The following is a 56654-nucleotide window of genomic DNA, read 5'->3' as shown; positions in this document are numbered from 1 at the left end:
CGCAACAGCGCGACGGGAAAGCGCCAGCCGATATGCGCCGCGTCGAACAGCGCGCCATAGGCGCCGTCATTGATGTAGAGTTCCGTCCCGCGACGACGCTCCACACGGACGACGATCGAGCTGTATTCGGCGGACAGCGCCCGGCCGGGCTCGCACCATAGCTCAGCCGAATAGCTGATCGGCAGGCTTTCGAAGCCGCGATGGATAGCGTCGAAATAGGCCTCCAGCGCGGGCGGTTCCATGTCGGGATAGACCGACGGAAAACCACCGCCCACGTCGATGATGTCAACCGTCACCGCCGCATCGACGATCGCCGCGCGGACGCGCTCGATGGCGTCGCTATAGGCCTGCGGACTCATCGCCTGGCTGCCGACATGGAAGCAGATGCCGAGCGCATCGGCCGCCTGGCGTGTCGCCATCAGCAGTTCGCGGGTTTCGCCCAGTTCCGCCCCGAATTTCGATGCAAGGCTGAGTTCGGAATGTTCCGACGAGACGCGCAGGCGCACGCACAGCTCCAGGTCGGTCGCGGCATCGGTCGCGCGCACGATCTTTTCCAGCTCGTCAAGCGTGTCGAGCGAGAAGGTGCGAACGCCATGGACGTGATACGCCTCCGCAATGGCTTCCTCTGCCTTGACCGGGTGCATGAAGCACAGCTTGGCGTCCGGCAATGTCTCCGCGACCAGCCGGACCTCGGCGATCGAGGCCACGTCATAATGCGTGATGCCGCTGGCCCAGAGGGTGCGGATCAGGTCGGGTGACGGGTTCGCCTTGACCGCGTACAGCGAGCGCCCGGGAAACTTCTGAGAGAAGAATCGGGCCGCCCGAGCCGCAGCCTGGGGACGAACAAGCGTTACCGGTGCTGCCGGTTTGAGGGTGGTCGCTACCCCCAGCGCGCTATGATGCTTGTGCAACTCAAGGGACCTCCAGTGTAGTTCGTTGGCATTCAAGCTGCCTTGCGGTGGAAGTCCCATGGGGCAGCGGAGGGCCGATATATGCCCGGCTTCCCCCCCTGTAAAGCGGATGCATAAATTTTGTTGCGCGCCCGCCTACGAAACGTGCGTCAGGAGAGGCGGGCCTTGAAATCCTCATACGAAAAGCCGCGGATTTCCTTGAGTTCGTCGGTGGCAGAATGCCATAGCCAGATGGAAGGCAGGGGCACCCCATTGAAAGTGTTGGTCTTCACCATCGAATAATGAGCCTGATCCAGGAAGGCGATGCGCCGGCCTGGAGTCGCGCCACCTGGGACCCGGTAGTCGCCTATGATGTCCCCGGCGAGGCAGGAGGGGCCGCCGAGTCTGGTTGCCGGGCCGTCCGATTGCTCGTGCAGCATGGCGGGCCGATAGGGCGCCTCGATCACGTCGGGCATGTGGCAGGTGGCGCTGATGTCGGTGATCGCCACGGGCATGCCATTGTCGATGACGTCGAGGATTTCGCCGACGAGGATTCCGGCGTCGAGCGCCATCGCCTCGCCCGGTTCGATATAGAGGTCGAGGCCGGTCTGCGCCTTGATGCGCTGAAGGAAGGCGATCAGCGCATCGATCTGATAATCTGCGCGCGTAACGTGATGACCGCCGCCGAAGTTCAGCCATTTGAGGCCGTCGACATGGGGCATGACACGCGATTCGATCGCCGCCCAGGTTCGCTGCAAAGGCAGGAAATCCTGTTCGCAGAGGTTATGGATGTGGAGGCCGGAGACGCCGTCGAGATGGTCCGGGCGCAACTGATCGACCGGGAATCCGAGGCGGCTGTGCGGCTGCGAGGGGTCATATTTGGGGACTTCGCCTTCCGCATGGAGGGGGTTGAGGCGCAGGCCGATGTCGAAGTTCACACCGTTCTTTATAGCCTCGTCAATGACCGGCTTCATGCGTGCGATCTGGCCGGGGCTGTTGAAGATGACATGATCGGAAATCTTGAGGATCTCGGCGAGATCGTCGGGCTTGTAGGCGGCGCAGTAGGTCGCCACCTCGCCGCCATATTCTTCCCGCCCGAGGCGCGCTTCGTAGATGCCGGAGGCGCAGACCCCGTCGAGATATTCAGCCACCAGGCCACCCAGCGACCACATGGAAAAGGCCTTGAGCGCCCCCAGCACCTTGATGCCGGCGCGGTCTCCGATATCGCGCAGGACGGCAAGGTTTCGGCGGATAGCGGCCTCGTCCACCACGAAGGCGGGAGAGGGGACGCGGTGCAGGTCGAAATGCGCGAAAGCGGCCGGGTCGCCGGCTTTGGTTTCCATTGCTCGTTCCACTCCAGACTGCTCCACCGTCACCCCGGGCCTGGCCCGGGGTCCCGCTGCCTCAAGCAACGGTGGAGAAGAGGCGGGACCCCGGCTTGGCCGGAGTGACGATCCCTTCGGCGGACCGTCAGAAATCCAGGGGGGCGGCCAGTTCCTTTACCTGCCAGGGCAGGCCATGCTTGTTCAGCATGTCCATGAAGGGATCGGGATCGAACTGTTCGATGTTGAACACGCCTTCCCCCTTCCATGCGCCTGTCAGCATGAGCGCGGCGCCGATCATTGCGGGGACGCCCGTCGTATAGCTGACCGCCTGGTTGCCCGTTTCGGCATAGGCGTCCTCATGGTCGCAGACATTGTAGACATAGACGGTCTTCTGGCTTCCATCCTTCTGGCCGGTCGCGATGTCGCCGATGTTGGTCTTGCCCTTGGTGGTCGAACCCAGGCTGGAGGGTTCGGGCAGCACCGCCTTGAGAAACTGAAGCGGGATGATTTCCTGCCCGTTGTACAGGACCGGATCGATCCGGGTCATGCCCACATTCTGGAGTACTTCGAGGTGCTTGAGATAGGCGTCACCGAAGGTCATCCAGAAGCGGATTCGCTTGATTTCGGGATAGTGTTTCGCGAGCGATTCCAGTTCCTCATGATACATGAGGTACATGTTCTTTTCGCCCACCTGATCGAAGTCGAACAGTTGCCTGTGTTTGAGCGCCGGCCCTTCGACCCACTTGCCGCCTTCCCAGTGACGCGAGGGGGCGGTGACTTCGCGGATGTTGATTTCCGGGTTGAAGTTGGTGGCGAAATGCTGGCCATGGTCGCCGCCGTTGCAGTCGAGAATGTCGAGCGTGTCGATGCGGTCGAGCAGGTGCTTCCTGATGTAGCTGGCAAAGACGCTGGTGACGCCGGGATCGAAGCCCGACCCGAGCAGCGCCATGATGCCGGCTTCCTTGAACCGGTCCTGATAGGCCCATTGCCAGCTATATTCGAACCTGGCGGTGTCGCGCGGTTCGTAATTGGCGGTGTCGAGATAATCGACCTTGGTCGCGAGGCACGCGTCCATGATCGCCAGGTCCTGATAGGGCAGAGCCAGGTTCACGACCAGCTTGGGCTTCACCCTTTCGATGAGGGCGACAGTCTCTTCGACATTGTCGGCATCAACCTGAGCCACGTCGATGGAACCGCCGGTACGCGTCTTCACCGATTCGGCGACCTTTTCGCAGCTGATGATGCGGCGGCTGGCGAGGGTGATATGGCTGAAAATATCCGGGTTCATCGCCATCTTGTGAACCGCGACAGAGCCGACGCCGCCTGCGCCGATGACCAGAACCTTGCTCAATTCCACTGCTCCATATCAAGCCGCGCCCGACGCGCGAAAGCGCCCATATAGGGACTAGGCGTTACAGAGCAAAGTCGCTGCGCAGCCTATCCGCCGCCGCAACCGCAGCCGCGCCATTCGGTGAGGGGCTCGATCTCGGCGAGATGGTCGCCCGGCGTGATGCCGCTGGCGAACGCGTCGCGATAATCCTCCGCAGAGCTGGAGACGGCCCAGCCGATGCCGCGCTCCTCCGCAAGCCGACCGAGAACGGCATGCCATGAAGCGAGGGCATCGGGCGATGGCAGAGGGGCGGTCATCCTACAAGCTGGCTCCATCGCACTGGCGGATCGACAAAGCGTCCAGATCGACGTCCGGAACGCAGCGCAGGTTTATGGCCTGCATGGCGGAACCGTCCGGTCCTTTGCCCTTCGCGAAGGCCTGGGTCCCGCAGATGCGGCAGAACTGGTGCGTAATGACGTGCTTGTGGAAGTGATAGTCGATCAGCTTGTCCGCGCCACTGTCGAGCGTGAACTGGTCGGCTGGCACGAACGTCAGGAGGAATCCCTTGCGGCGGCAGATGGAGCAGTTGCAGGCCATGGCTTCGCCCGGCGCGTCAGCGGCTACGGTGAAGGCGACCGCGCCGCAGTGGCAGCTTCCGGTATAGGACATGAGGCCTTTCCTTTAAGAGCCGTGCGTCGGACGAATAACGCCCAAATCCAGATTGGGTGTCAACCGGATCCTTGCAAGGGCGATCTACAGCCATTTTCGCACTTCGAACAACAGCTTGAAATCCAGCGAACTTCGAAGATTGAAACTCTGCAAGGAGCGTTTATTATCCGCCGTGGTTCACTGATCGGCATTTTTCGGCGAAAATGACGCCCGTTACTTCGGTGATCCCATCATTCTGCATTGGACGACACGCTGCAACTTCAGGTCTCTAGGGGGAGATGAAAGATGGCGACGGTCAGCGATAAACTGATGCCAGGGCCTGGCGTCGGGGATCAGGAACGTAATTTCTTCCGCGTGATGGCGATGGTGATGGCGGCGGTCATCGTCGCGGGATTTGCATTCAATCTGGCGATGGGGCGGTCTACCTTCGCGGTTCCCATCGTGTATCATGTGCATGCCTTCGTTTTCTTTGGCTGGGTCGCTTTATATGTAGCCCAAAGCTGGCTGATCGCAGGGAACAACGTTCGACTGCACCGGGCGCTGGGGCTGGTCGCCTATGGCTGGGTGCCGGTGATGGTGCTGATGGGTTTCGTGATCATGATCACATCCCTGCGGCGATCGGGCGGCCCGTTTTTCTTTGACCAGAACGAATTTCTGTTCAGCAACACCATGCTGCTGATGCTGTTTGGCGCGATGGTGTTCGCGGCGTTGCGCCAGCGGCGATACATGGGCTGGCATCGGCGGCTGATGGTGACGGCCATGTCGATCCTGACTGGCCCCGGTCTTGGGCGACTGCTGCCCATGCCCTTGTTCATCCCGAACGCCTGGCGGATCATGATGGTCTTTACGCTGGCCTTCCCCGTCATCGGCATGATCGTCGACAAGCGGCGGCGGGGGCAGGTTCATCCGGCGTGGTTCTGGGGCGTGGGCGCCATCATCGCGACGCAGCTGGTCGCGGAACTCCTGGCCTATAGCGATTGGGGGGTCGGCGTCACCCATTCGATACTGGATGGAACGGCCGGGAGCCAACGGCCCATGGCGGCCTTCCTCCCTCCGGGTTTCGCGATGTGAACTGACAGCGGCTGGCTAGATCACCAGCCGTCGCAGGGCTGCCACCGTGTCCGCTTCCTCGGCCGGCTTGTCGCGCCTGATCCGCGCGATGCGGGGGAAGCGCATCGCGAGGCCCGATTTGTGGCGCTTGCTGTCGTGGATGCTGTCGAAGGCCACTTCAAGCACAAGCGACTTTTCCACTTCGCGCACCGGGCCGAAGCGGTTGACGGTGTTGGTCCGCACGAAGCGGTCGAGCCATTTCAGTTCCTCGTCGGTGAAGCCGCTATAGGCTTTCCCCACCGGGAGAAGTTCGCCGCCATCCGTCCAGCAGCCGAAGGTGTAGTCGGAATAGAAGGACGAGCGCTTGCCGTGGCCGCGCTGGGCATACATCATGACGCAGTCGGCGGTGAGCGGATCGCGTTTCCATTTGTACCAGAGCGCAGCCTTGCGCCCTGCAACATAGGAGCTGTCACGGCGCTTGAGCATCACGCCTTCGATGGCGGCGTCGCGAGCGCCCGCCCGGATGTCGGCAAGGGCCTCGAAATCAGGGGCCTCGATTAGCGCGGAGAGGTCGAAGCGGTAGGGATCGAGGGTGGGAACGATGGATTCCAGACGGGCGCGACGCTGCTCCCACGGGAGCGGGCGAAGGTCTTCGTCCCGGTCGAGCAATATGTCGTAGAGGCGGACGAAAGCGGGGAAATCCTCCATCATCCTGGCGGTTACGGCCTTGCGCCCGAGCCGCTGCTGGAGCGCGTTGAAGCTGGCCGCGGAGCCCCCCTGTCCCCGGGCGCCCTGAAACTCGCCTTTCACAAGCAGTTCGCCGTCCAGCACGGCATGGTGACGGAACGCCTGCGCTATGTCGGGGAAACTGCCCGTGATGTCGTCACCCGCGCGGCTGTAGAGGCGCGTTTCGCGCGACGTGCCTACGATCTGGACGCGAATGCCGTCCCATTTCCATTCGGCGGCATAGTCCTTGAGGTCGACGCTGTCGGCCTCCAGCGGGTGGGCGAGCATGAAGGGGCGGAAGAAGGGCGTGCCGACTGGATCAGGGCGGGGCGAGCGGCCCTGACCCCAAGCGAACAGTTCGGCATAAGGCGGGGTGAGCGCGTGCCAGCATTCCTCCACATCATCGACGTCGAGGCCGAACGCCCGCGCGAAACCCGTCTTGGCGAGGCGCGAGGAAATGCCGACGCGCAAGCCGCCGGTAGCGAGTTTCAGCAGCGCAAAGCGGCCCGAGGCATCGAGATGGTCCATCATCTGCGCGAGCGTGGCTGGGGCGGTGGCCCGACTGACGGCGTGGAGGCGGTCGACGATAGCGGACAGGGTCAGGGAACCGTCGTCTATTTCCCCCGGCTGATCCCCGGGCTTGGGCCAGAGCAGGGCGACGGTCTCCGCGAGATCGCCGACATAGTCGCGACTCATTTCGAACAGGACCGGGTCCACGCGGGCGCGGGTCATTTCGGCTATGGTGGACGCCTTCACGGCCTTGAGGTCGAGATTGCCGGTGAGAGCCGCCAGCGCCCAGCCCCGGTCAGGGTCGGATGCCGCGCGCATGTAGCTGGCGATCAGGTCCAGCTTGCCGTTACGGGACCGCGTATAGACGAGGCCGTCGAGGAGCTGGGAGAACTGCCTCATCCGCGCGCACCTGTTCCCGACAAGCTCGAACCGAACGGCCGGAGGAGTGAAGGCGGCATCACCCTTCATCCTCGTCTTCGCGGTCGATCATTTCCAGCGCCCGCGCGCGCATCTGGTGGGTCATGCACCAGTGGACCAGCGCGTCCTCCCGCCCGTGGGTGATCCAGGTTTCCGAAGGCGCGACTTCGCGGATGGTGTCGGTCAGCTCATCCCAGTCGGCATGGTCGGAAATGACGAGCGGCAGTTCGACATTACGCTGGCGGGCGCGTTGGCGCACGCGCATCCAGCCTGACGCCATGGCGGTTATGGGATCAGGCAGGCGCCGGCTCCAGCGATCGTTGAGCGCGGAAGGCGGCGAGACGATCACATGGCCACGCATCTCCTTCGCAGCAACGCCGGTCGCGGGGCGCAATTCGCCCAGTTCGACGCCGAAGTCCGCGTAGAGGGCGCACATCCGCTCCAGCGCGCCATGGATGTAGATGGGGTCATGATGGCCGCGCGCGCGCAACTCGGCGATGAGGCGTTGCGCCTTGCCGAGCGCATAGGCGCCGACCAGCACACAGCGGTCGGGATGGGCATGGAGCGCGGCAAGCAGGCGGTCGATTTCGCTTCGCGTGTCGGGATGCCGAAAAACGGGAAGGCCGAAGGTCGCTTCCGTCACGAAGATGTCGCAGGGCACAGGCGTGAAGGGCCTGCAGGTCGGGTCCGGCCGCCGCTTATAATCGCCGGTAACGACGACCCGTTCGCCGGCATGTTCCAGCAGGATCTGCGCGGACCCAAGGACGTGGCCGGCGGGAATGTAGGTAACGGCGACGCCGTTCATGCGGATATCCTCGCCATAGCCGACGGCCGTGCCGGACGCGGTGCCGTAACGCAGCGCCATGATCGCCAGTGTTTCCTCTGTCGCCCAGACATGGCCGTGGCCGCCCCGCGCGTGATCGGCGTGGCCGTGGGTCACGAGCGCGCGCGCCTGCGGGACGGAAGGGTCGATCCAGGCGTCGGCGGGCCGGACATAGATGCCGGTCGGGTGCGGTTCGATCCAGTGAGGCATGTGGAGAGAAGGTGGTTGGCGCCCGATGGTTCCGCAAGGGCTTCACGGAGCCGTAACCTGATCGTCACGCGGCGGACATGCGGCTGCACTAGGCGCAGCCCAACGACCCGACCCGGCACCTGAGGAGGCGCGACGAGATGGCATCCATGGCTCACCAGAATCTGACCCGCGCGGTGCATCAGCACCGGCATCTGACACGGCAGGGATTGCTGGAGCGCGCCTTCACCTTCGCCTTTCGCGGCCTCGTCTATGCGCAGATCTGGGAGGATCCGGAGGTCGACATGGACGCGCTGGCGATCACGCCCGACTGCCATGTCGTCACCATCGCGTCGGGCGGATGCAATGTGCTCAGTTACCTGACCGCGGACCCCGCGAGGATAACAGCGGTCGATCTCAACACGGCGCATATCGCGCTCAATCGGCTGAAGCTGGCGGCGGCGCGGGCGTTGCCGGATCATGAGAGCTTCCACCGGTTCTTCGCCAGGGCCGACAGCCGCGACAATGTGGAGGCCTATCGCCGCTTCGTCGCGCCGATGCTGGACGATGCGACGCGGCGCTATTGGGAGGGCCGCGACATCATCGGACGGAGGCGGATCAGCGGCTTCGCACGCGGCATCTATCGGCAGGGTCTGCTCGGCCGCTTCATCGGGGCCGCACATATGCTGGCACGACTGCATGGCGTCGACCCGAGGCGCATGCTGGATGCCAGGAATCGCGACGAACAGCGCGCGATTTTTGAACGGGAACTGGCGCCGGTGTTCGACAGCGCCTTCACCCGCTGGCTGACGAGCCAGCCCGCCTCGCTGTTCGGGCTTGGCATACCCCCGGCGCAATATGAGGCGCTGGCCGGGGACGCGCGGATGGACGCGGTGCTGAAGGCGCGACTGGAGAAACTGGCCTGCGACTTCGACCTGAAGGACAATTATTTCGCCGTGCAGGCCTTCGGTCGCGGCTATGCGGGCGGGGAGGGGCCTTTGCCGCCCTATCTACAGGCGGCGCATCATGCCGCCGTGGTCGAACGGGCCGAGCGGGTGGACGTGCGCCATGTCAATTTCACCGATTTCCTGGCCTCGCAGCCCGCGGCCTCGGCGGATCGCTATGTCCTGCTGGATGCGCAGGATTGGATGTCGGACGAGCAACTGAACGCGCTCTGGTGCCAGATCACGCGGACGGCCAGGCCCGGTGCGCGGGTGCTTTTCCGCACGGCCGGGGAACCCAGCATCCTGCCTGGCCGCGTGGACGATGCCCTGCTGTCCCGCTGGGACTATCGGGCCGAACAGTCGCTCGACTATACGGCGCGGGATCGATCGGCCATCTACGGGGGCGTCCACCTCTATGCGCTGAAGGACGTGCAATGAAGGGGGTCGGCCATGACCGGCTGATGGACAGCGTCTATCGGCATCAGCGGCACATCTACGACCTGTCGCGCAAATATTATCTGCTTGGTCGGGACGGGCTGATCGCGGATCTCGCACTCCCCGACGGAGGCGCGGTGCTGGAGATCGGCTGCGGCACCGGGCGCAACCTGATCGCGGTGGGACGGGCGTGGCCACAGGCGCGGCTCTATGGCGTCGATATTTCCGAAGCGATGCTCGAAACGGCGCGCAAGGCGGTGGCGAAGGCCGGCATGGCTGATCGGGTGACGCTTGCGCGCGGGGACGCGTGCCGCCTGGACCCTGTGGCGTTGTTCGGCCGCGAGACCTTTGAGCGGGTGATGATCAGCTACGCGCTATCGATGATTCCGAACTGGGAGGCCGCCCTGCAAACGGCGGGGCGTTGCGTGACCCATGGCGGCAGGCTGGAACTGGTCGATTTCGGCCAGCAGGAAAGACTGCCCGGTCTTTGGAGGAGGGCCTTGTTCGGATGGCTGGCACGGTTTCATGTTGCGCCGCGCGCGGACATCAAGCCTGCGCTTGAGCGGCTGGCGGCCGATATGGGCGGCCTCCCCCACAGTCAGAGCCTGTATCGGGGCTATGCCGTGAGGGCAGGGCTGATCAGGGTCTAATCCTTCCGCCGGTCGGAGGAAAGCGGGCGGTCAGGCAGCCTTTTTGAATTCCAGTTCCAGCCGATCCCAAATTTCCACCAGCGCCGAAACGAGATCGCGCATCATCTGTTCGTCATGGGCCGGTCCGGGGGTGAAGCGCAGGCGCTCCGTCCCGCGCGGCACGGTGGGATAGTTGATGGGCTGCACATAGGCGCCATATTCAGCCAGCAAGATGTCGCTGATCCGCTTTGCCTTGACCGGATCGCCCACCATCAGCGGGACAATGTGCGTGACGGACGGCATCACCGGCAAGCCGGCATCCGCCATCAGCCGCTTGAGCGTCGCGGCCGCGGCCTGTTGGCCTTCGCGTTCCTCGCTCGACTGCTTGAGGTGGCGCACGCTCGCCAGCACGCCGGCGACCAATACGGGCGAAAGAGACGTGGTGAAGATGAAGCCGGGCGCATAGCTGCGGATGACGTCGATAATCATCTGGTCGGCCGCGATATAGCCGCCCATGACGCCGAATGCCTTGCCCAACGTCCCTTCGATGATGGTCAGGCGATGCGCGACATCATCCCTTTCCGAAATGCCGCCGCCATGGGCACCATACATCCCCACGGCATGCACTTCGTCCAGATAGGTGAGTGCGTTGAATTCGTCCGCGAGATCGCAGATCGCGGCGATGGGGGCCACATCACCGTCCATCGAATAGACGCTTTCGAACGCGATCAGCTTGGGCGCATCGGGATCTTCAGCGGCCAGCAGTTCGCGCAGATGATCCACGTCATTATGGCGGAAAACCCGCTTTTCGCAGCCGGAATTGCGGATGCCCGCGATCATGCTGGCATGGTTCAGCTCATCGGAAAAGACGATGCAGCCGGGCAGGATCTTGGCAAGGGTCGAGAGCGTTGCATCGTTCGAGACGTAACCCGACGTGAAAATCAGCGCGCCTTCCTTGCCGTGCAGGTCGGCAAGTTCGGCTTCCAGATCGACGTGATAATGGGTGTTGCCGCCGATGTTCCGGGTGCCCCCCGATCCGGCGCCGACATCGTGCAGCGCCTCTTCCATGGCGGCGACCACCTTGGGGTGCTGGCCCATGGCAAGATAGTCGTTGGAGCACCACACGGTTATGGGCTTGGGTCCATTATGGCCATGGAAGCAGCGGGCGTTGGGGAAGGCGCCCTTGTTGCGCAGAATATCGATGAACACGCGATAGCGGCCTTCGCTGTGGAGCCGGTCGATCGCCTGCGCGAAAATATGCTGGTAGTTCACGTAACGCCCGTTCCCTAGTGGCCCGCCAATCTCTCCGGCGGTGCATTTACCCGCTGCTGGCCCGTATTACCAGCGCTAACCGCTCGCAGGGGTTGTGAGAAATAGCTATCACAATGATAGAGGAATTTGCCATGGGACCAAATGTCCCACGCCATCACAGCGCTTCCATTTCCTCCAGGCCGTAATCGGCAAGGGCGGGCGCGAGCGCTGCCACGCTATGGTCAAGCCGGGTGAATATCGCTTTGCCGGGCGCCGGCGAGGCAGGCCATTGCTGCCCCTGCGTCAGATATGCGACGCGCCGGGCGATGCCGTCGCCGCCATGGACGAAATGCAGCGGGCGCGGCGCGGCGGCGGTGAGTTCGGCCTGCACCAGGGGGAAATGGGTGCAGGCGAGCACGACAGTGTCCATGCGATCGCCGTCGGGCTGGTCCAGCAAGCCAGCCAGCGCGTCGCGAGCAATGGCGGGATCGAGCGGCAGTCCGCGCAGCTTCGCCTCTGCCAGTTGCACCAGCGCGGCCGAACCGTGTCGCAGCACGACGCAATCCGCGCCGAATTCCGCCGTGAGCCGGTCGACATAGGGCTGGCGCACGGTCGCGTCCGTGCCAAGCACGCCGAATACCCGGCTTTTGGAAAGCAGCGCGGCGGGCTTGATTGCGGGCACGGTGCCAACGACTGGAATATCGAGCGCGGCGCGTACGCTGGAAAGCGCGATCGTCGAGGCGGTGTTGCACGCAATGACGGCAAGACGCGGGCGGAATCGTTCGACCAGCCGCCCGAGCAAGGCAGGCACGCGCGCGGCAATCTCCGCCTCACTCTTTGTACCATAGGGAAAGCCCGCGCTGTCCGCTGCGTAGATGACAGGCGCGCTGGCCAGTGCAGCCCGTGTGGGCGCCAATATCGACAGGCCGCCGACGCCTGAGTCGAAGAAGAGCAGGGGAGCCTTGGATGCGACCGTCATTATGGGCGCCATGTTGCGGGGCAGGGACGGGCTGTCAAGGAGCCGGTATCGGCAAGCGGCTGGCGTGGCGCCTGCCGCCGTTCACCGGACGCAATCGTCCAGCCCCTCCCGCTGCACCACGCCGATGCGGCTGACTATGCTGTTGCCATAGTGGCGCGTGAAACCGCGAGGGTCGATCGCGGCCCTTTTCTTAGGCAGGGGCAGGACGGCAGCGATCCGGGCGGCTTCTGCATGTGTCAGACGGCCTGCGCCATGATGGAAATATCGCATCGCGCCGGCCTGCACGCCATAGGTTCCGATCCCTGTCTCCGCGACGTTGAGATAGACTTCCATGATCCGGCGCTTGCCCCAGATCGCCTCGATCAGCATGGTGAACCAGGCTTCGAAGCCTTTGCGGACGAAGCCGCCGCCCTGGAAAAGAAAGACATTCTTGGCCGTTTGCTGGCTGATCGTGGACCCACCCCGGATTCGTCCTCCGCTGGCATTGTGCCGCATCGCGCGGGCGATCGCCACGGCGTCGAAACCGTGATGGCTGCAAAAGCGGCTGTCCTCGGCAGCTATGGCCGCACGGGCCATGTTGGGATCGATCTCGTCCAGGCTCACCCAATCCTTGGTGATGCCATGGCGATCAAGCAGCATCGTCAGGGTGACGGGCGGCGGCACGAAGCGATAGATGAGGACAATCAGCAATGAAAACACGACGAATCCGCCGAGAATGCGAAGCAGGATGCTGGCCCAGCGGGAACGACGACGCGGCGCGGAGGAAGGGGAAGCCATGGCCTTTCCCTAGCGTGGTCTTGCTCGGGCGCAAGATGTGGCATGCGCCATCCTGTGCCGGCGCTCGAGGGCGGCGGGGGAGGCCGAAGGACGGGCAAGAAAAAAGCCCCGGACCGCTCCGGGGCTTCATCCTTGTCGCAGAGAGTGTTCAGGCCATCGCGAGGCGAGCCATCTTTCCTATGCGATCGCCAGCGATGCGCATCATCGCCTTTTGCAGCTTTTCGAAGGCCCGCACCTCGATCTGGCGAACGCGCTCGCGCGATACGCCATAGACCTGGCTCAGTTCCTCCAGCGTCTTGGGCTCTTCGGCGAGGCGGCGTTCGGCCAGGATGTGCTTTTCCCGGTCGTTGAGGTCGTCCATCGCCTCCACCAGCATGTCGTGGCGCAGGGTCTTTTCCTGCTCATCCGCGACACGTTCATCCTGAAGCGGATCCGTGTCGGCGAGCCAATCCTGCCACTGGCCCTCGCCATCCTCGCGCATCGGCACGTTGAGCGACGTGTCGCCGCCCATCGCCATGCGGCGATTCATTGAGATCACGTCTTCCTCGGTGACGCCAAGATCGGTCGCGATCTTCTTGACGTCATCGGGGTGAAGGTCGCCATCCTCGAACGCTTCGATGTTGTTCTTCATCCGGCGAAGGTTGAAGAACAGCTTCTTCTGCGCGGCGGTCGTGCCCATCTTCACGAGCGACCAGCTGCGGAGGATGAATTCCTGGATCGACGCGCGAATCCACCACATGGCGTAGGTCGCCAGGCGGAAACCCCGATCGGGCTCGAATTTCTTGACGCCTTGCATCAGGCCGATATTGCCCTCGCTGATCAGCTCGCTGACCGGCAAGCCATAGCCGCGATAGCCCATGGCGATCTTTGCGACGAGGCGCAGGTGCGATGTGACCAGCTGCGCCGCCGCTTCAGGATCCTGATGTTCGGCGTAGCGCTTGGCGAGCATATATTCCTGCTCGGGCGTCAGAAGCGGAAACTTGCGGATTTCCGACAGATAGCGGTTCAGGCTGGCTTCACCGCCCAGCGCCGGCACCGCGGGGACATTGCTTTTGTCAGCCATGTCTCTTCACCTTTCCCTTTCATGCGCGGTGGGACCCAGAAGAGGCGTCCGACGCACCGCGGCAAACTTGTCAAATCCTATACGAGAAGCTCGCTTAACAGTTCCTGCATATCTCGAGGCATCGGGCTGTCGAAGCTGAGCTGCTGTCCCGTTACCGGATGTATGAACCCCAGCTTTTCCGCGTGCAATGCCTGCCTTTTGAAACCCATCGTTTCCAGTATTGATTTGAAACCTTTTCTGTCTCTACCGTAAACCGGATCGCCGATCAAGGGGTGACCCAGATGGGCCATATGCACCCTTACCTGATGCGTGCGGCCGGTTTCCAGCTTGCATTCGATCAGCGCCGCCCCCTTCAGCGGCTGGACGGTACGATAATGGGTCACCGCATGTTTGCCGCGACCTTCCCTGCAAACCGCCATTTTTTTTCGATCGGCGTCGGACCGGCCGATCCATGTGTCGACCGTGCCGGCCGCCGGCTGTGGCATGCCATAGACGATGGCCGCGTAAAGGCGATCGATGCGGTGCGCCTTGAACTGCTGGGCGAGCCCTTCATGGGCCTTGTCTGATTTTGCAACGACCAAGAGGCCGGATGTATCCTTGTCGATGCGATGAACGATGCCAGGACGCGCCACGCCGCCGATGCCGGACAGTTGGCCGCGGCAATGATGCAGCAGCGCGTTGACCAGAGTGCCGTCCAGATTGCCCGCTGCCGGATGGACCACAAGGCCCGCCGGCTTGTCGATGACGATCAGGTCCGCGTCTTCATGCACGATATTCAGCGGGATGTCCTGCGCGATCGCTTCGGCCTCCACCGGCGGGGGCAGGGTCACGGCGAAGCTTTGTCCGGAAGCAACCTTCATCGACGGATTGAGGGGCCGTCCGTCCAGCGTCACCCGGCCTTCGACGATCAGCCCCTTTAGCCGTTCGCGCGAAAGATCGGGCAACAGGTCCGCAAGCGCCCTGTCGAGGCGAAGGCCGCGCTGCGCCTCGCCGATCGTCGCTTCGATGATGGAAACCCCCGAACCCATTGGCTAAGCATGTAGGAATGAGGGTCAGGATATCAAGCGCGATACTGGAACAAATCATGTCCCTGGCAGCCGCAGATCCCCACGAGGTCTGTGGCCTGCTGTTGGGGCGGGAGGGTGCCATCCTCAACGTTCGACCCGCCGTGAACGTCGCCCCCGATCCGGCGCGCCATTTCGAGCTGGACCCCGCGGTGCTGATCGCGGCGCACCGAGCGGCTCGCGCGGGCGGCCCCGCGATCCTTGGCCATTATCATTCGCACCCAAGCGGACATGCCGAACCATCCGCCACGGACGCAGCCAATGCGGCGCCCGATGGAAGCCTGTGGCTGATTGTCGGATCGGGCGCGGCAAGGCTGTGGGTCGCGGGGCGTGGGCAGGGGCAGGGGCAGGCAGGAGAAGTGCGCTTTACGCCCGCAAGGCTCGACATCATGTGAGCGAAAGGCGGCAGGCCGGGGTTGCATCACGCGACAGGGCAGCGCATTAGCCTGTCATCTCCTTTCTTTTCCTTTCCCGGTGGCATCACCTTCATGACCAATCCGACCGACAGCATCGAATTTGCCAGCTTGCTCTGTTCGCGTCTTTGCCATGATCTCCTCAGTCCCGTGGGCGCGCTCAACAACGGGTTGGAGCTGATGGCGGACGAAACCGATCCGGACATGCGCCAGCGTTGTCTGGACCTGCTGGCGGACAGCGCGCGGACGTCAGCCAACAAGCTGAAATTCTTCCGCCTGGCGTTCGGTTCGGCGGGGGGCTTTGGCGACGCGGTGCCGACGCATGAGGCGCGCGTTGCGATCGAAGGCATGTTTGCAGGCACTGGCCGGGTGAAGATAGGCTGGCTCGTCGAAGACGACATGCTGGACAAGCTGCCGGTGAAGGTGCTGCTCAATCTGGCGCTGATCGCCGGCGATGCGCTGGTGCGGGGCGGTCAGCTCGACATCGGCGCGGAAAAGCGGCCGGGCGTCACCGAGATCGTCGTCAGGGCTGAGGGACCCAAGCTGGTTCTGGACCCGGACCTGCGATCCGCGCTGGCAGGAACGCTGCCGACGGATGGCCTGGCGTCGCGCACGGCCGCCGCGTGGATGGTACGCGGCCTGGTGGTCGGAGCGGGGGGTGAAATGGCGCTGTCGCCCGCTGGCGAGGCTGTCCTGTTATTCGGCGCGTCCATTCCGGACGGGGACTGACAGCGCGCTGTTGGTCGTCAGCCGCCAGCCATCCCGGCCAGCATTGACGTTGAAGGGGCGGTCGGTCCGCATGGGCAACTGAGCGATCGTCGCGCGAGCGCCATCCGCGTCGGTCGCTCCAACCGCGATCGAGCCGAGCCCTCCGGCATTTGAAACCCCCGCTGCGCGTTTCGGAGTCGACACTCCCGCCTTCGGCGCCTCTATGATGGGATATGACAGCCCCCCGCTTCGATCAGCGACATGATTTGGGTCCTGACTGGAGATTCCGCGCTTACGAGTTGGTTGCAGCCGCGCGGTTAAAGACTGCCAATTGATCGGCAAAGGCGCGCTGATATGCCTGGCGCGCCTCGGCCCTCGCGATATAAGCTGCGAGATTCGGATGTTCCTCGATCAGGCCGGATCCGTCCAGACGCCGCAGGACGGTCACCATCAGCAGGTCGCCGGCGCTGAAGGTGCCGGCGAGCCAGTCCTGATCCCCCAGCCGATGCGCGAGTTGGGCGAGGCGGGTGCGGACCCGGTCATCCAGGACGGTCATGCGCTCATCGAACCAGGGTTTGTCCCGCTCCAGCAAAATGGCCATCGACCGATCAACGATCGGCGGTTCGACCGTGTTAAGTGCCGCGAACATCCAGCTTATCGCCTCGGCCCGTCTTTCGGGGGCATCGGGGAACAGCCCCGCATGATGCTCGGCAATGTGGAATATGATGGCCCCGGATTCGAACAGGCTGAAAGGACCTTCTTCATAGGTGGGGATCTGTCCGAACGGGTGACGCGCAAGATGCGCCGGCTCCTTCATCTCGGGAAAGGCGATCAGGCGGACAGTGTAGGCCAGGCCTACCTCCTCCAGCGCCCAGCGAACGCGCATGTCGCGTGCGAGCCCCCGCCCGCGATCAGGGGAGCGTTCGAAGGCGGTGATGGTGATGGTCATCCTGCTTCTCCCGGCGGGGCAGTATGCGATTGGATGACGTCGCCTGGCAACCGGTGGTGCGCCGTGCGGCGGCCAACTGCGCTGGATCTGAGGCGGCCTTCCGTGACGTCGACCAGCCGTTTGAGCGGCAGTTCAATATGCCGATGGACCAATATGCCAGCGACCAAGCACGCGGCGAGCGCTGCCACCAGGGGAAGCGTATCACCCTTGCCCGCGGCAACTATGCCCAGGAATCCAACGATCACGAAAATATACGTCAGGTAAAGGGCGTAGGAGGCGTCGGCAGCAGGACGAGGGGCCGCATCTTCTTCAACGATCGTTCCAGCGAGAGCGAGGATGACAGGCATAGCGCAGCTGGAATGGTGGTGGAGAGAATGCGATCGCCTACTAAATTCATAACTGAATCGAAAACGGGGCCCGGCCGCTTGCGCGACCGGGCCCCGTTTTCGTTCGATCCGGAAAGAGATCAGGCGCTGTAATACATGTCGAATTCGACCGGCGAAGGTGCCATTTCCCAGCGGTACACTTCCGGCCACTTCAGCTCGATATAGGCTTCGATCTGATCCTTGGTGAAGACGTCGCCCTTCAGCAGGAATTCGTAATCGGCTTCCAGGCTGTTGAGTGCTTCACGGAGCGAGGCGCAAACGGTCGGCACCTGGCTCAGCTCTTCGGGCGGCAGATCATAGAGATTCTTGTCCATCGCGGAACCCGGATGGATCTTGTTCTCGATGCCGTCGAGGCCGGCCATCAGCAGCGCGGCGTAGCAGAGATAGGGGTTGGCCATCGCGTCGGGGAAGCGGAATTCGACGCGCTTCGCCTTGGCACCGGCGCCGTAGGGAATACGGCAGGAGGCCGAACGGTTGCGGGCGGAATAGGCCAGAAGAACCGGAGCTTCGAAGCCCGGCACCAGGCGCTTGTAGCTGTTGGTGGTCGGGTTGGTGAAGGCATTGAGCGCCTTGGCGTGCTTGATGACGCCGCCGATGAAGTAGAGGCACATTTCCGACAGGCCGGCATAGCCTTCGCCCGCGAACAGCGGCTTGCCGCCGTCCCAGATCGACATGTGGGTGTGCATGCCCGAACCATTGTCCTGCGCGATCGGCTTGGGCATGAAGGTCGCGGTCTTGCCATAGGCCTGGGCGACCATCTGCACGACATACTTATAGATCTGCATGCGGTCGGCGGTCTGGACCAGCGTGCCGAAGGTCAGGCCGAGTTCATGCTGGGCAGCGGCCACTTCGTGGTGGTGCTTGTCGCAGGGGAGGCCCATTTCCAGCATGGTGGTGACCATTTCGGCGCGGATGTCGGTGGCCGGATCGACCGGAGCGACCGGAAAATAGCCGCCCTTGGCGCGCGGACGGTGGCCCAGATTGCCGCCATCATATTCCCGGCCGGTGTTGGTGGGGAGCTCGATGTCGTCGATCTTGTAGAAAGACTCGTTGTAGTCGCTGTTGAAGCGGACGTCGTCGAACATGAAGAATTCGGCTTCCGGGCCGACATAAACGGTGTCGCCAAAGCCGGCCGACTTGACGAAGGCTTCCGCGCGCTTGGCGGTCGAACGGGGGTCACGGGCGTAAAGTTCGCCGGTGTCGGGTTCTACGATGTCGCAGAAGAGGATGAGCATCGGGGTGGCGCTGAACGGATCGACATAAACGGCGTCCAGGTCGGGCTTGAGGATCATGTCCGACTCGTTGATCGCCTTCCAGCCTTCGATCGACGAACCGTCGAACATCAGGCCCTGGGTCAGTTCGTCTTCGCCGAGGACCGACGAAACCATGGTCAGGTGCTGCCACTTACCCTTGGGATCGGTGAAGCGCAGATCGACCCATTCGATCTCCTTTTCCTCGATCATCTTCAGGATGTTTTTTGGCGTGTTGGCCATGTGCTCTTGCCCTTCTTTCAAAAATACCCCCCCGAAGGGGCAGTGGATGTTGCAAGCCGCCGTCCCCTTGCGGGGCCGGCGGAAACCGGAAAGCTCGTCAGGATCAGATGGCGTCGCTGTCGCGTTCGCCGGTGCGGATACGAACCGCGCCTTCGATCGAGGAGATGAAGATCTTGCCGTCGCCGATCCGACCGGTCTGGGCCGCGGCCGAGATGGCTTCCACGACCCGATCGGCCAGCGCGTCGTCGACGACGACCTCCAGCTTCACCTTGGGCAGGAAATCGACGACATATTCGGCCCCGCGATACAGTTCGGTATGGCCCTTCTGCCGTCCGAAGCCCTTGGCCTCGGTCACCGTGATGCCGGACACGCCGACTTCATGCAGCGCCTCCTTTACCTCATCGAGCTTGAACGGTTTGATGATCGCTTCGATCTTCTTCATCACTCTGATCCCAACTCACACGCGCGCTGGATAGCGAAAGCTTCGCAATCCTTTTCCTTGACGGGACGATCATCATGCCCCCCGAGACATGATCCGCCCCATCCGACAATCAATTACCGTGCCAAACGGCGAATCGCTGCTAACCGCTTTCGGCGATGCGGCAATCTTTGTCCATATTGCCCGGATTCAGGGCAGAACGCTGGTCCCTTGCCTATTTTTTAGGCAGGCGCTCATTCAGCGGGAATAGGGCGGGACATCAAGGCCGGCCGGGCTCTTCGTGAAGATTTCGCATCCGGTTTCCGTGATGCCGATACTATGTTCGAACTGGGCCGATAGCGTACGATCGCGTGTGACCGCGGTCCACCCGTCCTCGAGCATCTTCACGCCGGGCTTGCCGATGTTTATCATCGGTTCGATGGTGAAGAACATGCCGGGCTTCAGTTCCGGGCCGGTGCCGGGACGGCCGACATGGACGACTTCCGGGCTGTCATGGAAAACGCGGCCGAGGCCATGGCCGCAAAAGTCGCGGACCACGCCGTAGCGATGCTTTTCGGCATGGGTCTGGATAGCATGACCGATGTCCCCCAGATGATTGCCGGGCTTTGCCTGCTCGATGCCCAGCATCAGGCATTCATAAGTCACTTCGATCAGGCGTCGCGCCTTGATGGAGGTTTCACCCACGATGTACATGCGGCTGCTGTCGCCATGCCAGCCATCAAGCAGGGGCGTCACGTCGATATTGAGGATGTCGCCTTCCTTGAGCTTCTGCTCGCCGGGTATACCGTGGCAGATCACGTTGTTGAGCGAGATGCAGCAGCTGTGCGTGTAGCCGCGATAGCCGAGCGTCGCCGGCACGCCGCCGCCATCAAGGGTCATGCGGCGGACGATGTCGTCCAGTTCGCCGGTCGTGACGCCCGGCACCACATGCGGCGCCAGTGCGTCGAGTATCTCGGCAGCCAGCCGGCCGGCCTTGCGCATGCCTTCAAAGGCGGCTGCGTCATAAAGCTTGATCGCGGTTGATCGGGAAACCGGCGCGTCCGCCGTCATCGTCATATAGTCGGTCATGGACCCGATTATAGGCGGATGAACAGGATATTGCGAGGGGGCGGGGAGCGGGAAAGGCACCATGGGCGCCTCTGGCTCATCTCCCGCAGTCAGGAACCGTCTAGGCAGGGGAACGGCCAGCGGCTATGGCCAGACGATGCCGCTCGACGAACGCACCTGGACCGCCGCACTCATCGTGATCGGAGACGAGATCCTGTCCGGGCGGACGCAGGACAAGAATGTTGCGCAGGTGGCGACCTGGCTCAACGTCCAGGGCATCCGCCTGCGCGAAGTGCGGATCGTGGCGGACGACAGCGACGCGATCGTCGAGGCGGTCAACACGCTGCGCGCCCGAAACGATTATCTGTTTACGACCGGCGGAATCGGGCCAACGCATGACGATATCACCGTTGACGCCATCGCCTGCGCGCTGGGCGTGGAGGTGGAGATTCATGAGGAAGCGCGCGCGGTTCTGGCCAGCTATTACGAAACGCGCGGCGGGCTGACCGAAGCGCGCCTGCGCATGGCCCGCGTGCCGGCCGGCTCCAGCCTCATCGAAAACCGCATGTCCGGCGCGCCGGGCATCCGTCACGGCAATATTTTCATCATGGCGGGCGTGCCGCATATCACCGCGGGCATGCTCGACAGCCTGACCGGCAGGCTCGAGGGCGGTCATCCGCTGTTGTCCGCGCAAATCGGCTGCTGGGTTGCCGAAAGTGAAATCGCCGACCTGCTCGCGCGCACTGAACGGGCCCATCCGGGCTGCCAGATCGGCAGCTACCCCTTTTTCCGGGAAGGCAAGACCGGCGCCAATTTCGTTGTCCGTTCGACCGATGCCGTAGAGCTTCAGCGCTGCGCCGAAGACCTCAGCATGGCGCTGGAGCAGGGCGGCTGGCCCGTAATAGCGGGCGGCATCTGAGAGCCCTCCATTGAGTGACGTATCGCCAGCACAGGCGTGAGTCGCCTCACTGACAACAATCGCAGGAACTGCCCCAAGTCCTTGATCCACGGTCATCGGTGGCGCTGGAGCGGCAAGCTGCGTTGCATCCGTTACGGTGCCGGCGCTATGCTGCACCGCATCAACAGCCGTTTCGTTTCGGTGATATAGGTCGCAGGCCCGGACGCCCGGTGGCCAACCCATGAAAAGGGAGAGCATCGTCCATTCCGGATTTCCGGATGGTTGCTGTGCGCCCATTGTCATCGGTTGCTCGCAAGGCGGCTGAGCTTTTAAAAAAGAGGGAGAAGTGGTGATGCGGATCGTGATGACCGGATCGGGCTATGTCGGCCTGGTCTCTGGCGCTTGTCTTGCGGACTTCGGCCATGATGTGATCTGCGTGGACAAGGACGAGGCCAAGATTGCCCTGCTGCGCGATGGCGGCGTGCCCATCTATGAGCCGGGCCTGACGGATCTGATGGCTCGTAATGTCAAGTCGGGGCGGCTGACCTTCACTACCGATCTTCCCGCGGCGGTCGCCCAGGCGGATGTCGTGTTCATCGCAGTGGGCACGCCGGCGCGTCGGGGAGACGGCCATGCCGACCTCAGCTATGTCTATGATGCGGCCCGGGAGATCGCCTCGTCGCTCAGCGGCTTTACCGTCATCGTGACCAAGTCGACCGTTCCGGTGGGCACGGGAGATGAGGTCGAGCGCATCGTGCGTGAAACCAATCCCGAAGCGCGGTTCGCGGTCGCGTCCAATCCCGAATTCCTGCGGGAAGGCGCAGCGATCCAGGATTTCAAGCGCCCGGATCGCATCGTGGTGGGCCTGGAGGACGATCGCGCGCGGCCTGTGATGGAGGAAGTGTATCGACCGCTCTACCTCAACCAGGCGCCGATCCAGTTTACCGGCCGCCGCACCAGCGAACTCATCAAATATGCCGCCAACGCATTCCTGGCGATGAAAATAACCTATATCAACGAGATAGCCGACCTGTGCGAGCAGATGGGCGCCGATGTGCAGCAGGTTGCGCGCGGTATTGGCCTGGACAACCGGATTGGAGCGAAGTTCCTGCATGCCGGGCCGGGCTATGGCGGCTCCTGTTTCCCGAAAGATACGCTGGCGCTGGTGAAGACTGCCGAGGATGCCGGAGCGCCGATCCGCCTCATCGAGACGACGGTCGCGATCAACGAGAGCCGGAAGCGCGCCATGGCCCGCAAGGTGGTGGCGGTTTGTAACGGATCGGTGCGCGGCAAGACGATCGGCGTGCTGGGGCTGACGTTCAAGCCGAACACGGACGATATGCGCGACGCGCCGTCGCTGTCGATCATCCGGGCCTTGCAAGATGGCGGAGCGCAGGTGCGCGCCTATGATCCGGCAGGCATGGACGCGGCCCGAGGGATGATGAGCGATGTCGAATTTTGCGCCAGCCCCTATGAGGCTGCTGAACGCGCGGCGGCTGTTGTCATCGTCACCGAATGGGACGCGCTGCGCGCGCTTGACCTGCCCCGGCTGCGGTCGGTCATGGATGGTGACGGCCTTGTGGACTTGCGCAACATCTACCGGCCCGACGATGCCGAAGCGGCCGGCTTTGCCTATGTGAGCGTCGGGCGTCGCGGCACGCCCGAACCCGCGGAACTGATTCAGGCGGCCGAATAGCCACCTTCGAAAAGGTTCCACAACTCATCGCAAAGTCGCCGATTTTGCGATGAGTCGTTCTTGACCGGAAGTTTATGTTAACTTCCCTAGAGGACCCTTAGGGGACCAATAGCGGGGTTGCATGACATGAATATCAAACTGACCGGCTCCTTCGGAGGAGCCGGACTTGCTGTCCTGTGTGTTGTGGCCGCGGGAGCGGCCACAATCTTAACCACAGGCACCACAACCGGCGGCAAGTTGAGCGGAACGACCACGATTTCGGCTGGCGGCAGCATTACCACATCGTTGCCGACCACCATTTCGACGTCCAGCGGAACGGCCGGGTTCAGCACATCCAGCTTCTCGAGCTTTGATTTTGCGGGCGGCACAAAACTACCCGAAAAATCGACTCTCTCTCTTGGCAACGCCACCTTCCGTCCCGGGACGGGCACTGCCTATGTTCCCGTGACGCTGGACCGGCCGACGCCCAACACCGTGATCGCTCGCATCACCACTGTGAACGGATCAGGCGCCTTGCGGGCTTTGTCCGGCTATAATTACCAGACGGTCGACACGGTCGTGATCTTCCGGCCCGGTGATCCGCTGATACAGACGGTCGAGGTGCCGATCATCAGCGCGGCGGAAGGCCAGCAGTTCCAGTTGAAGTTGCGGGAAGCGCCTTGGGGCGGGCTGCAGGGGCAATCGACCGCCACGATCACCGCCACCAGCAGCATTGCGCCCACGGCCAAATCAACGGGCACCTTCCGGGCACCGCGCACCTTCGCCGCTACCGGGACGCTGCAATTCGAATTGAAGAAGGAAAACCACAAGCGTTCGCCCGATGGGGGCTGGAATCGCTGGGCGACGTCCCTGTCCCATGGCCGCACCCAAATTGCGAACGGCGAAACCGGCCTTTATCTGGATGCCACAGTCTTTCCGGGCATCGAAGGCCCGGTTTATTGGGGAACCAGCGGACTGGTGCTGCACACGCAGAAGCTGAAAACGCCGATCAGCTATGATGGGCAGAGCTGGAATTACGGCGCCACGGTGCTGGACGGCCGCAATTTCCTGGCGTCCCAAATTGGCTACGGCCAATATGAATGGGACGCCAGGATGCCGAACCGTCGCGGATCATGGCCAGCCTTCTGGCTGATATCGACCAGCGGATGGCCGCCGGAAATCGATATCTACGAAGGCTTTGGCTATCAGAGCTACTGGGACTTCGACCGCCATATCGGGCAGACCATTCACGGCGGCAGCGGAGGCGTGCGGAGCTTCCAGCGGGGCGTCGTCATCCAGACCGAGCAGGCCTATGGCCTCAAGGGATACTCCCAGGACTTCCACCGTTTCGCCGTGGACATCCAGCGGGATTACATCACCTGGTTCGTGGACGGCGTCGAAACCTACCAGTCGGTCAACCCCTTTCAGGGGCACCGCTGGTATCCGATCATGGACGTCGCGGTGAAAACCGATGGCGCCTATAATGATGGATCGGGCGACATGATCATCCGCAACTTCAAGATCTATAGCGCCCCATAATGGCTGTGGGCGCCGCCTGACAGGGCATAGAGGCGCCCCCAGCATTTTACCCACTGCCCGGCGATGTCGACCCGACGCGCGCCGGGCAGCAGCAGCCCCGCCAGGCCGGCTGTCCGTGCCGTCAATATCCCCAAGGCACGGAACAGCAGTATTGCCTGCCCGGCGATCCCGGGACGCCGTTTCCGACGGGCCAGTGTTTCGGTGTAGCCAATGCGCCACATGCGGCGCAGGACCCAGCCCAAGCGCGCCCGTTCGGCCGGCACCCATTCGCTGACCCGTGCCTCTGGCGCCCAGCCGAACTGCGCGCCCGCTTCCCGGAGGCGGGCGAGAAAGTCCAGGTCCTCCCCGCCGCTAAGGTTGAACCGCGGGTCGAACCAGGGCTGGTCGATCATGTCCAGAGCGCGGCGTGCGACCAAAAGATTGTTGCTCGCCCAGAGCATGCCGGTTGCGCCGAAGGGCCTTTCCTCGGCGCGAAAGACCAGCGCATTTTTTACCCAGGGTGGCGCTCGCCCGACGAAGCAACTGTCCACCGGCCCGGCCACGACATCGGCGCCCACCTGCGCCTGACAGATCAGCAGCGCATCCAGCCAGCCGGGCTGCGGCCATTCGTCATCGTCGATCATGGCCAGGAAGCGCATCTCGGGATCGGCCAGTGCCGTATCGCTAATCGCGTTGCGCACGTTGCAAAGCCCGCCCTCCGCGACGGTGAGCAGGGTCAGGGGCAGGGGATAGGCCTTCGCCTGCAAATCCCGCACCACGTTGCTTCCGTCCTGCCGATCCGGGTCGTTGTCGGCCACCAGCACCATCACGTCATGGCGCCCCGCCATCCCCGGCAGCGTCTCCAGCAGATGGCGAAGCTGATCGGGCCGCCGGAAGGTGGGAATGGCGATCCAAATGGCGGGCATCAGGCGGTCGCCCGCACCGGCCTGTGCGACTTGCCGCCGCGCTGAAGCCACTTGATCAACCGATGTCCGCCTATTTCGACCAATGCATAGCTCGCCCAGCAGAGCAGCCATGTCGCCACCAGCATCCCGGCAAGGAACAGCCAGTCGAAACCGGTCATGCCATGTTTGTGCGCGACCCCCATGCCGCGCGCGAAGACGTCGCGAACCAGCGGGTGCCAGAGGTAGATGGAGTAGCTGATAAGGCCCAAATGGAAACTTACCGGATTGGCCATCACGGCGCGCGCGGCGGTGCCGTTATAATAACAGCTCAGCACCAGCGCCGGCAGCAGGCAAACCACCAGGACATCCACCTTGCCCGGCAGCATCAGCGCCAGCGCGATCAGGCCGCATATCGTGGCGAAACCGCCCCTTCGGTCCATCAGCCACCTGCACCAGTCCTTTTCCGCGCAGCGATAGGTGATCACGCCCAATGAGAAACCGGCGAGGCAGCGGAGCAGCGTCAGCACCGTATCGCTGTCATTGACGTCCAGCGGACCGCTGGCTCCCAGTCCCGACGACGCCACCAGTGCCAATATCCCCACGCACAGCAATCCCTGGAGCCAGGCCCAGCGCGAAAAGGCGATGATCGCGATCAACGGGTATATCAGATAGGCGGCGACCTCCGTACTGACCGACCAGCTGTTTCCGGCGATCGGTTCGGTCCCCCAACCCCAGCTCTGCACCATCAGCATGTTGGTGATGATATTGGGCGCATTGAGGTCGATCGACTGGCTGCCCGACACGTTGAGCCATATCCGGCCCATGAAAACCAGCGTGACGATCAGGTGCAGCGGCCAGACCCGCGCCATGCGGTTGATGAGGAAGTCGATATAGCTGGCCCGTCCCAAATGGTTCACCACCCGGTCGTGATAGCCGAAGGAAATCACGAAGCCGCTGAGGATGAAGAACAGGTCGACCGCCAGATAGGCCCGTGAGAAGAGCGGTATGCGGAAGGCTTCGAAAGTCGGGTTATGCGGTATGTGATACAGCAGCACCGACACCGCCGCCACGCCGCGCAGGCCCGTCAGCGAGGAAATCCTCATGCGCTTGCTCTCCCGACCGGCGGCGCGGCGTCAAAGGCGGAGGCGATGGCATCCCACAGGGGCTTGCGGCGCATATTGCCGTCCAGTGGCAGGCCGCGGGAAAGCTGCCCATCGGGCCATTTATAGTCCGGGAAATTGGACAGCCAGCTATAGCGGTCGGACAGGCCCCAGCACAGGATGGAGCGCATTGCCGGATTGTCCAGCGCGACGTCCAGAAAGGCCCGCGCAACCGACGCCACTTCACCGTCACGCTTGCCGGGATTGGGTGGTCCACCGCGATCCGCGACATCGAACTCCGTTACCGCCAGTGCCAAACCATAGCCGCGCAACTGGTCCAGAAAGCGAGCGAATATTTCCTGGTCGAAGCCCTCCTTGAAGGGTTTCAGATGCCCCTGAATGCCGACCGCGTCGACCGGGACATCGCGCGACTTCAACCGGTCGAGCAGTTTCAGCATGGCCGTCCGCCGCCGCTCGCAGCGCGGAGAGTCATGTTCGATCCCGTAATCGGTCAGGAACAACGTTGCCCTGGGATCGGCCGCGCGCGCGCGATGAAAGGCGATGTCGATATAATCCTCGCCCATTGCCTGCATCCACATGCTGTTCTGGCGCATGCCATCGGCGCGCCCCTCATTGGGTTCCAGCGCTTCGTTGACCACATCCCATTCGGCGATCTTCCCGGCGTAGCGATGCATGGCGGTGTCGACATAGCTGCACATCAGTTTTTCGCGCTCGCTGCCATTGGCGAGCTGCAGTGCGGGTTCCAGCCATTTGGGCTGGGCCGCATACCAGACCAGCGCATGGCCACGTGCGCGCATGCCATGCTGCTGCGCAAAGGCGATGATCTGGTCCGCGCCGCTGAAATCATACTGGCCCGGCTTGGGTTCGGTCGTGCCGCGTTTCAGCTCATATTCCTCGACCACCATGTCGCATTCGCGGACGACAGCGGCGGTGAAATCGGGGTCTTCACGCAACTGGTGCGACTTGATCGCCGCGCCGAAATAGCGCCCGGAGCGTCGCGCATGGGCTGCCAGACCTCCCGACGATATGCTTTCCTGCGCATTGCTGGAGGGCACGACGGGCGAACATGCGCCCAGCGCCAGCGCCCCGGTCAGGAATTCCCGCCTTTTCATAGCCGCTGTCCTTTCCCGACGAGCATGTGGGAAAAATCGATCCATCGGTCGGAAATGCGCCGATAGACCGGATCGGGCATGACGATCTGGAGCAGTACCGTCGCCGCAAGCCTTGGTCCGAACGCGCCCCTGCACAGGGCGCCTAAATAATATCGCATCGCCCGCCGCCGGCTGGTCGGCCAGACGCTTTTGGCGGCGTGCCAGCCCATATACGCGGAAAAGGCGCGCGGTGAGATATGCGGTTGCAGATCGCGCAGCCAGGCCAGGCTGCCGACACTTCCGCGCACTTGCGACAGCCGCTCGTCGGCCTGGCGATCTGCCCAGATCGTCCCGGGCCGGTCCGTCATCAGAAAATGCGCGCCAGCCAGCGACAGTCGCATCGCGAAGTCGGTATCGTCCCCGAACTTCACATCCTCGCGATAGCGTATCCTTTTCGCCAGGGCGCGGCTGAGCGCGAGGCTGCTGGTCTGGATGAAGCCCCGGTCGCACATCAGGTAGCGATCCATGGCCTCGCCAAGAGCGATGGCGCGGGGAGGTTTCAGGAAATTGCGCCCTTTGCCCCGATCGGCCAGCACCTGTCCATAGGCGACGACGTCGTCGCTCTCGCGCAGCAAAGGCAGCAGATCGGCCAGATGATAGGGCAGGAAACGGTCGTCGCAGTCGAGAAAGGCGATATACCGGCCGCGCGCGTGGTCGATGCCCTTGTTGCGCGCCGCCGCAGCGCCGCGATTGTCCTGGACGATCACCTTCAGGCGCGGGTCCTTGATCGCGCCCAGGGCCACTTCCGTCCCGTCGGTGGAGCCGTCGATGACCACGATCACCTCGATGATCGCGATGCTTTGTTCCAGTGCGGACATCGCCGCCGCAACAACCGTGTCGCGCCGCTGATAGGTCGGGATCACGACCGAGAACAACGGTGCCGCGACCGCCGCCTGCAGGCTGGATGGTGGTTGCCACGCCGTCATCACGAAGCGGCTCCCGTCCCGGCGGCCCCGGCCTTGCCGAAGCGCAGGACGAAATTGTTCACCAGCGAACGATAAAGCGGCTTGGGCAGGTAGGAACGCAGCACCTGCCGCGCGATCACCTTGGGCGGAACGCCGCCCGCGACCATGCCGATCGCCAGATCCTTGATCGCCAGGACCGGCCTGATCGGCGCCATGTGATAGGCCAGCACCGTCGCCCGATAGCCCCGCCGCGCCCGGTTTGTCAGCATATGGCCGCAGCGGTCGAGCCAGTCGAGCGACGTCTCATAGCCCTTCACATAGGATGTGCGGCCCGCTTCGGTGGCGTCCAGCCAGACGGTCAAGGGCTGGTCGATCATCCGGAACCGTGCGCCGGCGCCCTGCAGGCGAACGCAGAAGTCGAGGTCCTGCCCCTTTTTCAGCGCCGGGTCGAACAGCACCTCCTGCGCCATGGCGGTCGGGACGACCATGGTGCTGGTCTGCATGAACTGGTTGGCGCAGAAAAGATATTCGCCGACATCCTCATTTTCGCGAATGCCGCGATCAGGCCTGATCCAATAGCGGTCGACGCCCCGGTCCACCCTCATGCGGGAATAGAGGACGGCCCGCCCGTCATCCCCGGCCAGCGCCTTTGCCATAATGGACAGCTTGCCCGGCAGGAACAGGTCGTCGGAATCGAGGAAGGCGATGTACCGGCCGAGCGCCGCGACGATCCCTCGGTTGCGCGCCGCGCCACCACCGGCATTATCCTGACGGATGTAGCGCACGCGGGGATCGCCGAGCGCCTTGATCACAGGTTCGGGATTGTCGGATGAACCGTCGTCGATGACGACGACTTCGAAATCCTGCCAATCCTGCGCCTGGACCGATCGGATCGTGTCGCCGACGATGGCCGCGCGGTTGTAGAGCGGGATGACGACGGAGAAGAAGGGGGTCGCATCATTCATGCGCCATGCACCTTTCGATATTCCTCATAGGGTATGCCGGCCAGTCCGGCGATCTTGCCGGCGGCGCGGTAAAGCTTGCCCAGCCGCACGACCCGCTTGCCCTGATCCAGTGTCGCCGCCGCGCCGATGGTCCCGACCAGAAAGCCGGCGGCGATGCGAGGCAGCTCGCCCAAGGTCGTGCGCAGCCGTCCCTTATGGAACCGCTCGACCATCATATCTGTCATGCCGAGCCGATACCCCCGCATAAGCAGCCATTTGGCGGTCACGCGGCTTGCCGGGATCAATTCGGTGACCAATGCGTCATCCGACCAGGCGAAGCGAAAGCCGGCGCGCCGCATTCTCGTGAAGAGCTGCTTGTCCTCGCCGCCTGTCAGCGCCAAGCGCTCGTCAAAGGGTCGGCCGCCCATGGCGCGCAGCGCCTCGGCCGTAACGAGGATGTTGGCAGTGCTGTCAACAAAGTCGACAATGCCTGAACGTCCCCGCCGCTTTGCCTGGAGCAGAGGATGGAGAGCCGCCCAGGATGGCGCCGGACGATCCATCTGCCGAAGCACCGCGCCGCCCACGACATCGGCGTCCCAACGGCTCGCAGCTTCGACCAGCGTGTCGATCCATTCCGGCGAGGCTGCTTCATCATCGTCCAGCATGGCGACGTAGCGCACACCCTCACGCGCGAGCGCTGCTTCGACCAGCGCGTTGCGGGCGAAGGGGATGCCCCGTTCCCCGACGAGCAGCGATGAAAGCTTCCAGCGATATCCTTCGGCTATCATGGTTTCGACCACAGCCAGCCCCTCGCGATGCTGAGCGTCGTTGTCGGCGACCAGTATTTCCAGCAGATGGTCCGTCTTCTGCGCGGCGAGGGAAAGGAGTGTCCGCCTTAGCCCTGACGGCCGTTTGCAGGTTGCGATGCATATGATGATCCTAGCCATGGGCGGGCTCCGCAACTCGGAGATGAACACGTCGCCACGACGGCCTGGGCTTTGCCTTGAAGCCCGCATGGGCGGTCGCGATCGCTGCCAGGAAGATCACCCAGACCTGCCGATCACGGTCGAAAAAGGAGGTCTCGAGCAGATTGTGATAAACGACGAAGACCCAGATCGCGAAGGCCGGAACCATCAGATGCTGGTTTTCCTTTGTCGCGCCGCTCAGGAACCACCAGGCCGGCATGGCGATGAACGAGAGCAGCAAGAGGGACAGCCCCAACGGGCCCGTGGTCGCCCAGATTTCCAAATAGCCGTTGTGCGAATGGGCGATCAACAGCTGGAAATGCTGGTTGATGTAGTCGAAGGCCGGGGACCGGGCACCGACCTGCCAGAAGCTGCCAAAGCCGGCGCCCAGATAGGGGTGGTCGTGCATGTAGGCGAACACCACCCGCCAGATCGAAACGCGCCCGGTGAAGGATGTCGGGTCGGCAAAGATCCGCTCCACGACCGGCTGATAGGCGATGTAGAGACCAAGCACGCCGACCATCCCGAAGGCGAGCACCATCAGCAATATCGCTCTCTTGGGCGTGGAGCCACTCAGCAGGCGATAAACGTTGCTGATCGCTAGCATCGCGACGCACAGCGCCAGCGACGTCTTGCTCTTCGTCCCAATGACGAACACGAACGCAAGAACGGCAAAAAGCGCATAGCGCCATTTCCGCGTATCGATCCAGCTGTTGCCACAGATGATGAAGGTCATCGACATGACCGCCCCGGCGATGTTCTTGTGAAAGAAAAAGCCGCGCCATGCGCCTATCAGGGCCCGGTCGCTCTCGGTGGGCGGATGGACTGCCGCAGGGGTGAGCGGGAGCGATATCCAGCAGATCAGTAGCGATACGACCAGCGCCGCGCGCAGCGACTGGAACAGCCGCTCCGGCCCCATCAGCGACAGCGCGCAGAAGGTGATGTAGATCACGATAAGCTGCTGCATCGCCCGCTTGAAGGACACGAACGGATCGACGCTCCAGCTGCAGGTCACGAAGAACCAGGCCAACATGACGGCAAGCGGCCAATAGGTGAAATGATATAGCAATGGCTGTTTGCGCGCGATCTGCACTGTGGTCAGCAGGAGCGCAAAACCGATGAACAATGTCTGCTTGAACAGGTCGGACCCGTCATTATTCTGCGCCATCGCGACCAGTTCTTCCTGGGTCCGCATGGCGAAGGGCTGCTGGCCGATGAAGACCATCATCAGGAAAACGAAATAGAAAATCTGCGCCACCAGGACGATGCGGCTTTCCTTTTCGCCGACCGGGTGGGATCGGGACACCGGAGGCGCGTAGCCGCGGCGATGCCAGCTGGTCGCCACTGTCACATCTCCCCCGAAAGCTGGCGCCGCCACTGGCGGTCAAGCTGCCAGATGCCCAGCATCATCACGATCTGCGACAGGACGACGCCCGCGATTGAGAAAATCGGCGCGACGGCGAGCGTCAGGACTGTGACCGCGACGATGCCTACGCCGCAGCTGCGCAGGCTCTGCGTGGCCAGCGGCCGGAACGCCTTGCGCGCCTGCGTCATGACGCTCATCGGCGTCTGCATGCACTGGACAAGCGAGAGAAGGGCACAGAGGCCGACGGCGATCGCAACCAGCCGATGGTCCAGCGTTGGCTTGAGGATCAACTGGGGAAAGCCGAACAGCACCAGCGCCGCCAGGACACAGGTCGCTGCCCACAGAAACAGCAGCGCGGCCATGAAGATGCGTTCCGACTTTATCGCTGCGTGATGATCGCCCAGAGCCACCGCGCGGGTCATGCGCGGGCGCTCCAGCTGGGTCAGGGCGGTGACGCAGACATTCACCGGACGGAAGAACAGCATGCCCACGGCAACGGGTGCGAAGGCGGTCGGCCCGGCGAGGAGGGTCACGATATAGCTGTGCGCGTTCGACGTCGCTTCGGTAGAAAGCACGCCTACCAGCGTCCAGCCCGACTGGTCACGCCAGATGGGGCGGTATGAGCCGAGCGCCTGGGCGGGCGCCATGACCCAATGTCGCCGCACATGGCTGAGCCCGAACGGGACCAATCCGGCAATGCTCGCCGCCACCAGCATGCCGCCAATGCCCGTCAGATCGGCGCCAGCGCGGGAGGCGATGAGCAGCCCAGCGACAATCGTGCCGGCATAAGCAAGGTCGGAGCGGGCAGCGCGGGTTGGTGCATGATGCGCATAGGCGTTGCAGCGGCCGAACCAGCGGATGAGCGACAGTGTCCCCGCGATGCCGAACGTCAGTGCCGCGCCGGGCGAAGCCGTCGCCCACGCGATAGCGGCGCAGACGAGTCCCTGGCTCAGAGCAAGCAGCAGGTTGACCGGAAAGAAGAAATCGAAGGACTTTTCGGCGCCCGCGCCATCCTGGTTCACGGCGATCGTATAGGGCGTCGACACGAGCGCGTTCGAAAGGCTGTAGCCGAACTGGATGATGACCAGCAGGAAGGCCAAAGTGCCGATCGCCGCCGCGCCAAGATGATGGATCGAAAAGAGCTGCACGGCCAGGTGGCTGACCGACACGATGGCCGAAGACAGGCTCGCGACGCCAAACCGGCTGACGAGCTGGACCAGATTCCTGCCGCTGCCTCGCGGCGAAGCGAAGCGGCTATCAGCGCGAGACGCCCCATCAGCCATGGCGGTGCTTCCAGATCAGCCACAAGGCATGCGGGTTGGTCGTGATGTACCGCCAGGCGAGTTGCCGGGGGCGAGTCACCATGCGGTGCAGCCATTCGAAACCCGACTTCTGCATCCACATGGGCGCGCGCGGATAGTCGCCGGTAACATAATTGTAGAGCCCACCGCAGGTGACGATCCATCCGGCCTTGATGCGGTGGCGATTGCGGACACAGAAAGCCTGCTCTCGCGGCTTGCCCGTGCCCACCCACAGCACGTCGGGTTCGGCGGCGTTGATCTGTTCGATCACCGCATCTTCTTCGTGCGCCTTCCAGAATCCGTTGCGCCGCCCGGCGAGGTGCAGTCCCGGTGTTGCCGCCATGACGCGTCGGGCGCATTCCGCGTTCACCGACTCTTCGCCGCCCAGCAGATAGTAACGCACGCTCTGTTCAGCCGCGCGAGGAAGGCTGTCGATGAACATGTCCGTAGTGCTGGATCGATCCGCGATCGGCGTTCTGCTGAACCAGCGGGACGCCATGACGATGATCTGGCCGTCAGCATGGACGAGGTCCGCCTGCGCCAGGTGTTCGCGGAACTGGGCATCTGTCGCGTTCATCGACAGTCCCTGTCCATTGCAGTCGAATACCAGCAGCGGGGACGCCTGTTGCATCCGACGCAGCGGCGCCTCTCGAACCATCTTGGCGATAAGCGCATCAAGCGAGAGGGTCGACACGGGAACGCCGCCGACCCCGACGATCGGGTCCTGTCCTTCGGTGGAGGGAAAGGGTTGCCGCAGTGCCTGTTCGCTGCTCATGCGATCACCGATCCGGCGATAGGGACGCCAGCCCTGTCGAGATCGTCGATGATGCGGCGCATGTCGGCAATCACCGTTTCGCCCCGGCGGGCGACGATCACCACCGCATCGAAGCCGACAAGGATGCTGGCGAAAGGCGTCTGGTCACCCTTGCGCTCGGCAAGGTAGAACAGCATCAACGTGTCCTTCAGCCCCCAGCCATTGGCCGTTTCCGCCAGCGGGCCTCGAGTGATCAAACTTGATGCACTACCTGAAGCGCGCCCCGCGGTCATCAGCCAGAGCCCCTCTATTGCCGTCCTGGCGGCCGGCAGAAGCGCCGCGCTGCCCATCAACTGTTCGGCGAGGCCAGCCCGATTGGCGACCCGGAAAAGCCGGTCGAGCGACGGGTTGCCCATGTCCACGTCGATCAGCATTGTCTGCCCGTCCATCTGCGCGAACACGACCGCCAGGTTCGCGGCCATGACTGCGGCTTCCTCGCCAGCATCGACGGAGAGCACGGCCAGGCGCAGGGCCGCTGCGTCGCCCGCCTTGGCAGCGGCGCGCATCCTGGCGCGAACCATCCTGATCTTGGCCGCATAGGGATCGGCCGGATCAAAAGCGGCGACGACCAGCGGATCCATCCGGTCATCATCTGCCGGTAGAAGCGAAAATCCGCCCGCAAGAGTCGCGAGAACGCCGGCAGCGTCGCTGTCGAGCAACCCCAGTTCGACGGCGGCATCCGCGAACGGCACCCCCTGCGAACGAGCGTGAATGTCGACGCGGTTGACGTCGGATTCGGCGAGGAAACCATGGTCAATGGCCAGCCTGGCGAAGCTGTGATTGTCGCGGACGCGGGGCCGAAGGGCGGCGGTGCCGCCGCCGGGCTTCATCTGGGGCGGGGCGCCCGCCGTCGAACGCAGTCTCATGCGGCCTCCTGCTGCTTGAAGAACCAGCCGCCGCGCGGGGCGACCGGTTTCAGTTCGGTGATGACCTCCACCTCGGTCGCGCGGGCTACGCCGGCGGCCGAACGGACCCGAGGCTTGAGAATTTCGGCGATGATGACGGTAGCGACACCGCCAACCATGCCCAGCACGACACCCGCGATCAGCCACAGCATGAGATTGGGCTTGGCAGGCAGCAGCGGGATCGTGGCTTCATCGAGCGGGCTGGCATTGGGCTGCGAGATCTGGCTCTTGAGCACCGCTTCGTTGAAGCGCTGGCGCACCGTATCGTAAGTCTGCCGCGCCGCGTCGACGTCGCGCTGCAGCACCATCAGCTGGTCCTGCACGCCGGACATGCGGATCATCCGATCCTCTTGCCCCGCCATGTTGGATTTGAGATCGCCTTCGCGGCGGTTGGCGGCAACGCTGTTTGCGCTGACGGCTCCAGCCTGGCTTGCTCGTGCCGCCGCCAGCTTCGCCTGAAGCTCCGACAGCAAGGCATTGGCCGCCGTCATGCTGGGGTGATTGGGGCCCAGCGTCTTGGACAATTCGGAGACCCTGGCGGACTGGGTTGCCACCTGCTCCTGAAGGTTCTGGACGATCAGCGAACCTTCGATGTCCGAAACCGCGCCGGCACCGGCCTTGGACCGGGCTGCGGCCGCTTCGGCCTGGGCCTGGGTAAGCTGATAGGACATGTTCTTGAGCTTTTCGGCCTCAAGATCCATCCGGTTGATGCCGATGATGTCATGCGCGCGCTGGAAATCGGACAAGCGCTTTTGTGCCATTTCATAGCGGCGGCGGACTTCCTGCGTCTGTTCGTCGAACCATTTGGCAGAGCCGCGCGCGGGCGACGCGCGAAGTTCGACCTGTTCACGCATGTAGATCTTGGCGATCAGGTTGGCGACCTTGGCGGCGACCTGCGGATCGGGATCAAGATATTGTATCTGCAGCACATTGCTCTGACGCCCGGTCGTCACCGTCATGTTCTTGCCGACCAGGGTTGCCGCCGATTGCAGCCTGGCATCGGCGGGCATGTCGGACGGCATGGCGTCAACGAAGCCGGCTTCCTTGGCCACGGCGTTCAGCACCTTGGCACTGCGGATGATGTCCGTCTGGGTGCCGAGGATCGCATCGGTATCCGGGCGAGGTCCTTGCGCGTTATTGGTGTCCGTCGGGTCCGTGGGCGACAGGTCCAGCAACAACGACGCCGTTCCCATATATTGCCGGGGCTGCACGAAGGCCGCTACCGCGATCGCGAGAAAAAGGATCGCTCCTATGATGGCCGCCATCCGCCAGCGGGCGTGCACGGCGGACAGCAGGTCGATGGGGTTCATGGTCATAGCCCGTCCACTCCCTTCAACATGGCGCGCATCTCTTCGGCCGGGGTGGGTGCAGGCGGTACGCTCGGCACCGGCTGCTTGGCCATCAGCAGCAGAAATTGCGGCGCGAGCGTATCTTCGAACATGAAGAGGTCGCCGCCAGGCATGGCCGTCAACGCCGGCGCCAACCGCCGAAGCGCGTCGGCGGCCTGACCTTCGTTGATCGATCCGCCGCCCAGCACTTCATGCCCCAGCCTGGCCAGCCGATCATAGGAGATCATCGACATTTGCGATGCTGCGACGCCGGCGAGGGCGATCATGCGCCTGCTGGCGCCTGCTTCCCAAAGGATACGCCGGAACAGTGCGTGCGTGGCCCCGCTCATTTCCGACCAGTCGTCCAGCGCCGAGGCAAGCCCCTGCTCCACGTCGGAGAGGGTTATGCGGTCACGGCCCGATCCTTCGGTGACCAGCGCCGCCTGCATTCCGAACAGCCGTGCATGATAGGGCGATCCCATGGCCGCGCCCGCCAATGCGTCCAGGGCGTCGGAGTCGAGTCCGAGCCGGGCGTTTTCCGCACAGCTCATCAGCAGCCGTTCCAGGTCACGCTTGGGAATTGGCGCGACCCTCTGCGGCGCGATATGTCGTCGCAACGAAGGATGCGCGGCGATAAGGCCATCGACATCGCCGGCAATGCCCACCAGCACCACCTGCACCGGCGAGTGTATGTCGGTCAGCAACTTCAGCAGCGTCGCTACATCGGTCTTGGCCTCGTCGGATTGCACCCGGTCATATTCGTCCACGATCAGGATCGAGCGTTGGCGCACGTCTTCCACCAGCAACGCAGCCAGCCGCGTAACGTCGATCGGCCCGCTCATCAGCTTGCGCGCCTTTTCCTGACCCGCCGCGCTCATCGGCAATTCCGAGAGAAATGGACGGAACAGCGAGTCAAAGTCCGCGTCGCCGCTCGCCGATCCGTAGAGGGCGATGCAGCCCGCCTCGTCGGCAAGATCGCCGAAGACCCGCGCCAGAGAGGTCTTGCCCGACCCGCGCGTGCCGAAGATCACCGCATGCTTGCGCTGGACAACGATCGCCTCGACCAGCTTTTCCAGTTCATTGTTGCGACCGGCCAGTCCGTGGCGATCCGTGACCGGCATTGCGGTACTGAAGGCGTTGTAGATGGAATCCCGGCGTAGGCTGATCGGCCTGATCGGTGCGGCCATGGCGCCCATGGCAAGCGGTCGAGGATCATTATTCGCCTGCTCTTCCAGCCCTGTCGGACGGAAGCCCGGCTGCACCGGCGTGTCGAGCAGCAAGGGTTCGGCGGCGGGCACATGTGGGCCATCGGGGATATGATCGCCGCGTGGGCCAGTCCGGCGGAAAGTCGACAGCCAGTCCAGCATGCCGCTGGACCGGTGCTGCGCGAAGCCATGATCGAGGGTTGTCAAAACAGCTTCTCCCGGATGATGAGGACGTCCTCAGGCCGGACCGGATCGTCCAGATTGGCCTGTATCTCCTTCCCCTCCCGGCGCACTTTTATGCGTTTGGTTGATCCGGCCAGCGTCGGTCCTCCGGCCAGTGCCAGCGCCTGGCGGAAACTCTGGCCCGGCACGTAGGAAAAGGCGCCTGGCTGCTGCACCTGGCCATAGACGTAGACTTTCTCTGCTGGCGGTACGAACAGGATGTCCCCCGGTTTCAGCTGGCGGGTGGCGCCCGCCGCCATGTCCGCGAGCGATATGCGAACCGGGCCGCTGCCGTCCGCCGGTGTCAGGATGACGGCGTTGGCGCCATCCTTTGTCGATCCGCCGGCCTTGGCCAGCATGGATGCCACCGTATAGTTGCGATCCAGCGGATAGTTGCCGCCCTGCGGCACGTTGCCCAGCACGGTGACGAAGCGGCTAACATAGTTGCTCACCTCCACGCTGACGGAAGGATTGGTGAGAAATCCGCCGCTCGCATAGCTGGTGGCGATTGCCTGAGCTAGTTGCGAGGTCGTCTTGCCGCGCGCCGTAAGGGGGCCGACCAGCGCCAGCATGACGGTGCCATCCTCCTTGATCCGCGTTGTCGACGACAGGTCGGGTTGGCCGAAGATGCTGATCTTCACTTCGTCGTCAGGTCCCAGCAGATAGCCTGTATCCGCCGCCGGGCCGCTCGGGACCGCTGCGACGGCCGCAACAGAGCCGGCCGGCACCGTCTGTGCTGACAGCGCCGCTGGCGCGAGGAGGAGGAGGCTGGTCAGCAGAGTGACGTTGTTCACAGTGCATGCTCCTTTAGGTTCAAGATTAGAATTTTACGGCTCCGCCCAAGGTGACCTGGGTGCCGCTATAGCTCGCGATGTCAGTGTCAGTGCGCCGGCGGTAATGTTGGGCATCGACCGTCAATTCGGCACGATCACTCAACTTGCGGGTGAGCATGGCGCCAAAGCGGCGGGTCCGGTCCGCCTCGATCGAGAAGGGGCGCAAGGCTGCATCCTGCCGGAATTTGCGCCGCTCCCAATCCGCGTACACGCCAGCGGAGGTCAGTTCCGAGATGGCAAAGGCGCCGTCGACCCGATGATGGGTCCGGATCGCGAAACCGCTTGCGATGAGACTATCATTGACGATGCCGCGTTCGGTTCTCACCGTGAGTTTCAGGCGTGGTATGAGGCTGCTTGACAGGCTGACGTCCCAGCCAAGACCCTTGTAGGTGCCGACCGCGGCGGAATCGCTGGTCACATCCAGCCAGCGAACATCCGCATCGACTTGCGTCAAAGGTGAAACGGCGCGTTTGAATTTCAGCCCATAGCTGTTGATCCGGTTTTCTATGCCCAGCTCGCGGCGGCGGCTGTTCACCCGTTCATAAAAGGCGATGAGGGTGCCCAGGCTCGGCATATTGTAGCCAATCCCGCCAAGGTAGGTGTCGCTTGTCTGATCGGCATAGTCGAACTGGCGGGCATTGCGCGTCAGATCGCGGCGATAACTCGCTACCGGAAAAAGGCCCGACCGCTCGCATCCAAGCTCGGCGCCCAAGGTCGTAAAACGCTGGAGATTTTCAGTCTGCTGATTGAGATCGCCGTAATCCGCCCGTTGCTGGCGATAAGCCGCCATGGGTGTGATGGAACATGTCGCGCCAAAGCGTATCGTCGCTCTCGCTTCCGTATCCAGCCGCAACTTGCTGCGTTGCCCTTCGGAAACGAAGCGGTCATAGCCAACCTTGCCGCGCAGGAGCAGGTCATGTCGCCCCAACGGCTTGCCGTAGGTCAGTTCCAGCCACGGCGTTACTATCAGATCATCTTTCGGGTTTTCCACCCGATCGTCGACGCGATAGATATTGTCATCATAGAGAAGGTCCAGCCCGGCAGTGGCGTGGAGCCCCATGGTCTTGAGGCGGGCGTCGTCATCATTGGCAATGGAGGTTTGCGCGCGCGATGCTGCAGGCGCACCCGCAACAATGACGCCGGTGAGCGCGGCAGCGAGCGCTGCGCCAGACAAGCGCGATCGACCTTTTGCAGGCGCAAAGGATGGCTTCCGAAAGCGCGGACTCAAAGCTATATTCAAATTGCGACCCTTTATTGCATTGCAGCAATGGAAGTCATGCTAGTCGCGTTTGCACGCAAAACGAACCACCGCGCGTGCGGTTTGTCGTGACAAAACAACGGTTCAGTCGGTCGTAAAACTGGTAATCGTCGGCGTTTTACATCCCCCGCGTGCCTGTTAATCTTGCAGCAATGTTGCAAACGACTCTGGTCAAAAGGCCAGATCGGCAATTCCGGCCAGGACTCCGGCGAACGAACCAATTCCCGCCCAGCGCGACAAGAACTGAATGCCATCTTCGACGCGGCTTGCGCGAGTGGTCTCGTGCGCGGAAACGGGAATATGGTGGCCACCAGCGGCCAGCTGAGAGATGGCTTTTCGCTCGCTTGCGAGAGCCATAATTTCTTCCGCCTCGTCCGTCGTCCAGCCTGTTGGTGATGCTGGGGACATCCCATCATATGCTTAACCAGCCGTTTCTCGCAGCGCAGCATTGGACCTCGTTTCATCGAAAAATGAGGGTGATAGCCAGATTATGGAAGAAGCGATTGCTACTTGCCATAGCCAGGGGAGGGGCCCACTCCCGCCCATGCCCGCTTATGGTGGGCGGGTCTTCAGTAAGCGTTCTTGTGCACCAGTACGTTGAATGTGCCGATCAGAATGGCGACGTCGCGCATCAAGCTCCAGCCATGCAGATATTCCAGATCTGCCTCAACCCGGTTCAGGATATCGCGCCGAGTTTCGGTCGCGCCCCGAAAACCCCGGATCTGAGCAAGGCCGGTAATTCCCGGCTTCAAAGCGTGACGGTGCCAATATTGGCGATCAACCTGCCAGAACAGTTGTTCTTCAGCTGTCGAACCCAACGCATGAGGACGGGGACCGACCAGGCTCATTTCGCCCAGCAGCACGTTGATGAGCTGCGGCAATTCGTCGATGCTCGTTTTGCGAATGAAGGCACCGACCCGGGTGATACGGTTGTCATCGCGGCGGGTAGAGGCTGCACCCGCGCTATCGCACTGTTCCACCCGCATGCTGCGGAATTTGAGGATGTGGAACAAACGGTTACCGCGCCCGATCCGTTCTTGTTTGAAGAACACCGGGCCCTGCGAATCCAGCCGGATTGCGATAGCTATGGCAATCATCAAGGGCGCGAGGGCGATCAGCAGCGGCACCGTGATCGCGATGTCCAGCAGGCGTTTCTTGGCCCGGTTGGCAAGGTTGAGGGGCCCGCGCGCAACCACCAGGGTCGAGACGCCACGGCAATTCTGCACAGCGAGCGGCGCCATCGTGTCCAGTTCAGGCACGATTATCTCGCCCAATATATTGCCGCCCTTGAGCATTTGCGCCCAATCCGCCTTGCGTTCGGCCGGGCAGGAGATGACGACGCGATCGTAGTCTCGCAACAGCGTGCCGAGACGATGCAGCATGTAGGGATCATCCAGATCGGCCCTGAGCCCGGCGACGTCGGCCTCGACGATGTCCATGCCGCTAACGTCGTCAGGAACGATGCCTTCGTCAATTATGAGAAGCTGAGCGAACAGGTTATCGCTGAAATTCCGGCGGACGGTCCTGACAATCAACAGCCGTTGAAATCCGAGCAACGCGGCGCTGCACAATATCCCGCCGGAGATGCCCAGCCGCGACAAGTCACCTGTGGCTTTCAACGAAAATACGACGAGCAAGAAGATGAGCAAGGTGCCGGCGAATGCCGTAACCGCATTGCGCAGGGACGGTGTGAGCCGCGTCAGGCAAATGGGGTTATAGGCCTGGTTATGGAAAGCAACGATGCCGTAGACGATTACTCCGCCGGCCAATGGCTGCCAGAATTCGCTGGACGACAAGGGGAGGGCGGCAACGCGCAAACCTATCGCAAAGCCTGTAGCCAGTGCAGCCATATCGGCGACAAGGAGCAACATGCACAGCCAGAGCCGCACATTCCGTTGCGCAACGGCTGCTGTGGGCTGGCGGCTGGGAGACCCCGCGATCGCCAGATCAATTTTCGACATCTGCAACCCTTTTTATGTCGTGACGCCAATCGCACGCCTGAAGACGGTGACTTGGATCAGACATCCGCTGCCTAGGATTTATCCAGGTATTATGTTGCGCAGCAGCAGGACATAAATGTTCTGGACTGACAATGAGGGGTGGGACGCGCGGATGCACTTTTCCGACGATCCGTTCCTCCAGGAGGATGCTCTGCCCTTCACATGCGACGACCCGAATTCTGCACAGGCGAAATTGCAAGCAGAAAATAACTCTTCAATCGAAACGCTTGGTCCGACTCGGACAGAGTTTGGGAAAACGAATCAGCGGATGAACAACCAAGCGATCGCCGCCAGCGCCAGGACCATCGCCAAGGGACCAGACCAGCGCGAGACCAGTTCTATCGCCGCTTCCGCACGCTCATGCGGCCGACGCGTTGCATCGGCGAGAGCGTCTGTCCCGGGCGAGGCAGACGTTGGGTCATGGCGAGGCGCAGGATGCAACTCCGCCGGGCCCGCGGCCTTATCCTGTGGCTGAGGTGAAAGATCGATCATCTGCAATGCCCCGAGCGCCGGTTGCGCTCCGCCAGCAAGATACCCTTTCCGCTTCAAAAGAGGAAGGGCGGCATCGCTTATCTGACGACGCCATTCATTCCCGATGAACTCGTCGTCCGAGTCAACGCGATCCTCAAAAAGCGCCGGTCGCGTGTCATGGTCCGGGCGGTGTATAGCACCACGCTTACCTCTGCGGCTCCAACTGTGGGACAGCTTGGCGAAGCGGCCACGCGTGACACACATTTGGCCCAGGCCCGCGCTGCATCGCACGACAGGATTTTTAACAAGGCGATCTTGCTGCTGGAGAGGGCCAGCACCAACTTTCCCGATGATGCAGGGGTATTGCGGCTGCTGGTCAGATCGCTCATTGGGTAGCCGATCCGCATTTGGACGGGCGGCAACGGTAGCTGAAATCCATCAGCAAGCGTAAATTCTTCCTGATCTATGTTGGTTGGCTTCCACTCTTTGGCGGGCATCCTGTTGGAAAAATGCGAAATACTCGTTTCAATTTGGGATGCTTTATCTGGATTAAGTCTTACGCTCTTGTCATGACCGGGGCCGCATGACCTATTGGGCGGCGCAGGCATTTGCCCGCATTGCGACCCAGACTTCCCCGCTTCCCATCAGGAAGCGGGGACTTTTTTGTGCTGGAGCCGCAAGCCTCGCGACTTATTCGGCTAGTCTTGGATCGCCTCTCTCCACTGGACCCGAGAACCGGACGGGTCGTCGCAGCGCTCTTCTGCTATAGCGGGGCCATCTCCACTGGGACGGGACCCATCCCGCCAAAGAAGATTGCCTGTCCATCCGATGAAATTGCCCCGTTTCCTTTCGTCTTCCGCTTGCGACATGGCCATCGATCTCGGGACCGTTAACACGGTCATATACGTCCGGGACCGTGGGATCGTTCTCAATGAACCCTCTGTGATCGCGATCGAGACGCGCCAGGGAATAAGGCGGGTGAAGGTCGTCGGGAACGAAGCCAAATTGATGCTGGGCAAGACGCCCTCCGGCATTCAGGCAATCAGGCCATTGCGCGACGGCGTTATCGCCGACATCGACGTCGCCGAACAGATGATCAAGCATTTCATCGACAAGGCGCTTAACGGCAGCAACCGGTTCGGACGCCGTCACGAAGTCGTGATTTGTGTGCCGTCCGGATCGACGATGGTCGAAAGACGTGCGCTGAGGGACGCTGCTGCAAATGCGGGCGCGGCGCATGTACAGCTCATTGAGGAGCCCATGGCCGCCGCGATTGGCGCGGGTCTTCCGGTCACGGAGCCGCGCGGAGCCATGGTGGTCGATATCGGCGGGGGCACCACCGAAGTCGCTGTGCTGTCGTTGCAAGGCATTGCCTACAGCAACAGCGCTCGCGTGGGTGGTGACAGGCTGGACGACGCGATATCTTCGCATATCCGCCGCACGCACAATCTGATGATCGGCGAAGCCACGGCGGAACGCGTGAAGTGCGAGATCGGATCAGCTATGGCGCCGGTAGACGAGGACAGACATATTATCGTCAAGGGGCGCGACCTTGTTAACGGGCGACCGGCAGAAATGACGATCAGCGAGAGGGAGATCGCCGAAGCGCTTTCCGAACCCGTCGGCCAGATCAAGATGGCGGTCATGACCGCACTTGAGCAGACGGCTCCGGAACTTTCGGCGGACATTATAGAGGAGGGCATCACGCTGACCGGTGGGGGCGCCCTGCTGCGCCGCCTGGACGAAGCGCTGATGGAGGAAACCGGGCTTCCCGTGAAAGTCGCCGACACGCCCCTAATCTGCGTTGCCATGGGCGCCGGCAAGGCGCTTGAGGACCCGGCCTATCAAGGTGTGCTCACTGGATCGTGAGTGAAACGGAAACAGGCCTAACGCCGGTTAGCCCCCGCGTTAGCCGACACGAGTGATAGACCAAATACTGCTTTGCAAGTCATTGAAAAATGGTGGACGCACTAGGGCTCGAACCTAGGACCCGCTGATTAAGAGCTGCAATCAGAGGGTCCTAGCGCATCCGCATGGGTCCAAAAATGGCGGAAATCTGCGATTCATAGTCCGTATTGTTCTTGAAATGTTCGCCAGTATCCAGTACTAAAAGCTACCTAAGGTAGCAGGTACATATGGCGAACAAAGTTGGTTTGACGGATGCTCGGATCGCAGGCTTGAAGGCTCCTGCCACCGGGCAAATTGAGCTTGCTGATGGCATCGTGACCGGGCTCCGGCTTCGGATGGGTGCAAGCGGCATCAAGACGTACATCTTGCGCAAGCGCGTTCAAGGCAAATGGTTGAATGTCACGATCGGCCGACATGGCCCGAGCTTCACTCTTGCCAATGCTCGGCGGAAGGCGCGAGACCTTCTGGTCGATGTTGAGCAGGGCAAGAACATCGCCAGAAAGCCAGGCGCGAAGAGGAAGGGATCGAAGGGCGTCGGGACGGTCGCTGAGCTCTACGAGATTTATTTGGCTCAGCAGATCGAGGGAAAAAAACGGAGCGCGAAGGAGTTCGACCGGGTTTTCCGGAAGTACATCGAACCCGAGCTGGGTGACCGTCTCGCGGATTCCATCACTCGAAGCGACGTGAGCCGCTTTGTCGAGAAGATCGCCTTCGAGCGGGGCAAGGAAACCCTGACGATGGCGCGCATCGTGTATCGCCATCTTTCAACTTTCTACACTTGGGCACTCACCAGACTCGAGCATTTGCCAGCCAATCCATGCCGGGATGCATGGCGTCCGAAGCGTAGCGAGCCTCGCGACCGCGTACTCAGCGATCGAGAGCTCGCCGCATTGTGGCAAGCCGCTGTCGAGGATGGCTATCCGTTCGGTCATCTCGTGCAAATGCTTGTTCTCACAGCCCAGCGCCGGGGAGAGGTGCTCGACGCCACTTGCGACGAGTTCGATTTCAAGGCGAAGGTTTGGACCGTCCCTGGAGACAGAGCGAAAAACGGCAAGGCGAATGTCGTGCCGCTGTCCGCCCAGGCACTCACAGTCGTCACCGACATCTTCGCGGCCGCGGGGATTGCTCCTGACGACGCCCACAAGCAGTCCCAAATTCTATTGGCATCCAAGGTCACCAACACAAACAGTGTCAGTGGGCTGTCAAAGGCCTGGAAGCGGATTAGGGCAAGCGTGGATGAGAAGCTTGGCTATGATGCCGGTCATTTCACCATGCATGACATTCGCCGGACAGTGGCAACTGGGCTGCAGAGGCTTGGAATACCGCTGGTCGTTTCTGAAGCTGTTCTCAATCATCAGTCGGGCTCGGCAATGGCCGGTGTCGCCGGGGTTTATCATCGGCATCAGTACACCAATGAGAAGCGCGAAGCTCTCGCACTGTGGGGCAGGGAGCTCCTCCAACTCGTCGCGAAATATCCGCCCCAGAATCAAGAAGGATGACTGTCCGCGCCAATCCAGTCGGCGCGTAGGCGATCCATGCCTGCAACCACGCCTTCAACAGTCACGTTCGAACCGATGAGATCGTCGGTAACTTCCTCGCCTTCGACGATCCAAACCTCGTCCGATTTCGTGGTCAGGATCATTCCGCGTCGTCCGCGGCTCAGCATTCCCGACACGCGTATTCGACCGGAACTCACAACTACCCCCTGCTCAAAAGTGCCAATGACGCAGCACGTCGCGCACATAGGCCGGTGTCTCGCCATTGGGTGGGATACCGCCGGCTCGCTCGACGGCGCCAGGGCCTGCATTGTAGGCAGCGAGGGCCAGATGCACTACCCCGAACTTGTCGAGCATCTGGCGGAGATACCGCGCCGCACCGAAGATGTTGGCCATTGGATCGAAGCGATTTGAAACGCCAAGGTCGCGGGCGGTCCCTGGCATCAGCTGACCCAGGCCGGCGGCGCCAGCCTTGCTGATCGCCAGAGGATTATACCGCGATTCCGTCCATACCAAGGCGTCGAGAAGACCACTGGGCAGCGAATATTGAGCCTCGGCAGCATAAACATGGGGAAGGTAGCTTGCCCGTCGAAAGCCTGAGGGCCCGCCAGCTTCGGGCTTTGCATAACGATAGGGAAGGTAGGTCCGGCCCGCTTCGAGAACCGAAGCCCCTGACGAAGCGGCTAGGGGCTGGCGCCAAATCCCATGCTCCACCAGCTGGAAACCGTTCGACCCCTCGGCAATGCGGAAACCGTCAGGCCGCATCTCAGGTGCAGCAGCAGCCTCAGCAGCCATTTCCTCCTGCGCCTGAGCCGGGACGACGAACGCCAATCCCGCCAGCGCCGCTGTGATCGTTGCCCATCTCAGTCTCATATCTCGATTCCTTCTATGGCCGAATCGAGTTAGAACATATATAGAACGCCTCATGTAGGAAAACGCATTGGCAGCAGCGCAGAGCGGAGGCTGCGCGGGTGGAGGCATGTCATGATGGAGATGCCCCATGTCCCAGATTCAAGGTCGCGAAACGCTCGAAGCCCGCGCTCGTAAGATCGTCGAGGCGCTGAGCGGGACCTGGTCGCGCTCGCGCGGTATGTGTTGCTGCCCGGCCCACGCTGACCGCACCCCCTCGCTCAGCATCACGCTAGGCAAGCGCGCGATCCTGGTCCATTGCTTCGCCGGCTGCACCAGCGAGGCAGTCATGCAGGGCATGGCCAAGCTTGGGGTGCGAATCTCGGACCTGTTCGACGGGACGGGCGGCCCGGTCGCATCCGCGCCGCGTCACGAAATCGCTGACCGCAACGCGCTGAGACTGTGGCGCGAGGCCTCGCTACTCGCAGGCAGCCCGGCCGAGCGCTACCTTGCCGCGCGAGGCATTACGATTTCATCTTCCGACCTGCGCTTTCATCCGCACATGCCGCTCGGCCCGAAGGGCGCGGTGCGGTTCCTACCGGCCTTGGTGGCAGCGGTACGCAACGACGCCGGTATCCTGGCGCTGAACCGGACCTTCCTCGATCCCGACAGCAACCGCCTCGCCTCATTTGAGCAGCCGAAGCGCTCACTCGGCAGTCCGGGCTCGGGAGCCGTACGTCTGGCATATCCGCGCGATGGCAGGCTCGGACTCGCCGAGGGCAACGAGTCCGCGCTTTCGGCGATGCAGATGTTCGACATTTCCTGCTGGGCGACGCTGGGCAACGAGCGGTTCGGCCTGGTCACGATCCCGGAATCGGTGCGCGAGCTGCATCTCTTCGTTGACAACGACGCCGGTGGACTCCTCGCCGAGGAGCGCGCGCGTGCAGCCTATGCCTGCAAGGGGCGCCGGATCGTCACCCGGCGGCCCGAGCGACCCGGCGACGACTGGAACGACGTGCTGATGCGCCGGATTCGCGCGGTGGCTTGAGCCAAGCAGAGAGGAGAGTGGGCTTGGGGCCTTTCGAGGCCCCCAGACGGACTTGGGCCTCGTCAGGAGGTTTCCAATGTCCCATGCTTCTCCCGCTCTCGCCTTTACCATCCCCGCCGAACCGCAAGTTCTGGCCGCGGCAAGGTCGCTGGCTGCCCGGATCGGTGCCGATCAGGCTATCTCCCGCGCCGTGCTGAACGCCACGATGCGCGAGCATTTCGGCGGCAGCGATGCCGAAGGCCGCTGGTTGGTGCGAGATGCCCATGCCGCGCTCGAATTGGCCCAGGTGCTATTCTTGGCTGACGAGTCCGAGCTCGTCACCGCTGTGTCGCCTGAATTGGCCGATCGGACCTTTTCTCGCTTGGAAGCACTGGTGCCGAGCCAGACCACTCGCAGCGACGAGCAAATCGAATGGCAGCAGTTCGCAACGCCGCCCCGCATAGCCTGGCTCGCCGCCCGGGCCTGCGCGATCTTTGCGGGCGAACTGGTGCTCGAACCCTCGGCCGGGACTGGGATGCTGGGCATTTGGGCGGCAAAGGCAGGCGCGCGCCTCGCGCTCAACGAGATCTCACCGCTCCGTCGTGAATGCCTTGGAGCACTGTTCCCCGAAGCCACGGTGACGGGATACGATGGCGAGCTGATCGACGAGCTGCTCTCGCCCAATATCGCGCCGCGCGTGGTGTTGATGAACCCTCCCTATTCCCACGGGATTGAGCGCGGCCACGATGGACGCACCGGTGCGCGGCACCTGCGTTCGGCCTGGAAGCGGCTGCTCCCCGGCGGTCGCCTCGTCGCGGTGATGCCCGAATGGTTCGACCTGCCGCGCTTCCTTGCCGGGATCACCGGCCCGGTGGCGCTGCGGCTCAACGCCGCGATTGAGCGCGGTTTCGTCAAGCAGGGAACCTCGATCACCACCCGGCTCTTGGTGCTCGACAAGGTCGATGGCGGCGATAGTCCGGCCATCGCCAAGCCCCTGAACTTTGCCGAGCTCTGCTTCCTGGCCGACCTTTTGCCCGATCGCACGGGGCAGGTCGCTGAGCCGATCATCGGCCAAAGACCGGCGCTCCCGCTGCGGCTCGTCGCACGGCCGAGCAAACCGGTCCCGCTCGCGGTTCGGCCCATCGCGGCCGCGCCGTCGATCCAGCCGCTGGCTTACCAACCGCTCGATGCGCCCGCGCCGATCGCCGAGCAGGTCGGGCATTATCTGCCCTACCGGCCGAGCCGCATCGCGATTACGGGCGCAGTCGAACATCCGACGCCACTGGTGGAATCGGTCGCGATGGGCTCGATCACCGCGCCGGTGCCCGAAGCGGTGCCGCAGCTGCCTTCCGATCTTATCGCCAAAGGCGTTCTCTCCGCCGCGCAGACCGAGACCCTGATCTATGCCGCGAACGCCCATTCCCGCGATCTCTCGGGAAGGTTCGAGCCCGACGACAAGGGCTGCGTGCTGAAGGCGAGCGCCGAGGGCCGGACCTACCGGATGGGCTACTTCCTTGGCGACGGGACCGGTGCAGGCAAAGGCCGGCAGGTTGCCTCGGTCATCCTCGATCGCTGGGTGAGGGGCGAGCGCCGCCATATCTGGATTTCGAAGAACGAAGCGCTGCTCGAAGACGCGCGCCGCGACTGGGGCGCGCTTGGGGGCCTGCCGATCGACGTTCAGCCGCTCGGGCAATGGAAGCTCGGGATCCCGGTCGGAATGCGCGAGGGCATCCTCTTCGTCACCTATCCGACCCTTCGCTCAGGCCGCAGCGATGCGACCCGGCTGGAGCAGATCCTCGAATGGGCGGGTGACGACTTCGACGGGGTGATCGTCTTCGACGAGGCCCACGCCATGGCCAACGCCGCGGGCGGTGAAGGCTCACGCGGCAAGGTCAAGGGATCGGAGCAAGGCGTTGCCGGGGTGCGGCTGCAGAACCTGTTGCCGCGCGCCCGCGTGCTCTATGCCTCGGCAACCGGGGCGTCAGACGTCAACAATCTCGCCTATGCGACCCGGCTTGGCCTCTGGGGACCGGAAACCGCCTTCGCCAACCGCGAGGCCTTCGTCGCCGACATCCGCGATGGCGGCATTGCCGCAATGGAACTGGTCGCTCGCGATCTCAAATCGCTAGGGCTCTACACCGCGCGAGCGCTGTCGTTCGCCGGGGTCGAATACGAGATCCTCGAACATTGCCTCTCCGTCGACCAGATCGCGGTCTACGATGCCTATGCCGAAGCCTGGGCGATCATCCATGCCAACCTGCGCGATGCTCTGGAGGCGACCCGGATTGTCGATGCCGACAGCGGAGATACCCTGAACTCCGGGGCCAAGGCGGCGGCGCTGTCGATCTTCGAGGGCACCAAGCAGCGGTTCTTTGCGCAATTGCTGCTCTCGATGAAGTTGCCGAGCCTGCTGCCGGCAATCGATATGACACTTGCCGAAGGCAATGCCGTGGTGGTGCAGCTCGTCTCGACTGCGGAGGCCATGCTTGATCGCCGCCTCGCCGACCTTACCGATGCCGAACGTGAAGCGCTTGAGATCGACCTTTCTCCCCGCGAATACGTGATCGACTACCTCACCAAGAGCTTTCCGGTGCGGTTGATGGCGGTATTCAAGGACGAGAACGGCAATCCGCGCTCCGAGCCGATGGTCGACGAAGCCGGTGCGCCGGTGCTGTGCCGCTCGGCGCTCGACGCGCGCGACCGAATGATCGAGCAACTCTGCGCGTTGCCGCCGATCGCCACCGCGCTCGATGCGATCATCGAGCGGTTCGGGGTCGAGCTGGTCGCCGAGGTCACCGGGCGAACCCGGCGCCTGATCGTCGGACGCGATGGGCGCCAGCAGCTTCAATCCCGTAGCCCCCGTGCCAATGTCGCCGAGACACAGGCGTTCATGGACGGGACCAAGCGGGTCCTAGTGTTCTCCGATGCCGGCGGCACGGGGCGCAGCTATCATGCCGACCTGGCCGCCAAGAACCAGGCGCGCCGCGTCCATTTCCTGCTTGAGCCGGGCTGGCGCGCCGATGCCGCCATCCAGGGACTCGGGCGGACCAACCGCACCAACCAGGCCTCGGCGCCGCTGTTCCGTCCTGTCACCACCGATGTGCGCGGCGAGAGGCGGTTTATCTCGACCATAGCGCGACGGCTCGACAGCCTCGGCGCGCTAACCCGCGGTCAGCGCCAGACTGGGGGGCAGAACCTGTTCGATCCCGCCGACAATCTCGAAAGCTCCTATGCCAAGGAGGCGCTTCACCGCTGGTTCGGCTTGCTGTTCACCGGAAAGCTCGACGCCGTGAGCCTTGCGCGGTTCGAGGAACTGACCGGACTCAGGATCGAAGGCCTCGACGGATCGATGGTCGACGACCTGCCGACGATCCAGCGCTGGCTCAACCGCATACTCGCGCTGCCGATCGCTCTGCAGAACGGCATCTTCGACGAATTCCTTGGACTCGTCGAAGCGCGGATCGATGCCGCCCGGCAGGCGGGCACGCTCGAACTCGGGGTCGAGACCATCGCGGTCGAGCACTTCGAGGTGCTCGCCGACACCCTGCTGCGCACCGATGCGCTCTCGGGCGCGACCACGCACCTCCTCGAACTCGAGATCGCCCGAGCGCTGAAGCCCTTGGGCCTCGGGCGGCTTGAAGAGCTCTACGGTCTCTCGGGCGAGCGCCAGCAGTTAATACGCAATGCCCGCTCGGGCCGGATCGGGCTATTGGTTCCGGCACGCAGCCTGCTTGCCGACGACGGCACGCGGGTTGCCCGCTTCGAACTGGTCCGGCCCTTGAAGCACGGCCATCTGACGGCCCAGCAGCTTGAGGAAAGTAACTGGGAGCCAGTCGATTTCGCCGAGTTTCGCCGCCTCTGGCAAGCTGAGGTCGGTGAAGCCGCTGCGAGCCACAAGCGCGAACGACTGCATCTCGCGACTGGGCTGCTGCTGCCGGTCTGGGACAAGCTCCCTTCCGACTACGTTCGGGTCAGTCGGATCTCCGCTCGCGACGGGCGCTCGCTACTGGGTCGCGAAGTGCCACTCCACTGCGTTCCCGAACTCTGCCAGGCCTTGGGTCTGGAGGACGAACATGCGTTCTCGGTCGAGCAGATTGTCGACGCTGTGCTCACCGGTGGCCGGCCGATGCAGGTCAAGGGCCGCGAGGGGCTCACCCTCAAGCGCAGCCTGGTCAACGGGACTCAGCGGCTCGAGCTTGCCGGTTGGTCGGCGGCGCGGCTTGACTGGTACAAGGTGCAAGGCTGTTTTACCGAGATCATCCGCTATCAGACGCGGCTGTTCGTGCCGACGACAGGCGCTGCGGGTATCCTCGCGCGGCTTGGCCAGTAGCTAAGAAGCATATTGCCAAATGGCATCCAATGGAATATATAGTGCCATATGGAGACTTGCCATGCTGGCTTTGCAACCCGTTGATACTGCTGCTCCGGCGTTTCGTCCGGATCCGATTACCCAGGGCGAGGCTGCCGCTATGTTCAGGGCGGTTCTCAACCTCTTTGGCAAGTGGGAACTTACCGACGAACAGGCGGCGACGCTGCTTGATATGCCGGTGCGCTCCTATCGGCGCTGGAAGGCTGAAGGGTCCGGCCGGGTCTCGCGTGATGGCGCGGCTCGCCTTTCCAACCTGATGGGCATTCACAAGGCGCTACGGATCGTCTTTTCGGACGCCCAGCGCGGTTATGCCTGGATCAAGGCAGGAAATAGCGCCTTCGCCGGATCGAGCGCACTTGATGTCATGCTCGGCGGTGAACTCACCGACATCATGCGCGTGCGCCGCTACCTCGACGCCGAGCGCGGTGGCTGGTGACGGAACCAGAGCAAGGCCCTGTTTCCCATGTTGAGTGGAAAGGCGCTGTCCGGATCCTCCGCAGCGCCTTTCCGCCGATCGACCTGTTCGAGGACATCGCCGACCCCGCCGACTGGCCGCTGCTGATCTCGGCAGAGCAAAAGACCAATCCCCGGATCATGGCGACCATCGGCAATCTGGACCTTGTGCCAGCGGACCGGAGGGTAGGCGGAAACGGTGCGTCTTATCTGATGGCGCCGTTCACCCATGTCAGCACGGACCGGCCAAGCCGCTTCACCGATGGCAGCTATGGCGTTCTCTATGTCGGAAATGCCTTCGAAACCGCTCTCTTCGAAACCATCCATCACCATGCCCGGTTCATGGCCCGCACCGCCGAAGAGCCCGGTTGGACCTCTCAATTCCGCGAGATCGTCCTTTCGGTCAGTGCCGATCTGCACGACCTGAGAGGGACCGAGCCCGCCAATCCAGCCCTTGATCCCGACAGCTATGTGGCATCCCAGAGGCTTGCGGCAGCCCTTAAGGCGGGTGGGGCCGATGGCATGGTCTATCCGAGCATCCGGCATCCCGGAGGGGAATGCGTCGGACTGTTCTACCCTGACTGCGCGTCCGAACCCGTCCAGGGGCGCCATCTCGACTATCACTGGGATGGGACGCGCGTCGATCTGGTGCGCGATGCGGGGACGGGCGCAGTTTATCGCGTCGTAGATTTGCCCTGAGCAGTCGGAGATCCTGCCTCCGCACAGCTTGTCAAGCGACAGCCGGTGGCGTGGTCAGAACGGTTGATGCACCGCTGTCCATCATCGCTTGAGCTTCTTCAACAAGATCGCTTCGCCCAGCCATGATCGCTATCTCGCCGAAGGCGATTAACGCCATCGTGCCTGCGAACTGGATGACCTCGAGCAGCGCTTCATCCTCAAAGGACGGCTCGATATAGTTTCCCTGAAGACGCCGGCTGACCTGATGGATACCACCATGCGTATAGCCATTCATCGGCTTCCAAGCCTTATCTTTGACGCTCGACAGGAGTTTGTCTTGGAAAGGTGGGGCCTGTTCGAGTGCTTCGATCAATCTCCACATCTTCGGCTTGATCTCGTCCTTCTCAACGAATTCCTCGATCTCAGCGTCGGTCGCGCGATAGTGTAGCCAGGCACCGCGCACGAAGCATTCGAACTCGCATCGCACCAGCGCAAAGGCGCTTGCGTAGCTTGCGTCGGCGACCAGCCGGAGGATACCCGCCGCGTGCTCCAGCGAGAGGTCGAAAAGCTGCGCGGGAATGCGGTGCCGGTGATCTCCTTTGAGCTCAATGCCGTTAAGCTTTCGGTCGATCCACGCGAGCAGGTCGCTCGCCTTTGCAATTCCGGCCTTCACAGCATCGGATTGAGGTAGTGATCGCATAGCTCAAACAGCCCCCATCTCGAAGCCTACGTCGGTCAAATACATAAGCCGATATGCTCACGCCGAAACAGAAATGACAGGCGAAAGCGCTCTGTCCGTATGCCGGGGCGAGTCACTCCAAGAGCTGCCAGTCGGCAAATGGCCCAAAATTGGCTGGGGAGAGGGGAGGGGGCTTTGCCCTGATTGAGCCGATTGGGCGTCGATGGTCGATGCGCAGGGCTCGCAATCGGGAGTATGTGCCATGATCAAGACGATCCCGCTGAACAAGCTGGTTCCTTCGCCGCGAAATGTCCGCCGCCATAACGACCCGGCGGCCGACGCCGAGCTCAAGGCCAGCATTGCTGCCCGCGGGCTGCTGCAGAACCTCATCGTGCGCCCGGGCGCCAAGGGCAAGTTCGAGGTTGAGGCCGGCGAGCGCCGCCGCAAGGCGATGCTGGCGCTGGCGGACGACAAGGTCCTGCCCAAGGACAACGAAGTGACCTGCCTCGTGCTCGAAGACACCGCCGAAGGTGCCATCGAGACTAGCCTGGCGGAAAACTTCCACCGTCTGGCGATGAATCCGGCCGACGAGGCCCAGGCCTTCGCATCGCTGATCGAGGCAGGCGCTTCGATCGAGGATGTGGCGCGCCGCTTCGGCCTAACCGTCCGTTTCGTCGAAGGTCGCCTGCGACTCGCCAAGCTCGCGCCGGTCGTGTTCGAGGCGCTGGCTTCGGGCGAAATCACGCTCGACCTCGCCAAGGCATACGGCGCCACTTCGGACCAGGCGATCCAGGCCCGGGTCTTCGAGCAGGTCTCGACCGGCTACTATGCCCCGAACCCGGACTCGATCCGCCGCATGGTGCTCTCGGGCACGGTCCGTGGCAGCGACCCCCGTGCTCGGCTCGTTGGGCGCGATGCCTATATCGTCGCCGGTGGCCTGATCGAGCGCGAGCTGTTCGATGACGAGGACAGCGAAGCCTGGGCCGATGTTGCGTTGCTGGAGACACTCGCCGCTGCGAAGATGGAGGAACAGGCCAAAGTCCTCGCCGAAGAACAGGGCCTCGCGTGGATCAAGCCGACGCTCGATCCCTACGCCAGTCATGACCTCATCGAGGGCTTGGTCCGGCTCCCCGCCGAACCCGCACCACTCACCGAAGCCGAACTCGCTCGGCTCGATGAACTTGACAACTCCTATGACGAACATGCCGCGATCCTCGAAGATGAGGACAGTGCCGAGGAAGCCGTGGCTGCGGCCGAAGCGGCGATCGAGGCGATCGAACGCGAGTGTCAGGATATCCGGGCCCGTCCGCCGGTGATCGCGTCCGAACTCAAGTCCGAGGCAGGGATGATCCTCGTACTGTCGCGCGATGGCACCCCGGTGCTCCAGCCGGTGTTCTACGGCGAACGGGAGGTCGACGGCGGAAACGATGACGTGGTCGAGATCGTGTCGGGCGAAGCCGGGGAGGGCAAGCGCCGCGCGGCGCTGTCGAAGCGCCTTGTCGATGAACTCGCGATGCAGCGCCGCGACGTCCTTGCGCTCCATGTCGCGTCCGATCCCGGTCTCGCGCTCGACCTTATGGTCTTCACGCTCGCCGACGCCGATACCCTCGACTACCGGGCGCGTTCGGCAACGACACTGCGGGGCGGCACACCTGCCGGCCCGATCATCGGGTTTGAGGCAAAGGATGCCGCGGCGAGCGCCTCGCTCGCCGAGTTCAAGTCAAGCCTCGACGAGAACTGGCGTGGCGGCGCGGACGTGTCGGAGCGGTTCGACCGGTTCCGGGCGCTTTCCGATGAAGCCCGTGCCACCTGGCTCGGTCACGTCGTCGGCCGCACCTTGGAAGCAAGTCTCAACATGGCCGGCGAGCGCAGGATCGACTTCCACGATCATCTGGCCACCCTGATCGGCATCGACATGGCCGCCTGGTGGCGCCCGACCGCGGCGAACTACTTCGACCGGGTGTCGAAGGCGGTGATCCTCGACGCGTTGGCTGCGGTCGGCGGTCCGGACCTGTCGAGCCGGTTCGCCTCGGTCAAGAAGGGTGATCTCGCGATGAGCGCCGAGCGCGTCTTCGCCGGGACCTACATCACCCAAGTCGAGGTGCGCGAACGCGCGCTCGCCTGGGTGCCCGAGGTCATGCGCTTTGCAGGTGTAGCGACCGTCGAGGTCGAAGCGGACGATGAGCAGATCCCCGAGCCCACCGGCGAGGCCGTCGCGAGCGCCGAAGGCGCCAACGACGACAATCAGACCCCTCGCGAGCTGGCTGCCTGACCTCCTCCTGACAGGTAGACGACTCGCCCCTCCGAAGCGGTCCCTTGGCTTCGCCCAAGGGGCCGCTTCCTTCCTGGGAAGAGAGCGGAGGGAGCTCGAGGCTGAGCGGAGCTGACCGGCGAACCTGCCGGCAGACCACATCAGGAGACACCTCATGGCTTATCGCAAACCCTCGCCCGGCGGATTGTCGCCCGCGACGCGCATCACCCAAGAGATCATCGCCCGGCTCGAAGCCGGGACCAAGCCGTGGGTGCAGCCCTGGCGCGGCGTGCCCGTGTCGCGGCCCTTGCGCGCTTGCGGCATTCCCTATCGCGGCATGAACGTATTCTGGCTGTGGATGGTCGCCGACATGTGCGGCTACGCCTCGCCTTACTGGATGACCTACAACCAGGCCAAAACCCTCGGCGCCCAGGTCCGCAAGGGTGAGAAGTCAACCATCGCCATTTTCTACAAGAGCTACACCAAGGAGGTCGAAGCGCCCGATACCGGCGAGAAGAGCGACGAGGCGCGCCGGGTTCTGAAGGCCTATCCGGTGTTCAACGCCGATCAGGTCGAGGGTGTCAACGGCGGTCGGATTCCAGGCCATGATGGCGGAGTAAAAGCAGGCCATTGAAGATGAGCGCGGATGATATGCA

At 63.0% G+C, this 56654-nt stretch carries 52 protein-coding genes and 2 pseudogenes (1 of these 54 running past the window's edge); 17 read left to right on the top strand and 37 right to left on the bottom strand.

The window, feature by feature from the left end; translation table 11 throughout:
• From AAC640_RS12470 to AAC640_RS12450, 5 genes are all read right to left on the bottom strand, one after another.
• Nucleotides 1-911, bottom strand: the 5' portion of a protein-coding gene (locus AAC640_RS12470; RefSeq protein WP_340266731.1) for a type III PLP-dependent enzyme. Its footprint begins 280 nt before the window's first position; the window shows 911 of its 1191 coding nt (coding positions 1-911); its start codon is at nt 909-911; the stop codon falls past the left edge of the window.
• Between the two features lie 149 nt (nt 912-1060).
• On the bottom strand, nt 1061-2233 hold the full coding sequence (locus tag AAC640_RS12465) for a carboxynorspermidine decarboxylase (RefSeq protein ID WP_340266729.1): 1173 nt from the start codon (nt 2231-2233) through the stop codon (nt 1061-1063).
• Between the two features lie 127 nt (nt 2234-2360).
• Nucleotides 2361-3566, bottom strand: a complete 1206-nt coding sequence (locus AAC640_RS12460; protein ID WP_340266727.1) for a saccharopine dehydrogenase family protein — start codon at nt 3564-3566, stop codon at nt 2361-2363.
• A gap of 86 nt (nt 3567-3652) precedes the next feature.
• On the bottom strand, nt 3653-3862 hold the full coding sequence (locus AAC640_RS12455) for a hypothetical protein (RefSeq protein WP_340266725.1): 210 nt from the start codon (nt 3860-3862) through the stop codon (nt 3653-3655).
• Between the two features lies 1 nt (nt 3863).
• Complete coding sequence (locus tag AAC640_RS12450; RefSeq protein WP_340266723.1) at nt 3864-4214, bottom strand: GFA family protein; 351 nt, start codon at nt 4212-4214, stop codon at nt 3864-3866.
• A 285-nt stretch (nt 4215-4499) separates the two neighbouring features.
• Between AAC640_RS12450 and AAC640_RS12445 the strand changes: the two genes are divergently transcribed.
• Complete coding sequence (locus tag AAC640_RS12445) at nt 4500-5285, top strand: hypothetical protein (RefSeq protein ID WP_340266721.1); 786 nt, start codon at nt 4500-4502, stop codon at nt 5283-5285.
• 15 nt (nt 5286-5300) lie between these two features.
• Here the strand turns inward: AAC640_RS12445 and AAC640_RS12440 are convergent, their stop codons facing one another.
• Together AAC640_RS12440 and AAC640_RS12435 are read right to left on the bottom strand one after the other, a co-directional pair.
• Nucleotides 5301-6899, bottom strand: coding sequence for a cisplatin damage response ATP-dependent DNA ligase (locus AAC640_RS12440; protein WP_340266719.1), 1599 nt, complete (start codon nt 6897-6899; stop codon nt 5301-5303).
• A gap of 58 nt (nt 6900-6957) precedes the next feature.
• Complete coding sequence (locus AAC640_RS12435) at nt 6958-7950, bottom strand: ligase-associated DNA damage response exonuclease (RefSeq protein ID WP_340266717.1); 993 nt, start codon at nt 7948-7950, stop codon at nt 6958-6960.
• 137 nt (nt 7951-8087) lie between these two features.
• Between AAC640_RS12435 and AAC640_RS12430 the strand changes: the two genes are divergently transcribed.
• Both AAC640_RS12430 and AAC640_RS12425 read left to right on the top strand, forming a co-directional pair.
• A complete protein-coding gene (locus AAC640_RS12430; protein ID WP_340266715.1) occupies nt 8088-9308 on the top strand; it encodes a BtaA family protein in 1221 nt (406 codons plus the stop codon).
• On the top strand, nt 9305-9955 hold the full coding sequence (locus tag AAC640_RS12425; protein ID WP_340266713.1) for a class I SAM-dependent methyltransferase: 651 nt from the start codon (nt 9305-9307) through the stop codon (nt 9953-9955). Before AAC640_RS12430 ends, AAC640_RS12425 begins: the two co-directional genes overlap by 4 nt.
• 30 nt (nt 9956-9985) lie before the next feature.
• On the opposite strand, the gene hemA is transcribed toward AAC640_RS12425, so the two are convergent.
• The 5 genes from hemA to AAC640_RS12400 form a co-directional block, all read right to left on the bottom strand.
• Nucleotides 9986-11206, bottom strand: coding sequence for a 5-aminolevulinate synthase (gene hemA / locus AAC640_RS12420; RefSeq protein WP_340266711.1), 1221 nt, complete (start codon nt 11204-11206; stop codon nt 9986-9988).
• A gap of 154 nt (nt 11207-11360) precedes the next feature.
• Nucleotides 11361-12164: a glutamate racemase gene (gene murI, locus AAC640_RS12415; protein WP_340266709.1), complete on the bottom strand. Its 804-nt coding sequence runs from the start codon at nt 12162-12164 to the stop codon at nt 11361-11363.
• A gap of 81 nt (nt 12165-12245) precedes the next feature.
• Nucleotides 12246-12941: a monofunctional biosynthetic peptidoglycan transglycosylase gene (gene mtgA, locus AAC640_RS12410; protein WP_340266707.1), complete on the bottom strand. Its 696-nt coding sequence runs from the start codon at nt 12939-12941 to the stop codon at nt 12246-12248.
• A gap of 148 nt (nt 12942-13089) precedes the next feature.
• The gene (gene rpoH, locus AAC640_RS12405; RefSeq protein WP_340266705.1) at nt 13090-14004 is read right to left on the bottom strand and encodes an RNA polymerase sigma factor RpoH; all 915 of its coding nucleotides are present in this window, start codon (nt 14002-14004) and stop codon (nt 13090-13092) included.
• Nucleotides 14005-14081: 77 nt separating this feature from the next.
• On the bottom strand, nt 14082-15032 hold the full coding sequence (locus AAC640_RS12400) for an RluA family pseudouridine synthase (RefSeq protein WP_340266703.1): 951 nt from the start codon (nt 15030-15032) through the stop codon (nt 14082-14084).
• A 17-nt stretch (nt 15033-15049) separates the two neighbouring features.
• On the opposite strand from AAC640_RS12400, the gene AAC640_RS12395 reads away from it, so the two are divergent.
• Nucleotides 15050-15463, top strand: a complete 414-nt coding sequence (locus tag AAC640_RS12395; RefSeq protein ID WP_340266701.1) for a M67 family metallopeptidase — start codon at nt 15050-15052, stop codon at nt 15461-15463.
• A gap of 93 nt (nt 15464-15556) precedes the next feature.
• A complete protein-coding gene (locus tag AAC640_RS12390) occupies nt 15557-16210 on the top strand; it encodes a histidine phosphotransferase family protein (RefSeq protein WP_340266699.1) in 654 nt (217 codons plus the stop codon).
• 42 nt (nt 16211-16252) lie between these two features.
• Here AAC640_RS12390 and AAC640_RS12385 read toward each other — a convergent pair.
• Both AAC640_RS12385 and AAC640_RS12380 read right to left on the bottom strand, forming a co-directional pair.
• Nucleotides 16253-16452: pseudogene (locus tag AAC640_RS12385) on the bottom strand (nitronate monooxygenase); the annotation flags it as partial.
• A 29-nt stretch (nt 16453-16481) separates the two neighbouring features.
• On the bottom strand, nt 16482-17138 hold the full coding sequence (locus AAC640_RS12380; RefSeq protein WP_340266697.1) for a glutathione S-transferase family protein: 657 nt from the start codon (nt 17136-17138) through the stop codon (nt 16482-16484).
• Between the two features lie 29 nt (nt 17139-17167).
• On the opposite strand from AAC640_RS12380, the gene AAC640_RS12375 reads away from it, so the two are divergent.
• The gene (locus AAC640_RS12375; RefSeq protein WP_340266696.1) at nt 17168-17617 is read left to right on the top strand and encodes a hypothetical protein; all 450 of its coding nucleotides are present in this window, start codon (nt 17168-17170) and stop codon (nt 17615-17617) included.
• On the opposite strand, the gene glnA is transcribed toward AAC640_RS12375, so the two are convergent.
• The 3 genes from glnA to map form a co-directional block, all read right to left on the bottom strand.
• Nucleotides 17605-19017: a type I glutamate--ammonia ligase gene (gene glnA, locus AAC640_RS12370; protein WP_340266694.1), complete on the bottom strand. Its 1413-nt coding sequence runs from the start codon at nt 19015-19017 to the stop codon at nt 17605-17607. The genes AAC640_RS12375 and glnA overlap by 13 nt on opposite strands.
• Nucleotides 19018-19120: 103 nt before the next feature.
• Complete coding sequence (locus AAC640_RS12365; protein ID WP_340266692.1) at nt 19121-19459, bottom strand: P-II family nitrogen regulator; 339 nt, start codon at nt 19457-19459, stop codon at nt 19121-19123.
• Nucleotides 19460-19693: 234 nt separating this feature from the next.
• Nucleotides 19694-20524 (bottom strand): type I methionyl aminopeptidase, encoded by an 831-nt coding sequence (gene map, locus AAC640_RS12360; protein ID WP_340266690.1) that lies wholly within the window; start codon nt 20522-20524, stop codon nt 19694-19696.
• A 136-nt stretch (nt 20525-20660) separates the two neighbouring features.
• Between map and AAC640_RS12355 the strand changes: the two genes are divergently transcribed.
• From AAC640_RS12355 to AAC640_RS12345, 3 genes are all read left to right on the top strand, one after another.
• Entirely contained in the window at nt 20661-21422 is a 762-nt protein-coding gene (locus AAC640_RS12355) for a competence/damage-inducible protein A (RefSeq protein ID WP_340266688.1), read from the top strand.
• A gap of 331 nt (nt 21423-21753) precedes the next feature.
• A complete protein-coding gene (locus tag AAC640_RS12350; RefSeq protein WP_340266686.1) occupies nt 21754-23097 on the top strand; it encodes a UDP-glucose dehydrogenase family protein in 1344 nt (447 codons plus the stop codon).
• A 237-nt stretch (nt 23098-23334) separates the two neighbouring features.
• A complete protein-coding gene (locus tag AAC640_RS12345) occupies nt 23335-24615 on the top strand; it encodes a glycoside hydrolase family 16 protein (RefSeq protein WP_422794990.1) in 1281 nt (426 codons plus the stop codon).
• On the opposite strand, the gene AAC640_RS12340 is transcribed toward AAC640_RS12345, so the two are convergent.
• The 17 genes from AAC640_RS12340 to AAC640_RS12260 form a co-directional block, all read right to left on the bottom strand.
• Entirely contained in the window at nt 24600-25520 is a 921-nt protein-coding gene (locus AAC640_RS12340) for a glycosyltransferase family 2 protein (protein WP_340266682.1), read from the bottom strand. The genes AAC640_RS12345 and AAC640_RS12340 overlap by 16 nt on opposite strands.
• Nucleotides 25520-26602, bottom strand: coding sequence for an acyltransferase family protein (locus AAC640_RS12335; RefSeq protein WP_340266680.1), 1083 nt, complete (start codon nt 26600-26602; stop codon nt 25520-25522). Before AAC640_RS12335 ends, AAC640_RS12340 begins: the two co-directional genes overlap by 1 nt.
• Entirely contained in the window at nt 26599-27732 is a 1134-nt protein-coding gene (locus tag AAC640_RS12330; protein WP_340266678.1) for an endo-1,4-beta-xylanase, read from the bottom strand. Before AAC640_RS12330 ends, AAC640_RS12335 begins: the two co-directional genes overlap by 4 nt.
• Entirely contained in the window at nt 27729-28697 is a 969-nt protein-coding gene (locus AAC640_RS12325) for a glycosyltransferase family 2 protein (protein ID WP_340266676.1), read from the bottom strand. Before AAC640_RS12325 ends, AAC640_RS12330 begins: the two co-directional genes overlap by 4 nt.
• Complete coding sequence (locus AAC640_RS12320) at nt 28697-29641, bottom strand: glycosyltransferase family 2 protein (RefSeq protein ID WP_340266674.1); 945 nt, start codon at nt 29639-29641, stop codon at nt 28697-28699. The genes AAC640_RS12325 and AAC640_RS12320 overlap by 1 nt, the downstream gene beginning before the upstream one ends.
• Nucleotides 29638-30567, bottom strand: a complete 930-nt coding sequence (locus AAC640_RS12315) for a glycosyltransferase (RefSeq protein WP_340266672.1) — start codon at nt 30565-30567, stop codon at nt 29638-29640. Before AAC640_RS12315 ends, AAC640_RS12320 begins: the two co-directional genes overlap by 4 nt.
• On the bottom strand, nt 30560-31963 hold the full coding sequence (locus tag AAC640_RS12310; protein ID WP_422794989.1) for an O-antigen ligase family protein: 1404 nt from the start codon (nt 31961-31963) through the stop codon (nt 30560-30562). Before AAC640_RS12310 ends, AAC640_RS12315 begins: the two co-directional genes overlap by 8 nt.
• A complete protein-coding gene (locus tag AAC640_RS12305) occupies nt 31933-33234 on the bottom strand; it encodes a polysaccharide biosynthesis protein (protein WP_340266668.1) in 1302 nt (433 codons plus the stop codon). Before AAC640_RS12305 ends, AAC640_RS12310 begins: the two co-directional genes overlap by 31 nt.
• Nucleotides 33227-34027 carry a WecB/TagA/CpsF family glycosyltransferase gene (locus tag AAC640_RS12300; protein WP_340266666.1) on the bottom strand — a complete coding sequence of 267 codons (801 nt, stop codon included), beginning with the start codon at nt 34025-34027 and terminating at the stop codon, nt 33227-33229. The genes AAC640_RS12305 and AAC640_RS12300 overlap by 8 nt, the downstream gene beginning before the upstream one ends.
• Nucleotides 34024-34932, bottom strand: coding sequence for a P-loop NTPase family protein (locus tag AAC640_RS12295; protein WP_340266664.1), 909 nt, complete (start codon nt 34930-34932; stop codon nt 34024-34026). The genes AAC640_RS12300 and AAC640_RS12295 overlap by 4 nt, the downstream gene beginning before the upstream one ends.
• Nucleotides 34929-36287 (bottom strand): GNVR domain-containing protein, encoded by a 1359-nt coding sequence (locus AAC640_RS12290; protein WP_340266662.1) that lies wholly within the window; start codon nt 36285-36287, stop codon nt 34929-34931. Before AAC640_RS12290 ends, AAC640_RS12295 begins: the two co-directional genes overlap by 4 nt.
• On the bottom strand, nt 36284-37711 hold the full coding sequence (locus AAC640_RS12285) for an ATP-binding protein (protein WP_340266660.1): 1428 nt from the start codon (nt 37709-37711) through the stop codon (nt 36284-36286). Before AAC640_RS12285 ends, AAC640_RS12290 begins: the two co-directional genes overlap by 4 nt.
• Nucleotides 37708-38520: a polysaccharide biosynthesis/export family protein gene (locus AAC640_RS12280; protein ID WP_340266658.1), complete on the bottom strand. Its 813-nt coding sequence runs from the start codon at nt 38518-38520 to the stop codon at nt 37708-37710. The genes AAC640_RS12285 and AAC640_RS12280 overlap by 4 nt, the downstream gene beginning before the upstream one ends.
• Nucleotides 38521-38545: 25 nt before the next feature.
• Nucleotides 38546-39652, bottom strand: a complete 1107-nt coding sequence (locus AAC640_RS12275; protein ID WP_422794992.1) for a hypothetical protein — start codon at nt 39650-39652, stop codon at nt 38546-38548.
• A 336-nt stretch (nt 39653-39988) separates the two neighbouring features.
• Entirely contained in the window at nt 39989-40225 is a 237-nt protein-coding gene (locus tag AAC640_RS12270; protein WP_340266654.1) for a hypothetical protein, read from the bottom strand.
• A gap of 161 nt (nt 40226-40386) precedes the next feature.
• Nucleotides 40387-41778, bottom strand: coding sequence for a sugar transferase (locus AAC640_RS12265; protein WP_340266652.1), 1392 nt, complete (start codon nt 41776-41778; stop codon nt 40387-40389).
• Between the two features lie 608 nt (nt 41779-42386).
• The gene (locus AAC640_RS12260) at nt 42387-42896 is read right to left on the bottom strand and encodes a hypothetical protein (RefSeq protein ID WP_340266651.1); all 510 of its coding nucleotides are present in this window, start codon (nt 42894-42896) and stop codon (nt 42387-42389) included.
• A 220-nt stretch (nt 42897-43116) separates the two neighbouring features.
• Here AAC640_RS12260 and AAC640_RS12255 point away from each other — a divergent pair, with 220 nt between their 5' ends.
• Both AAC640_RS12255 and AAC640_RS12250 read left to right on the top strand, forming a co-directional pair.
• A complete protein-coding gene (locus tag AAC640_RS12255; protein ID WP_340266649.1) occupies nt 43117-44157 on the top strand; it encodes a rod shape-determining protein in 1041 nt (346 codons plus the stop codon).
• 266 nt (nt 44158-44423) lie between these two features.
• Nucleotides 44424-45695: a tyrosine-type recombinase/integrase gene (locus tag AAC640_RS12250; RefSeq protein WP_340266647.1), complete on the top strand. Its 1272-nt coding sequence runs from the start codon at nt 44424-44426 to the stop codon at nt 45693-45695.
• Here the strand turns inward: AAC640_RS12250 and AAC640_RS12245 are convergent.
• A complete protein-coding gene (locus tag AAC640_RS12245; protein ID WP_340266806.1) occupies nt 45683-45862 on the bottom strand; it encodes a DUF5818 domain-containing protein in 180 nt (59 codons plus the stop codon). The genes AAC640_RS12250 and AAC640_RS12245 overlap by 13 nt on opposite strands.
• A 43-nt stretch (nt 45863-45905) precedes the next feature.
• The gene (locus tag AAC640_RS12240) at nt 45906-46565 is read right to left on the bottom strand and encodes a lytic transglycosylase domain-containing protein (RefSeq protein WP_340266645.1); all 660 of its coding nucleotides are present in this window, start codon (nt 46563-46565) and stop codon (nt 45906-45908) included.
• 127 nt (nt 46566-46692) lie between these two features.
• Between AAC640_RS12240 and AAC640_RS12235 the strand changes: the two genes are divergently transcribed.
• The 4 genes from AAC640_RS12235 to AAC640_RS12220 all read left to right on the top strand — a co-directional run bounded on the left by AAC640_RS12235 (nt 46693) and on the right by AAC640_RS12220 (nt 53089).
• On the top strand, nt 46693-47589 hold the full coding sequence (locus AAC640_RS12235; RefSeq protein WP_340266643.1) for a DUF7146 domain-containing protein: 897 nt from the start codon (nt 46693-46695) through the stop codon (nt 47587-47589).
• A gap of 76 nt (nt 47590-47665) precedes the next feature.
• Entirely contained in the window at nt 47666-51898 is a 4233-nt protein-coding gene (locus tag AAC640_RS12230; RefSeq protein ID WP_340266641.1) for a strawberry notch-like NTP hydrolase domain-containing protein, read from the top strand.
• 61 nt (nt 51899-51959) lie between these two features.
• Entirely contained in the window at nt 51960-52373 is a 414-nt protein-coding gene (locus tag AAC640_RS12225; protein WP_340266639.1) for an MbcA/ParS/Xre antitoxin family protein, read from the top strand.
• A complete protein-coding gene (locus tag AAC640_RS12220) occupies nt 52370-53089 on the top strand; it encodes an RES family NAD+ phosphorylase (protein ID WP_340266637.1) in 720 nt (239 codons plus the stop codon). The genes AAC640_RS12225 and AAC640_RS12220 overlap by 4 nt, the downstream gene beginning before the upstream one ends.
• A gap of 31 nt (nt 53090-53120) precedes the next feature.
• On the opposite strand, the gene AAC640_RS12215 is transcribed toward AAC640_RS12220, so the two are convergent.
• Nucleotides 53121-53741: a DUF6988 family protein gene (locus AAC640_RS12215; RefSeq protein ID WP_340266635.1), complete on the bottom strand. Its 621-nt coding sequence runs from the start codon at nt 53739-53741 to the stop codon at nt 53121-53123.
• A gap of 268 nt (nt 53742-54009) precedes the next feature.
• Between AAC640_RS12215 and AAC640_RS12210 the strand changes: the two genes are divergently transcribed.
• Both AAC640_RS12210 and AAC640_RS12205 read left to right on the top strand, forming a co-directional pair.
• Nucleotides 54010-56019 carry a ParB/RepB/Spo0J family partition protein gene (locus AAC640_RS12210; RefSeq protein ID WP_340266633.1) on the top strand — a complete coding sequence of 670 codons (2010 nt, stop codon included), beginning with the start codon at nt 54010-54012 and terminating at the stop codon, nt 56017-56019.
• Nucleotides 56020-56173: 154 nt separating this feature from the next.
• Nucleotides 56174-56581, top strand: a pseudogene (locus tag AAC640_RS12205) (ArdC-like ssDNA-binding domain-containing protein); the annotation flags it as partial.
• Between the last annotated feature and the right edge of the window lie 73 nt (nt 56582-56654).

It is taken from the genome of Sphingobium mellinum (assembly GCF_037860795.1).
Lineage (GTDB): Bacteria > Pseudomonadota > Alphaproteobacteria > Sphingomonadales > Sphingomonadaceae > Sphingobium > Sphingobium mellinum.
This window is presented reverse-complemented; position numbering and strand designations above follow the sequence as displayed.

What these genes read in the sequence shown, in the direction of transcription:
- AAC640_RS12365 (WP_340266692.1), bottom strand. Translation starts at nt 19,459, where the DNA reads ATGAAGAAGATCGAAGCGATCATCAAACCGTTCAAGCTCGATGAGGTA.
- AAC640_RS12320 (WP_340266674.1), bottom strand. Translation starts at nt 29,641, where the DNA reads ATGAATGATGCGACCCCCTTCTTCTCCGTCGTCATCCCGCTCTACAAC.
- AAC640_RS12435 (WP_340266717.1), bottom strand. Translation starts at nt 7,950, where the DNA reads ATGCCTCACTGGATCGAACCGCACCCGACCGGCATCTATGTCCGGCCC.
- AAC640_RS12260 (WP_340266651.1), bottom strand. Translation starts at nt 42,896, where the DNA reads ATGCCTGCGCCGCCCAATAGGTCATGCGGCCCCGGTCATGACAAGAGC.
- AAC640_RS12250 (WP_340266647.1), top strand. Translation starts at nt 44,424, where the DNA reads ATGGCGAACAAAGTTGGTTTGACGGATGCTCGGATCGCAGGCTTGAAG.
- AAC640_RS12355 (WP_340266688.1), top strand. Translation starts at nt 20,661, where the DNA reads ATGCCGCTCGACGAACGCACCTGGACCGCCGCACTCATCGTGATCGGA.
- AAC640_RS12395 (WP_340266701.1), top strand. Translation starts at nt 15,050, where the DNA reads ATGAGGGTCAGGATATCAAGCGCGATACTGGAACAAATCATGTCCCTG.
- rpoH (WP_340266705.1), bottom strand. Translation starts at nt 14,004, where the DNA reads ATGGCTGACAAAAGCAATGTCCCCGCGGTGCCGGCGCTGGGCGGTGAA.
- AAC640_RS12300 (WP_340266666.1), bottom strand. Translation starts at nt 34,027, where the DNA reads ATGAGCAGCGAACAGGCACTGCGGCAACCCTTTCCCTCCACCGAAGGA.
- AAC640_RS12315 (WP_340266672.1), bottom strand. Translation starts at nt 30,567, where the DNA reads ATGGCTAGGATCATCATATGCATCGCAACCTGCAAACGGCCGTCAGGG.
- AAC640_RS12350 (WP_340266686.1), top strand. Translation starts at nt 21,754, where the DNA reads ATGCGGATCGTGATGACCGGATCGGGCTATGTCGGCCTGGTCTCTGGC.
- AAC640_RS12450 (WP_340266723.1), bottom strand. Translation starts at nt 4,214, where the DNA reads ATGTCCTATACCGGAAGCTGCCACTGCGGCGCGGTCGCCTTCACCGTA.
- mtgA (WP_340266707.1), bottom strand. Translation starts at nt 12,941, where the DNA reads ATGGCTTCCCCTTCCTCCGCGCCGCGTCGTCGTTCCCGCTGGGCCAGC.
- AAC640_RS12225 (WP_340266639.1), top strand. Translation starts at nt 51,960, where the DNA reads ATGCTGGCTTTGCAACCCGTTGATACTGCTGCTCCGGCGTTTCGTCCG.
- AAC640_RS12230 (WP_340266641.1), top strand. Translation starts at nt 47,666, where the DNA reads ATGTCCCATGCTTCTCCCGCTCTCGCCTTTACCATCCCCGCCGAACCG.
- AAC640_RS12270 (WP_340266654.1), bottom strand. Translation starts at nt 40,225, where the DNA reads ATGTCCCCAGCATCACCAACAGGCTGGACGACGGACGAGGCGGAAGAA.
- AAC640_RS12335 (WP_340266680.1), bottom strand. Translation starts at nt 26,602, where the DNA reads ATGAGGATTTCCTCGCTGACGGGCCTGCGCGGCGTGGCGGCGGTGTCG.
- AAC640_RS12440 (WP_340266719.1), bottom strand. Translation starts at nt 6,899, where the DNA reads ATGAGGCAGTTCTCCCAGCTCCTCGACGGCCTCGTCTATACGCGGTCC.
- AAC640_RS12425 (WP_340266713.1), top strand. Translation starts at nt 9,305, where the DNA reads ATGAAGGGGGTCGGCCATGACCGGCTGATGGACAGCGTCTATCGGCAT.
- AAC640_RS12295 (WP_340266664.1), bottom strand. Translation starts at nt 34,932, where the DNA reads ATGAGACTGCGTTCGACGGCGGGCGCCCCGCCCCAGATGAAGCCCGGC.
- AAC640_RS12380 (WP_340266697.1), bottom strand. Translation starts at nt 17,138, where the DNA reads ATGACCATCACCATCACCGCCTTCGAACGCTCCCCTGATCGCGGGCGG.
- AAC640_RS12255 (WP_340266649.1), top strand. Translation starts at nt 43,117, where the DNA reads ATGAAATTGCCCCGTTTCCTTTCGTCTTCCGCTTGCGACATGGCCATC.
- AAC640_RS12265 (WP_340266652.1), bottom strand. Translation starts at nt 41,778, where the DNA reads ATGTCGAAAATTGATCTGGCGATCGCGGGGTCTCCCAGCCGCCAGCCC.
- AAC640_RS12465 (WP_340266729.1), bottom strand. Translation starts at nt 2,233, where the DNA reads ATGGAAACCAAAGCCGGCGACCCGGCCGCTTTCGCGCATTTCGACCTG.
- AAC640_RS12455 (WP_340266725.1), bottom strand. Translation starts at nt 3,862, where the DNA reads ATGACCGCCCCTCTGCCATCGCCCGATGCCCTCGCTTCATGGCATGCC.
- AAC640_RS12240 (WP_340266645.1), bottom strand. Translation starts at nt 46,565, where the DNA reads ATGAGACTGAGATGGGCAACGATCACAGCGGCGCTGGCGGGATTGGCG.
- AAC640_RS12290 (WP_340266662.1), bottom strand. Translation starts at nt 36,287, where the DNA reads ATGACCATGAACCCCATCGACCTGCTGTCCGCCGTGCACGCCCGCTGG.
- AAC640_RS12325 (WP_340266676.1), bottom strand. Translation starts at nt 28,697, where the DNA reads ATGACGGCGTGGCAACCACCATCCAGCCTGCAGGCGGCGGTCGCGGCA.
- AAC640_RS12400 (WP_340266703.1), bottom strand. Translation starts at nt 15,032, where the DNA reads ATGGGTTCGGGGGTTTCCATCATCGAAGCGACGATCGGCGAGGCGCAG.
- AAC640_RS12445 (WP_340266721.1), top strand. Translation starts at nt 4,500, where the DNA reads ATGGCGACGGTCAGCGATAAACTGATGCCAGGGCCTGGCGTCGGGGAT.
- AAC640_RS12390 (WP_340266699.1), top strand. Translation starts at nt 15,557, where the DNA reads ATGACCAATCCGACCGACAGCATCGAATTTGCCAGCTTGCTCTGTTCG.
- map (WP_340266690.1), bottom strand. Translation starts at nt 20,524, where the DNA reads ATGACCGACTATATGACGATGACGGCGGACGCGCCGGTTTCCCGATCA.
- AAC640_RS12245 (WP_340266806.1), bottom strand. Translation starts at nt 45,862, where the DNA reads ATGCTGAGCCGCGGACGACGCGGAATGATCCTGACCACGAAATCGGAC.
- AAC640_RS12210 (WP_340266633.1), top strand. Translation starts at nt 54,010, where the DNA reads ATGATCAAGACGATCCCGCTGAACAAGCTGGTTCCTTCGCCGCGAAAT.
- AAC640_RS12235 (WP_340266643.1), top strand. Translation starts at nt 46,693, where the DNA reads ATGTCCCAGATTCAAGGTCGCGAAACGCTCGAAGCCCGCGCTCGTAAG.
- AAC640_RS12430 (WP_340266715.1), top strand. Translation starts at nt 8,088, where the DNA reads ATGGCATCCATGGCTCACCAGAATCTGACCCGCGCGGTGCATCAGCAC.
- AAC640_RS12330 (WP_340266678.1), bottom strand. Translation starts at nt 27,732, where the DNA reads ATGAAAAGGCGGGAATTCCTGACCGGGGCGCTGGCGCTGGGCGCATGT.
- AAC640_RS12340 (WP_340266682.1), bottom strand. Translation starts at nt 25,520, where the DNA reads ATGCCCGCCATTTGGATCGCCATTCCCACCTTCCGGCGGCCCGATCAG.
- AAC640_RS12305 (WP_340266668.1), bottom strand. Translation starts at nt 33,234, where the DNA reads ATGGCTGATGGGGCGTCTCGCGCTGATAGCCGCTTCGCTTCGCCGCGA.
- murI (WP_340266709.1), bottom strand. Translation starts at nt 12,164, where the DNA reads ATGACGGTCGCATCCAAGGCTCCCCTGCTCTTCTTCGACTCAGGCGTC.
- glnA (WP_340266694.1), bottom strand. Translation starts at nt 19,017, where the DNA reads ATGGCCAACACGCCAAAAAACATCCTGAAGATGATCGAGGAAAAGGAG.